A 41,062-nucleotide genomic window follows, 5' to 3' on the forward strand; every position below is an offset into this window, starting at 1 on the left:
TATTTTTGAGGAAACTACTCTCTTTCAAAGAGATTATTTTTGAGGAATGCCGTGGGAAATTAAATGATAAAACACTAAATAATTCAAAATTTATATTAGAAAAATCTATTCCACCAAAATATATAGGAATTTACATCTTTGAAGGAATATAAACACAATTACTTTTAAGGATATTAGAAATTAGAAGTATCACTTATAATTTGCTGTGTTTTGAATACCAAAGTTAACTAAATCAATCATTTAAGTAATATATTTTCAATAAAACAATTTTTAAAGAAAGCCCAAAATTTGATTTTTGTATGATGCGAACTATAATACAAAAATATATTAAGGAGGCAAATTTTATGGAAAAATTACAATTATGGGAAGACGAAGTAAAAAAATTGCAGAATAATATTGAAGCACAAATGTCTCTTACCCATTGGAAATTTAAGCAGGGAATAGTAAAAAATGGAGAATCTTTAGAATTAGATGATACTGATTGGGAAGATAAAACAACTACTACATGGTCATTAAAAGAAGGTCCGGCGTATTTTAGAACATACCTGACAGTTCCTAAGAAAATTGAGGGAATAGATATAGAAAACAGTGATATTGATATTACTTTTTGTTTCCCTAGTGGAGTGGAAATGTTTATAGATGGGAAGAAAGTATATACTCATAAGTTCTGGGCTGATAAAATAGGCACTCCCATACCTCTTATACAAAAGGCAAAAGCAGGGGATAAGATGCTAATTGTATTTAAAACACCTGCGGGAGATGGATTAGGATACTTCTGGGCAAAAATTAGTATAAGTAAAATAGAAACTACTCTTTTTGAGATTAACTCAATTCTTTATCAACTTAAGTTTGCTCTTGCACTTGCTGGTGAAAAAAAATCATTGAAGAAGTATGTAGAAAAAGCAATAAATATAATCAATCTTGATGATATTACACAAAGGCATTGGGAGAATGTTTTATGTGATATAAAAGAAGCAGAAAAAATACTTGAGATATTCAGAAATGATGCAAAAAAATTCTGTATCCACCTTATAGGTCATGCACATATTGATATAAACTGGCTCTGGACATATGAAGATACAATAAATACCTGTCTGCGAGATTTTGAAACAGTAACCAAACTTATGGAGAAATATCCTGATTTAACATTTTCACAGAGTCAAGCACATATATATAAAATAGTAGAAGAACATAACAATGAACTTTTTAATAAAGTGAAAAGTAGAATAAAAGAAGGTAGGTGGGAACTTACAGCATCTTCATGGGTTGAAAGTGACCTCAATATGATTGATGGAGAAAGTATTATTAGGCATATTCTTTATTCAACTAAATATTCATTGGAAAAGTTGAATACAAAAACAAAAATTTTCTGGTCTCCTGATACATTTGGACATCCGATAACAATTCCTTCAATACTAGCATCAGCAGGTATGAAATACTACTATTTTATGAGATGTGGGAAGGGATTTCCCCTTTTCAGATGGAAGGGTATAGATGGAAGTGAAGTAATTTCGTTCAATAGCATTTACAACAATTACATCTTACCAGAAAAGATAATGCCAAATTTTATAGAATATCTGAATAAATATAAACTCCATAATTTTCTTTTTGTTTATGGTATAGGAGACCATGGTGGAGGTCCCACAGAAAAAGATATAAAAAGAAAAAATATGATGGAAGAAAAACCTGTAATTCCAACACTTGTATTTTCTACAGCAGAAAAATATTTCAATGAAATTGAAAAATACAGAAATAAAATACCTATTTGTAAAGGTGAATTAAACACCGTCTATGAAGGATGCTATACCACACACAGTGATATAAAAAAGAACAACAGAGAATGTGAAACACTTATGCACACTATTGAAACACTTTCAGCAATAACAGGGATAGATAATGAAAAAGAAAAGAAAATAGAGGAGATGTGGCAATCAATTCTTTTTAATCAATTCCACGATATCCTTGATGGTTCAGCCATACACTCTTCATATGAATATTCATCAAAATTGGCAGAAGGAGTAAAAAAGAACGGAGAAATACTTATTAAAGAGATGATGGATAATTTATCTTATAAAAAAAGTAAAGATAAAATTATTGTATTTAATCCATTAGGATGGAAAAGACGATTCATTATTCCAAAGGAAATAATAATTGATGAAATAGATGGTTATGGTTATAAAACAATTTTATCCAAAAACAAAATGCAATGTCAATCAAAAGTGATAAAAAAAATAAATAATGATTATGAAACTGAATTTTATAGAATTAAAATAGACCATACCACAGGTCTTATCAGAACCCTTTATGATAAAAAGAATAAATGTAATGTTCTTGTACCTTTGTATCCCAAGTCAGATGATATTTCATGCTGGTTGGCAGAAAAGGCAGGCAATCTTATAAGTGTAAATTGGGAACAACCGCACTCTATGAGTGCTTGGAATATAGGAAACATATACCGCCAGGATTATTTACTTGATGCTGAAAGCATTGAAATTGAGGAATATCCGCTATATACAGTTATAAAAATAAAAAGAAAATATATGGAATCAGAAATATTACAAAAAATTATACTTTATAGCCAATTACCATTTATTGACTTTGAGAATGAAATAGAATGGAAACAAGAAGGGAATAATAAAGATGGTGTACCTATGCTTAGAGTAAGTTTTAATGTAAATATGGAACATCCAGAAGCATATTTTGAAGTGCCTTTTGGAGCAATAAAAAGACAGATAACATACCAGGAATATCCTGCATTAAGATGGGCAGCCCTTAAAGATAAGAATTACTGGGTTACACTTTTTAATAAAGATAAACATGGATATTACATAAATGGTAATAACTTATCTCTTACACTTTTGAGAAATCCATATGAACCGGATACAAAACCTGACAGTGGATTTCATCATATTTGTTATCGTCTACAATTTGGTAAATTAAATGCACTTGAAATAACAAAGTTAGCAATGGAATACAATACTCCTATTATAACAATATCTGGAGAAACAAAGTCAGAAGAATTCTATCCATTCTTAATAAGAGGGAATATTCTTCCCACTTCCTTTAAAAAAGCGATTGGTCGAGAGAGTTATATATTGAGAATGGTGGAAATGTTTGGGAAAGAACAGGATATTGAAATTAACTTTACAAGACCGGTGCGAAAGATATATATTTCCGATGCAATTGAAAATAGAATAAAACAGATAAAATGTAGTAAATATAATATAAAAATAACGGTCCACCCTTTTCAAATTTTGACGCTGGATATTGAGTTATAAAAATAACTTATATTATAAATACTTAGTTCCACAGGTTCCCTGTCGGCGTAGCCCGTGAGATTAAAGCAAGAGATAATGTTAATTTTTATTATGCTCTTGATATAAAAATGCTATCAATTGGCTATTTTAAATTTTAATGAATTTATTTGGTGCGGATTAGATACTGTTCTACAATACCCATTATATTCATTGTTACCCAGTATAGAAGGAGACCTGAAGAAAAATTATAAAAGAGAAAAAGAAACATAAGAGGCATCATAATAGTCAGTGCTTTTTGGGATGGGTCTGATGGAGTAAGTTTTTGTTGCCAGAAAGCAGTTAAAGTCATTAAAACAGGTAAGATGTTTAATGGGAAATGTCCTACCCTCAAAATTGTATCAGGAACTGAAAGGTCTTTTATCCATAACATAAATGGTGCACCTCTTAAAAAAATAGAATTCCTTAAAGCAATAAAAAAACCAATAAAAATAGGAAATTGTATAAGCATTGGAATACATCCACCAAACGGATTTATTTTGTATTCTCTATAAAGATTAAACATTTCTTTTTGCATTTTTTGAGGGTCATTTTTATATTTTTTCTGTAAATCCTGTAAATATGGTCTTAACTTTTGTATTTGTTTCATTGACCGCAAACTATTTCTTGTTAATGGGAAAAATACAATTTTAATTATTAAGGTAAGTAAAATAATTGCCCAGCCCCAATTGGGGATAATTTTGTGAATATTATATAAAGCGGCAAATAAAAACCTGCCCATTAGAACAAAAAAACCATTTCCAAAAATATTTTCCTTTACCTCTTTTGATGCAATGAAATAATCATATGGTCCTGCATAAAAATTGAATTTAAGTATTTTTTCTTCATTTTTTTCTATGGGTAATTTATTTACAATAAATCCAGCAGTAAAAATATTTTCTTCATTTGAAATAAAAGCATCCATTGGTTTTTCAGTTCTATAAAGCAGAAGGGCATATTCACTTTGAAGAGCAATAAAATTACAATTTTCAAATGTTTCTTTGCCTTTAACTTTTGTTATATTTCTTTTTATTATGTTGTTATTACTTCCAATGAGTAATTCAGTCCTTAAATATCTATTATAATTCTGGGATTTTTTTATTTCATTTTTATTAAGAGATAAAAGATTTATTATTAAGTCATCAACTTCCTGTTTTTCATTACTATTATTTTTGATTTTTATTTCAACTTCAAATGTATGTGAATTTGTTGGTATAGTTATGTCTTTCTCAATATATAATTTATCTATATTTGTCCAAAGGGTAATATTATTTTCTTTTTCTTCAATATTCCATAATTTTTCAATTGCTTCTAATTTACCTTGCTGAAATGTGAGAAATAAATAATTATTTTCAATTATAGGGAAATATTTTTCATCATCTCTATGGTATTTTTTAAGTCCTATAAGGTCAATAAAACCACCATTTTCATTTATTTTTATTATAAAATTATTATTCTCATAGGCACTTAATTTCTTCTCGATTTTCCCTATTTCACTTGGCAACTTTGTTTCTGTAATTTTCTCATTTTCTGATGTTTTTTCTTCGTTTGTAGTGTTTTCAATAATTTGTTGTTGTGTTTTAACAGGTTGTTTTTGAGAAGTAAATTTACCAAAGAAAATTATTATTAAAATTGATAATACAAAAGCAATAATTAGTCGTAGTTCGTCTTTCATTTTATCCATCTCTCAATTGGGTCATATCCACCTTCATTAAATGCATTACATCTTAAAATTCTTTTTATACCAATTAAAATACCTTTCCATCCACATTTTTCAATTGCCTGTATTGTGAATTCAGAACAATTAGGGTAAAATCTGCAATTTCTTCCTAAAAATGGAGATATTATAGTTTGATAAATCCTTATAAAAAAAATTAAAATTTTTCGCATTTTGCTATTTCTACCATTTTTTGAAGTTCTTTTTTTATTTCTTCTTTACTTTTATTATTTACAACTTCATGTCTCAAAACAAACAAAAAATCTCCACCCTTCAAATTTTTTCTCCAATATTCCCTTATAACTCGTTTTACATAATTTCTTTTAGTTGATTTCCCTATCTTTCCTGAAAAAATAAATCCAATTTTATAGTCATCACTCCCTTTAAAATATAAATCAAAAAACACCCCTTGTACTTTCTTTCCTTCTTTAATAATTTTGTATATTCTTTTTCGCATTAAGGAGTGAGTATTTTTCGCCCTTTTTTTCTTCTTCTGCTTATTACTTTTCTTCCATTTTTTGTTTGCATTTTTGCGCGAAATCCCATCTTTCTTTTTTTTCTTAATTTATGTGGTTTATATGTTATTGACATTTCTCCTCCTGAAAAATGTGTAATTTACCACTGTCATTTAATAGTAAGTAGAGAGAATTTTCCTATTTAAAATCCATCCCTCGGGCGTAGCCCTACGGGCGAGCCTACCCTTCCTTTATTAAAGGAAGGAACTATTCTATCTTTCAATAACGGATGAAGAAATTTTGCTTTTCTTGTCTTTATACTTTCAGGCATTGTAGTTGACTGAGTATTATAAATTTTACTACAAAATAATGAAACTTTCAATAAAAGCATAAATTTATTATGTAAAGTTTTTATATAACTTTTTAAGTTCTTTTAAAAATTTGTCATCAGTGAGAATAAGATTTAAAGGTGTAATTGAAATAAATCCACTTTTTATTGCATCAACATCACTTCCTTTTTCCCCTTTTATTTTGAAATTTCCTTTTAGCCAAAAATAGGGTACACCCTTAGGGTCTATTCTTTTTTCATATTCTTCAATAAATCTTGATTTACTCTGAAAAGTAAATTTTATTCCCTTTATTGTTTCAAGGGGAAGATTTGGAATATTTATATTAAAAATTGTATCTTCTGGTAATTTAATTTTTATTAAACTTTTTATAATTTTTTTAAGTACCTTTTTTATTGAAAGAAAATCAAAATTTTTATAATCTGTTATTGAAATTGCAATGGACGGTATACCAAGAATTGCGCCTTCTGCTGCTGCCGCAACAGTTCCTGAATACAAAATATCCATTCCTAAATTTGGTCCTAAATTTACTCCTGAAATAATAACATCAGGTCGGTTTTTTAATATTTCTTTTACTCCTATTTTCACACAATCAACCGGGGTACCATTTACAATATAACAATTAGAGTAAAAAAGGTCTATTTTTTTAATTCTAATGGGATTAAATAAATTTATGGCATGAGAAATAGCACTTGTTTCAAATTCTGGAACAACTATAATTTTTTCAATTGAAGAAGGTAAACATTCCACAAGTATTTTTAATCCCTTTGAATATATTCCATCGTCATTTGTTATCAGTACTTTCATCTTTTTTCATTCCCCTATCAGGTTGCCTTTTTAATGGAGCAGACCGGACTTGAACCGGCAACCTCCAGAGTGCGATTCTGGCGCTCTCCCTTTGAGCCACTGCCCCTATTTCTCTTATTATTATATTTTTAACTTATAATAAATTCAAGTAATTATATGCTTAATGATTACTATTTATAGGCATAACTTCTACTGATATTTATAAAAAATATGATATAATAAAGAACAGGAGGACAGAAAAATGAAAAAACTTATTGCAGGGATTATTGGGGCAGGAGGTATATGTGATTACCATATTTTGGGTTATTTAAGTACAGATGTTGAAGTTATAGCAATTGCTGACCCTGATATAAAAAGAGCAGAAGAAAGAGGTAAAAAGTTTGGAATTAAATATGTATTCTCTTCATATCAGGAAATGATTGAAAAACTGCCTGAGATTTCTCTTATAAGTGTTTGTGTTCCAAATAAATTTCATTCTGAAATTTCCATATATTGTCTGGAAAAAGGTAAAAATGTATTTTGTGAAAAACCACCAGCACTTAATAGCAAAGAGACAGAAAAAATGAAAATTGCAGCAGAAAAAAACATGAAAATTTTAATGTTTGATTTTAACAATAGAGCAAGACCAGAATCACAGGCACTTATGAAATACATAAAAAATGGTGATATAGGGAAAATAAATTCAGCACAGGCATTATGGATAAGGAGATGTGGGATACCTGGTTTTGGAGGATGGTTCACTCAAAAGAAATTATCAGGTGGTGGTCCAGTAATTGACCTACTTCATATGATAGACCTTGCATTATATTTCATGGAATTTCCAGAGCCGGACTGGGTATTATCTCAAACATTTTATGATTTTTCAGGTAATCCTGATTTTAAGGGACCATGGGGAATTCCAGATGTTGAAGGTGGAATAATGGATGTTGAAACATCTGCTCATTCATTTATAAAATTTAAGACAGGACAGGTTTTATTTGCAAGAAATAGTTGGGCTGAAATGAATAAAAGGGAAGAAGTTTCTGTGATATTTCAAGGAACAAAAGCAGGTGGGATGATTAGACGACTTTTTGGTAGAGATGGAATTGATGAAACAGCAATAGATGATTGCGAACTTTATACTATGGAAAATGGTAAACCAGTGAATAAAAAAATTATAGTTCAACCAGATGAAAAAATGGGAAGAGAGAGAGCAGTTATAAATTTTGTTAATGTGGTCAGAGGAATAGAAGAACCATATTCAACACTAGAACAGGCAGTAATTTTAATGAAAATAATTGATGCAATTTACAAATCAAGTGAAACAGGACAACCAGTAAAAATTGCAACTACTCAGTCAACTTCCGTTGACTGAAAACAGGAAACATAAATGTAAAAGGAAAATCTATCCTTATATTCTTCAACTTTTGCAAAGGTGGGTATAGGTAGGGAAGATTTTAAAAAATTTATCTCTACCTTCCCCTCCACAAAGATGGATGGGCAGGCTTTACAAAGGGAAGAGAAAAAATTTAATAAAATTACTTTTTGAAGATAATATATTATTATGAATAATGAAAAAAAAGTAATTTGTCCATATTGTGGAAAGTAAAATAAAGAGGGATTGAATTATAAACTCTAAACTTTTTAAAATAAAATATGTCTAAATATAAATTTTAAAGGCAAAAAATGAAAAAAGGATATTTTTTTATAATAGTGGGATTTTTATTTATTTTATGTGGTTGTTCTGTTAAATATTATGAGAAAAGTGCTGAAAAAGATATAAAAGAAATTTGGGACAAAAGTTATAAAAAGGTTGAAGAAAAAAAGTTGCCTGATTCCATATTACAAGAAGATGTATTTCCTGAAACAAGAGTGCTTGACCTTTCATCTGCAATAAAAATTGGTCTTGAAAATAATAGAAATTATAAAAGCAGGAAAGAAAATGTTTATATAAAAATTCTAGACTATACATACCAGAAATATTTATTAAAAGAAAGGTATGGAATTGGTGGAGATATAAGTTCAGAAAAAAGTGGTGATGAAACTATCGGGGCTGATTTGAATTTTAATTTAATAAAATTACTTTCAAATGGTGCCAAAATTAGTTTTGATATAACACAGGACTTTTTAAAATATTTTACGGGAAACAAAGAAAAGGATTTTCAGACATTTTTATCCTTAAATTTTTTCCAGCCAATTTTAAGAGGAGCAGGAAAAGATATTGCTCTTGAAGGTCTCACACAGGCAGAAAGAAATGTAATATATGAAATAAGGGATTTTTTAAGGTATGAAAAACAATTATCCACAGATATTGCAAAAAAATATCTTTCTCTTGTTGCACAGAAAAAAAATATAGAAACCTATAGAAGAAATTACGAGTTTTTAAAAAAGATAAGAGAAAGAAATGAAAATTTAGCGCAAGCAGGACGCCTTTCTCCAATGCAGGTAGATATGGCAAATCAGGATGAATATTCTGCTTCTCAAAGATGGATAACTGCTTCAAATAATTATAAAAATGCAGTTGACTCATTTAAAATATATTTAGGTATACAGCCAACAGAAAAAATAGAAATAGAAGATAAACAAGTAGAAGATGTTTTGAGTAAAGGCATACAAAAATTTGATATTGACCTTACAAGTGGAACAGAAGTTGCTTTAAAGAACCGACTTGACCTGATTACTTTCTATGATATGGTAGCAGATGCTGAAAGACAGGTTAAAATTGCAATTAATAATTTAAAGGGAACTCTTAATTTGAATATGAGTATAGAAAGTGGAACAGAAAAAAAATCAAGACCAACATTTGATTTAACAAAACCAGAATATTCTGCTGGACTTGAATTTGAATTACCTATTGATAAATTACCAGAAAGAAATGCCTATAAAAAATCCCTGATTTCACTTGATAGAGCAAAGAGAAATTTTGAAGAAAAAAAAGATAATGTAAAACTTGAAGTAATTGAAAATTATAGAAATTTAGAAGAAGCATATCAATCACATTTAATTCAGAGAAATAGTTTAAATTTGGCAGAAAAAAGGGTTGATAGCACAGACCTTCTTTTTCAGGCAGGAAGAGCAGAAACAAGGGACTTACTTGAAGCACAAAATGCTTATTTATCTGCAGAAACATCATTAACAAGTGCTTCAATAAATTATATAAGTGCATATCTTGATTACCTTTTAAGTTGTGAAATGATAGAAGTGGATATTGAAAAAGTCTGGAAAGGAGATAAATATGAAGAAATTTTTGGTAAAATTGATAAAAAATAAATTTTTCATTCTTGGGATTTTGGTTATTATAATTATTTTTTCAGTTGTAAGATATTTAAAAATAAAACAGGCAAAATCACAACTTCTTACATATACGGTTAAAAAACAGGACTTAATTATTTCAGTTATAGAAAATGGAAATGTTACTGCCTTAAAATCACTTAAAATTATCAATCGTGTTCCAGGAACCAGAAATATTCTTGGAGTTGTTGATGAAGGAACCCAGATAACAGAAGAAGATGTTAAAAATAAAAAAATTTTATTGAAATTAGATTCAAACGACCTTGAAGATAGATTAGACACATTAGAAATTGATGTAGAAAATAGTTTGGCTGCATATACACAGGCATTACAGGAACTTGAGATTACAAAAAAGCAAAATGAAAGTGATATAACGAAAGCAGAATTAAATGTTAAATTCGCGAAAATGGATTTAGAAAAATATTTAGGAAACAAAATTTCAGAGGCAGTATTAAAAGAAAAAGAAGTTGATTATAAAAAAATTATAAATAGTCCTGATTTAGGTGGAGAGGCATGGAATACTAAAAAAGACCTTGAAAATACAATAGATATTGCAAAAGAAGAACTTGAAAGAGCAAAAAATAACCTTGAATGGAGTGTAAAATTAGCAGAAAAAGGTTATATAACAAAAAAAGACCTTGAAGCAGACCAACTTTCCTGTAAACAAAGACAGGCAAATTTAGAAATGGCTGAATTAAAATATGCATTGTTTATAAATTATGACTTTCCAAAAAAAGTTGAACAGTTATTATCTGACTACAAAGAAAACATAAATGAATTAGAAAGAGTGAAAGATAAAAGTAAAGCAAAATTAATACAATCAGAATCCAATATGAGAAGTAAAAAAGCAACATATTTGTTGAGAAAAAATACTTTTGAAGAAGTCCAGGAACAAATTAACCAATGTACAATTTATGCAACTCAACCTGGATTTGTTGTATATGCAACAAGTTCAAGGCCATGGAGGACTGAAGGTCCTATACAACCAGGAACGAGTGTCCGGCAGTTTCAAGAGCTATTAAATATACCTGATTTTAATTATTTAGGTGTTGATGTTCAAGTTCACGAAACAAACATCAAAAGAATAAAGGAAGGTCAAAAGGCAATTATAACTATTGATGCATTTCCTGATACAAAATTTGAAGGAACTGTTAAAAAAATTTCCTTAATGCCTGATGCAGTGATGAAGTCATTAAATCCAGATATCAATGTTTATAATACTCAGGTTGTTTTTGATAAATCTGCTTCTTTTTTAAAACCAGGTATGTCTGCTCAAGTAGAAATAATAGTTGATAAAAAGGCAAAAGTTATTGCTATACCAGTTGTTTCTGTTTTATTTGAGAAAAATTTGCCATTTTGCTATGTTCTTAAAGGAAATAAAATTGAGGAAAGAAAACTTGAATTAGGGGATAGTAATGACAGAATGGTAGAAGTAAAAAGTGGGCTAAAAGAAGGAGAAGTTATTGTTATGATGCCTGAAACATTAGGACCTGAGGTAAAAAAAGAAGAAATGTATGAAAAAGGGAAAATTACTACTGAAAGTAAAGAAAAACAGGTAATAGAAAATGTGCAGGAAATAGAAAGCAAACAAAGCACAGAAATTGAACAGGGAATACAGGGTGGTCAAAATATAGAAGGTAAACAGGGAGTGAAAAGAGGGCAGAGGAGAGAACGAGGGGAAAGAAAAGTCAATGAGTGAAAATAATAATGTTATAGAACTTTTGAATATTAAAAAAATTTATAAAATGGGAACTATTGAACTTGAGGTATTAAGGGGTATATCTTTATCTGTTAAAAAGGGAGAACATATTTCAATTATGGGTCCATCTGGAAGTGGGAAAACAACATTATTAAATATATTGGGGTGTTTAGATAAACCTACTTATGGACAATATTTTTTTCAGGACAAAGATATTTCAAAATTAGATGATAACTCGCTTTCAGAAATAAGGTCAAAATACATTGGTTTTATTTTTCAACAATTTAATTTAATTCCTCAATTAAATGTTATTGAAAATATATCTCTTCCACTTTTTTACCAGGGAATTGATGAGAATTTAATGATGGAAAAAGCAAAAGACTTTGCAGATATGGTTGGACTTTCAGATAGGTTATATCACAGGCCATCTGAACTTTCTGGTGGACAACAGCAAAGAGTTGCTATTGCCAGAGCGCTTGCAAATGACCCACTAATAATTCTTGCAGATGAGCCAACAGGTAATCTTGACACAACTACAGGAAAAGAAATAATGAAACTTCTCTGTCGGTTGAACGAAGAGGGGAAGACCCTTTTAGTAATTACTCATGATATAAACATTGCAAATTATAGTAAAAGAATTATAAAACTGCTTGATGGGAGAATTGTAAATGAAAGTTAAAATATATCATATATTAAAAATTTTAAAATTAGGTCTCAAAAATATTTTTCTTCATAAATTAAGGTCATTTCTTACAATTTTAGGGATTGTTTTTGGAGTTGCATCTGTTATTGCAATGCTTTCAATTGGAGAAGGTGCAAGTTATGAAGCAAGAGAAAAAATAAAACAATTAGGAAGCAATAATATAATAGTCAGAAGTTTTAATCCACCTTCATCTATAAAAACATCCCAAGATGCTGCTGCTATTGGTCTTTATGGATTAAAATTTGATGATTTAGAAGAAATAAAAACAATTCCTTCTATAAAAAATGTTGTGCCAACATGGGAATGTAAAGAAGATATATCCAGTGAAAATGGACAGATAACTGGTAGAATTGTTGCCACAGAGCCATCCTTTTTAAAAGTTATGAATCTTGAACTTATTTATGGCAGATTTTTTACAGATATTGAATTGAAAAATTCAAGGAATTTTGCAATTATTGGATATTCAATTAAAAAGAATCTTTTCCCTCTTGAAAATCCAGTTGGAAAAACAATAAAAGTCCGAAGTTATTATTTCAAAGTAATTGGTGTTGTTAAGGAAAAAGCAGTTAATTTAACAGGAACAAGTTTTGAAAGTGAAGATATAAATTTTGATGTATATATCCCATTTACAACAGGTAGAGTTTATTTTGGAAAATATGAAATTGCAAATAAAAGAGGTCCTGTATTTAACTGGGAAAAAAATTTAGTTGAATATCACAGATTTATAATAAACCTTCTTGATACATCAAAAATTTTAACAGTTGCCTCTTATGTTGAAAAAATTTTATTAAGTAATCACAAAAGCAGTGATTACGAAATTTTAATACCATTACAATTACTTCAACAAGCAGAACATACTAAAAAAATATTTAACATTGTTTTAGGTTCAATTGCTGCAATTTCCCTTATTGTTGGTGGTATTGGAATAATGAATATTATGTTAGCAACAGTTACTGAAAGAACGAGAGAAATAGGTATAAGAAGAGCAATTGGTGCAAAGAAAAGGGATATTATAAACCAGTTTATTTCAGAGTCAGTTATTCTTTCAGGAACTGGTGGTATTATTGGTGTTTTACTTGGAGTTATAATTCCCAAACTTGTAACAAAATTTTCAGGAATGACAACAATTATTACTTTCTGGTCAATAATACTTTCTTTCACAATTTCTGTTGCTGTTGGAATAACTTTTGGAATTTATCCAGCAAGAAAAGCAGCAGAACTTGACCCAATCCAAGCATTAAGATACGAATAATAATAAGGTGGAGGACCGTCCTCCACAGGAGGACGGTCCTCAGTGTAGAAATGAAAATATACATAAGAATTTTAATAGACATTATCCTGGTAGTTTTTTTATTTCTTGTAGGTTATTTTTTTATATATAAAGAAATGCATTTTGTGAAAATAATTTCTTCTTCAATGGAACCAACTATTTGTGTTGGTGATAGAGTTATAACTGTAAAAAAGGGTGTAGTGCAAAGAGGGGATATTGTTGTAATAGAAGCACCCAAAGGTAAAAAAGAATTACTTACAAAAAGAGTAATAGGACTTCCTTCTGAAATACTGGAAATAAAAGATGGTAGTGTATTTATAAATAGAAAAAAACTTGAAGAACCATATATAAAAGAACATCCGAGATATGAATTAAAAGTGAAAATACCTGAAAAGAAGTATTTTTTACTCGGTGATAATAGAAACAAAAGTGAAGATAGCAGTATATGGGGGCCGGTTGACGAAGAAAATATTAAAGGTAAAGTAATTTGTCGGTACTGGCCACTAAAAAATTTTTCAATATTTTAATATTTTTCTGGTGGTGTCCAATCCCAGAGAGGAAGTTCTTTTTTATCAACAGGACATGGACCTCTTGGGGCTATCCACTCGTGATTGGGGAATCTTGGACAGTCAAATTTCATTCTTGTTATTGCCTTATCAATTGGACATTGATGATAAAGGAAATGAAAGATTTCAAATGTTTGACAGCCATCTGATATTCTTCCACAACTTGTACAGGTAAATTTTGAAATTAATGCTGCTCCAACATAAGGTATATAGCCATCAAATTCAACTTTACTATTACATTTTATACATGTTAAATTTTCAAATTTTACAAAATTAAGTTTTTCAAATTTAATTTTTTTACTCTCATAATTAAATTCCTCTTCGTAACTATCTGATATAAAAAACATTTTTGGTAAAATTATACCTATTTTATCTGTTTTCTCATATACTTTTGGAATATATTTTATGATATATTTTGGAAATTTACTTTCTTGAAGATTTTTTGCTGAATCATAGGAAGATGACATTGTAATATAAATAATGCCAGTAAGAACCATTCCTATTATAAATCCAGTAAGGACCCCAAATATTCTATCAACTATATGTTTTATATCAATTCTCTTTCTTAAAAGTTCAAAAAGGATAATTATAGCAAAAGTAAGAATAAGAACTGATAATAAAAAGCAGGTTAATTCAATAGCATTTCCTGTAATTCCAAAATTTCTAAATAAAGTTACAGGACCTCTGTAAATAATAGAAGATAGAGAGATACCAATACATAAAGCAATTATATCAATTAAATTTCCGACAAATCCTCTTATAATACCTATAAAAATTCCAATTAAAAGAAGAATAATTGTTAAAAAATCAATTCCTGTAAACATAAAAAAATTATAACATATAATGGTTTATTAAAGAAGAAAGGGGAGAGGAAAGAAAAATTCCTCTCCCCATTTTAGTTATTAATTTTCTGCTTTTTTCCTTTTCTTTTTTATTTCTTCTGGTTTTTGTCTTTTTTCTTCTTGTTGTTCCTTAATTGTATTGAGTTTTTCTTGAAGTTTTTTGTACTCTGTATCATTTGCAAGTTTCTGCTCAAGTTTTGTTCTCAATTGCTTGTGAAGTTCCGTTATCTGATTTTGAAGTTGTTGTAGTTCAGGGTCATTTTTAATTGCTTCTTCTTCAATTTTTCTCATTTTAATTCTAATTCCCATTGCCTGCCTTAAATTTTCATTTGGCATTGGTCTCGGTGGGTTTCCTGCTATTTCTTCTCTTGGAACTTTTTTAGGTTTTTCTTCTGCTTTAAGATATGCAGGAGTACTTAAAAGAAAAAATATTCCAGTCAGAACTATAAATAGTTTTTTCATTTTTTTCACCTCCTTTGTTTTTTCATTTTGACGATTGACCCATATAAAAGTTTAGGGTATTATCAGACATTATGAAACAAATATCTATTTTTGACCTTGATGGAACTTTAATAGATGCCTATTCTTTAATTCATATATCTTTGAATTTTACAAGAAGAAAACTTGGATATAATGAACTTGATTATCATTTAGTAAAGAAAAGTGTTGGAGGTGGAGATATTGGATTGATAAAGAAATTTTTTAAAGAAGAAGATAGAGATAATGCTTTAAAAACATATAGAGAAACACAAAAACAATATATAAATAAAGAAAATGTTAAATTGCAAAAAGGAGCAAAGGAAATTCTTTTATTGTTAAAAGAAAAAAAAATAAAAATAACAATCGCTACTAATAGAAATAAATTTGCTGCAAATTTAGTTTTAGAGAAACTTAACATAACCAATTATTTTGATTTGGTTTTTACTGCTGATGATGTAAAAGAAAAGAAACCTTCTCCTGAAATAATTGAAAAAATTTACGAAAAATTTAATTGCAGTAAAGAGGAATGTTTTTATGTCGGAGATATGGATATTGATTTGAAGACAGGACTGAATGCTGGAGTTGATACATATATTGTTTTAACTGGTTCTTCTACACTTGATGAAATTTTAAAAGTTGAAAAAGAAGCAAATGTTTTTTCTGATTTAATTGAATTAAAAAATTTTCTTTTAAATAATCATTTGATTTAACTTTTAAATTATTGGATAATAAATATGGAGATAGTGTCAAAAATAGATAAAAAAAAGATGAAAGAGAAATCCATCCTTACCTTTCTTTTTTAAAGGAAGGAGGTTCTTCTCCCTTTATTAAAGCATCTGTCCGTCGTGCTTTGTGGCGGAGGAGATAGAGAGGGATTTTATAAAGAGGGGTTAGGCTCACCCTCTGGACTACGCCCAGAGGGGGAGATTTAAAAGGGGAGAGGTTGTTAAAAAAGGAAGAGAAGCAAAAAGAGGGGGGATATAAAGACATATAAAAACCTTAAAAGACAAAGAAAGGCATTATAAAAGCTCTTAGCTAATTTTGGCAGTACCAATAAGAAAAGGAGGAGAAACAAATGGAAATAGTAAAAATTCATGGTAGACAGATTCTTGATTCAAGAGGAAATCCAACAATAGAGGTTGAAGTAGTTCTTGAAGATGGAACAGTTGGGAGAGCAGCAGTTCCTTCTGGTGCTTCAACTGGTGAAAGAGAAGCACTTGAACTAAGAGATGGCGGAAAAGAATTTCTTGGAAAAGGCGTTTCAAAGGCAGTAAAAAATGTAAATGAAGTTATTGCACCAAAAATTGAAGGTATGTGTGTATTTCATCAGAGAGAAATAGATAAAACACTAATTGAACTTGATGGGACAGAAAATAAATCAAAATTAGGAGCAAATGCAATTTTAGGAGTAAGTTTAGCAGTTGCAAAGGCATCAGCAGAATGTTTAGGAGTCCCTTTATTCTTTTATTTAGGTGGTGTTGTTGCAAATACCATGCCAGTTCCACTTTGTAATGTTATAAATGGTGGAATGCATGCAGATAATAATTTAGATATCCAGGAATTTATGATATCTCCAATTGGTGCAGATAGTTTTAGTGATGGTTATAGAATGGTTGCAGAAACATTTCAGTACCTTAAAAAGATATTAAAAGAAAAAAATTATTCAACCGGTGTTGGTGATGAAGGTGGATTTGCACCTGATTTGGATAAAAATGAAGAGGGAATAGAATTAATACTTAAAAGTATTGAAAAAGGTGGATATAAACCAGGAGAAGATATATATATAGCACTTGATGTTGCTGCTTCTTCACTTTATGAAAACGGTAAATATAACTTTGAAGGGAAAAAAGTTGACTCTGAATATCTTATTTCATTTTATGAGAAAATTATCAGTAAATACCCAATTTATTCAATAGAAGACGGTCTTGCTGAAAACGACTGGGATGGTTGGGCAATTTTAACCGAAAAATTAGGAAGTAAAATACAATTAGTTGGAGATGACATTTTTGTTACAAACCCAAAAATATTTAAAAAGGGAATTGAAAAGAAAATTGGGAATGCTATTTTAATAAAAGTAAATCAAATAGGGACGCTTACTGAAACATTACAAACAATTGAGATGGCAAAGAGAAATGGGTATAAAACAATAATTTCGCATAGAAGTGGCGAAACAGAAGATTCATTTATTGCGGACCTTGCTGTTGGAACAAATGCTGGACAAATAAAATCAGGGTCTTTAAGCAGGTCAGAAAGGTTATCCAAATATAATCAACTTTTAAGAATTGAAGAAATACTTGGGAATGGTAGTGAATATTATGGAAAACACCTGATTAAAAAATGAAAAAAAGAAGAAAAATTTATCTTATATTGATTTTAATAACTTTTGTAATTTTAAGTATTCCAAGAATAACTCTTCTTCTTTCTTCTATAAAGAAATTACATTATTATCAGGATGAAATTGTAAAATTGGAAACGGAAAATAAGATTCTAAAAGAAAAAATTGAAAAAATTGAAAATGACCCTTACTATATTGAAAAACTTTTAAGAGAAAATTATGGTTTAATTAAAGAGGGAGAAATAGTATATAGAATTAAGGAGTGAGAATGTATAGTTTAAAATTTATAAGAGAAAATACTGATATTTTGAAAAAAGCAGCAGAGGCAAAAAGAGAAAAAGTTAATTGGGAAAAATTTGAAGAACTTGACAATGAAAGAAAAAGAATAATATCTTTTGTAGAGGAGAGAAAAAGATGGCAAAACGATATAACTGAAAAAATCAGTACAAGAAAAGATGATAAGAACAGTATTGAGCCATTGATAAATCAGGCAAGAAAATATTCAGATGAAATAAGGGAAAGTGAAAAAAAATTGAGAGATATTGAAGAAGCACTAAATAAAATTGTTGCTACAATACCAAATATTCCGCATGTTTCTGTTCCAGAAGGGAAAGGGGAGAAAGATAATGTTGTAATTAAACAATGGGGTGATATAAAAGAGAAAGAAGTTTTACCACACTGGGAAATAGGAGAAAAACTAAACATTCTTGATTTTCAACGAGGAGCAAAAATTACAGGAAGTTTTTTCCCTGTTTTTAAAAATGAAGGGGCTCTTCTTGTTCGTGGAATGATTAACTTTATGATTGATGTGCATAAAAAAAGCGGGTTTAAAGAAGTGTGGGTTCCTGTACTTGTCAATAGAGATAGTTTGTTCAATACAGGACAACTTCCAAAATTAGAAGAAGATATGTATTATATAAAAAGTGATGACCTATTTTTAATTCCTACTGCCGAAGTTCCAGTTACAAATCTACATAAAAATGAGACAATACCCGAAGACCAATTGCCAAAATATTATGTATCCTATACTCCATGTTTTAGAAGAGAAGCAGGGGCTTATGGAAGAGAAACAAAGGGACTTATAAGGGTTCATCAATTTGATAAAGTTGAACTTGTAAAATTCGTAAAACCAGAAAATTCTTATGAAGAATTGGAAACATTACTTGCTGAAGCAGAAAAAATAGTTCAACTTCTTGGTTTACCATATAGAGTTATAAAATTATGTACAGGAGAATTAAGTTTTTCTGCAAGTAAATGTTATGATATAGAAATATGGGCACCTGGAATAAAAAAATATCTTGAAGTGTCTTCATGTTCAAATTTTGAGGGTTTTCAGGCAAGAAGAGGTAATATAAAATATAAAAGAAGAGATGGAAAAACCGATTATGTCCATACATTAAATGGGTCAGGCATTGCATTTCCTAGAACAATAATAGGTATACTTGAAAATTATCAGACAGAAAAAGGAGAAGTTATAATTCCAGAAGTATTAAGACCTTATGTTGGAATAAACAAAATTCCCTGTGGATAAAACAGAAAAGGAGAAATATTAAAATGGAAGATTTAAAAAACAAAGTTAAAGAAATTGAAAAAGATATTATTAGTTGGTATAGATATTTTCACCAGTATCCTGAAATTGGATTTCAGGAATTCAGAACATCTGAAAAAATACAATCTCTTTTAAAAAAATTTAAAATTCCTTACCAGGTAAAAGCCAAAACAGGAGTTGTTGGCTATTTAAAAGGAAAAGGTAAAAAAACAATTGGAATAAGAAGTGATATTGATGCTTTACCCGTAGAAGAAAAAACATCACTTCCCTATAAATCAAAAAATAAAGGTTATATGCATGCCTGTGGTCATGATGGACATATAGCAATTTTACTTGGTATTGCAAAAGTTCTATCTGAAATGGAAGATGATTTAGGAATAAATTTTAAATTTATTTTCCAGCCAAGTGAAGAAGCACCTCCAAGTGGTGCAAAACAAATGATAGAAGAAGGTGTTATTGATGATGTGAACTTGATAATTGGTTATCACCTTTTTTCTTTTCTCCCATTTAAAAAATTATGGATTGGAAAAGGTCCTGTTATGGCAAATGCCGATTCTTTTAAAATAAAAATAAATGGAAAAGGGGGACATGGTTCTCGTCCACATTTAACAAATGACCCAATTACCTGTGCTGGTTATCTCATTACTTCTTTACAGACAATTGTTAGTAGAAAAATAGACCCTGTTGTTCCCTGTGTTGTTTCGTTTGGAAAAATTTCAGGTGGGTTTGTTTTTAATGTAATTCCAGATGAAGTTGAAATTATAGGAACTGTAAGAACATTATCAGAAGATATTAGGGATAAAATAAAGGACGAAATAGAAAAAATAACAGAAAAAATTTGTTCTTTATTTGGCTGTAAATACGAAGTTGAATATAACAAACATTCCCCTGTTAATGTAAATGATGAATCTCTCTCTGAGAAAATAATAAAAATTACACAAAAATATTATCCAGAAAGTTTATGTGAATTTCATCCAATAATGGGGGGAGAGGACTTTGCATTTTATTCACAAAAAATACCTTCTTGTTATATGTTTATAGGGATGGGAGAAAAATGTGGTCAAAATCATAACTCATCATTTAAAATAGATGAGAGAATTTTGCCTTTTGCAGTTGAATATTTAACCACAATATTGATAAACCTAAATAACCCCTGCTGTTAAGGAATAGTAATATCCTTTTTTTTCAATCAATTCCTTATGTGTTCCCTGTTCAACTACTTGCCCATTTTCAACAACAATAATTATATCTGCATTTTTAATTGTGCTTAATCTGTGAGCAATTATTATGCATGTTTTACCTTTTATAAGATTTGTTATTGCTCTTTGAACATATTTTTCGGTTGTTGGGTCAACATTACTCATTGCTTCGTCAAGAATTAAAATTTTTGGCTCTGAAAGAATAGTCCTTGCAATTGCTAACAATTGTCTCTGTCCTTGACTTAATAAACTTCTTTCCTCTGATATAATTGTTTCATATCCAGAAGGTAAAGAAAGAATAAACTTTTCTGCATTAGAAATTTTAGCAGCATTTTCTATTTCTTCATCATTTGCAGTTGGTTTTCCATATCTTATATTTTCCTTTATTGTTTCTGAAAATATATATGCATCTTGAAGAACAACAGCAAGCATATTTCTTAAACAACTTTTTTTTATTTTTCTTATATCAATTCCATCAAGTAAAATTTGTCCTTTATCAACTTCATAGAATCTTGCTAAAAGATTTACTATTGTTGTTTTTCCTGCTCCTGTTGGTCCAACAAGAGCAGCAACTTCTCCCGGATTTATATGGAAATTTACATTTTTAAGAACTAAAATATCTTTAACATATGAAAAATAAACATTTTTAAATTCAATTTCTCCTTTTACATTTAAAAGTTCAATTTCTCCATCTTCAATTTCTTCCTCTGTCTCAAGAATTTCTTTTACTCTTGTCCCACTGGCAAGTGCTATTTGAATCTGGTTAAACTCTTCTGCAAGTGAATTTAATGGTCTGGAAAACTGTCTTGCATATGTTATAAAAACTGCTATTGAACCAATAGTTATGAGATTTTTTATAGCAAAATATCCACCTATTCCTCCAATTATTACAAGGTTGATATTATTTATAAAATTCATAAAAGGTCCAACTATCCCAGCATATATTTGTGCTTTTATTCCTATTTTTTTAAAATCATTATTAAAATCACTGAACTTTTCAATTTCTTTTTCTTCTCTGTTAAATGCTTTTATAACTTCCAATCCAGGTATATCTTCTTCTATTACAGAATTAATTTTTCCAAGTAATATCTGGTTCTGATAAAAATAATTTCTGGCTTTTCTTCCTATAATTCTTGTTGTGAATAAAGTAAATGGAATAAAAATTAAAATTACCAATGTTAAAATAACATTTATTCTCAGCATAACAATAAATATCCCACAAAAAATAAATAAGCTCATAAGTATATGGATAATGCTATTACTGAGAATATTACTTATAGAATCAACATCATTTGTAATCCTACTAACTATATCTCCGTGTGGTCTTGTGTCTATAACTTCTAATGGTATTGTCTGAATTTTACTGAATAAGTCCTTCCTTATACTATATACAATACTCTGTGATGTTTTCAGCATAAAAAAGCCATGAAAAAAACTTATAGCAGAGTTTAAACCATAAATAGTAAGACAGATTATAATAAAATTTAAAAAACCATTAAAATTCTTTGGCATAATATAACTATCAATTGCTTTTCCAATAAGATAAGGGCTAATAATTTCAACAGATGAAGTCAACAGAACAAGGAAAAATACAAGTAAAAATAGAAATTTATATGGTTTAATATATCTAATAAATAATTTTATTATTTTTTTTGCATCTTTCATCTCTACTTTTTCATACTTTCTATATCCATGATGATGAAAACCATTAGGCATTTTTAATTTCCTCCCTACCTATTTGTATTTCAGCCATCTCTCTATAAAATTGACTCATTTTAAGAAGTTGAGTATGATTTCCCTGATTTATAATTTTCCCTTCGTCTATTACAAAAATTCTATCACTTTTTATAAGTGAACTTATTCTTTGGGATATAATTATAAAAGTAGTTTTACTTAAATATTCTTTTATACCCTGTAGTATTTTTTGTTCATTTATCATATCAATTGCACTTGTAGCACCATCAAGAATAAGAATTAATGGTTTTTTTATAACTGCTCTTGCAATTGTAATTCTTTGTTTCTGTCCTCCTGAAAGATTTACTCCTCTTGCCCCTATAAATGTTTCATATCCATCAGGAAAATTTCTCACAAATTCATCTACTCTGCATATTTCCGATACCTTTATAAGTTCTTTTTCATCAACTTTTTCATTTCCCCATAAAATATTTTCTTTTATTGTTCCAGAAAAAAGAGATACATTTTGAAAAACAACTGAAATTTTTTCCCTTATCTTATTGGATGGAATTTCCTGTATGTTAACTCCATCAATTAAAATTTCTCCTTTTTTAGGAGAATAAAACTTCAAAAGTAAATTTATTATGGTTGATTTTCCAGAACTTGTTGTTCCTGTAATTCCTATGGTCTCTTCATTTTTTATATGAAAAGAAATATCTTTTAAAACTTCTTTCCCATTATAACTAAATAAAACATTTTTAAAAATAATATCACCTCTTTTTAAGTCATTCCCATTTTTTATATTTTCTTCTTTTTCTTTAATTTCTAATATCTCATTTACTCTTTCTGCAGAAGCAGATGCCCTTGATATAAAAGTTAAAATATTTGCTATCATCAATAATGACCTTAAAATTCTCATTAAATAGTTTATATAGGCAATTATTTCTCCTACCTGCATTGCATTACTTCTTACAAGAATCCCGCCAAACCATAACACACCAACAATACCGTAATTAAGAATCAGCATAAATAGTGGTCCTGCTGCCAATGAATAAAAAAATGATTGTCTGATAGTTTCCACTAACTCATTATTTGTTCTGTCAAATCTTCCTTCTTCATAGTCCTTTCTCATAAAAATTCTTACCAACCTTATACCAGAAAGATTTTCAATTATTACTCTGTTTAATTCATCTATTTTACTCTGGACTTTTCTAAAAAGCGGGAAACTTTTTCTAATTACCTTAAAATATATGAGCATTGTTGCTGGTATAAGAAACAAAAATATAAGTGAAAGTTTAGGATTTAGATAAATAGCCATAACTAATCCACCAAAGAAAAGGAGAGGAGCCCTGATAACAATTCTTAATAACATCATAATAAGTTGTTGTAATTGCGAAACATCATTTGTAAGACGCGTAATTAATGATGAAGTTGGTAATTTATTTAACGAATGTATAGGAGAATAAGCAATTTTTTTGAAAAGTTCTTCTCTTAAATCACACCCAAAATTTTGACTGGCAAAAGATGCATATATTGTACATAAAATTCCGCCAACCAATCCAATTAGTGCTATAAAAAACATTAAAATAGATGTTTTTAAAATCAAATCAACATTTCCCTTTATAACTCCCTCATCAACAAGTTTCGCAAGAAGAGTAGGTTGATAAAGGTCACAGACAACTTCTAATATCATAAAAAGAGGTGCTAAAATAACGAATTTTTTATACGGCTTTAAGAATTTAGTCAATTTTTTCATTTTAATAAGAATTTTTAAAAAGTGGTTTTTATTTTACCATTTTACTAATTTCTTTTAAAATATAAAATAGATTAAAATTATTTTTAAATATTATTTTAAATAATCAGTTTCAAATGATCCTTTGGATAACACAGATTGTCTGAAAGGTAGAAAGGAGTGTAGCAAGGACATAAACTAAAAAGGTGAAATCCTCACTACCTCCTTTTATTAAGAGGAAAACTTGCTCCTTCCTTTAAAAAAGGAAGGGTGGGATGGATTTTAGAAGGAGAAAAAACAAAGGTAATTTCGACAGTACCAATATTTTTAAAGGAGAAAGATGAAAGTACTTGTAACAGGCGGTGCTGGTTTTATTGGTAGTCATACTGTTGATAAACTTATTGAAGAGGGCAATAATGTTTTTATAATAGATAATTTATCAACTGGAAATAAACAAAACATAAATAAAAAGGCAAAGTTTTTTAATATTGACATAAGAGATAAAAAAATTTCTGATATTTTCAAAGAAGAGAGATTTGATGCTATTTTTCATTTTGCAGCACAGATTAATGTCAGGAAATCAGTTGAGGAGCCATTTTTTGATATTGATGTAAATATAAATGGGACATTAAATATTATTACAAATTTTTTAAAATATGGAAAAGGAAGAAAATTTATTTTCTCCTCAACAGGAGGGGCAATTTACGGAGATACAAAAACTATTCCTACTTCTGAAAAAATAATTCCTTTTCCTCTTTGTCCATATGGAATTTCAAAATTAGGAGTTGAAAAATTTCTCCATTATTATTCATATTTTAACAACCTTGAATATGTTGCTTTAAGATACGGAAATGTTTATGGTCCAAGACAAAATCCTTATTCAGAAGCAGGTGTTATTGCAATTTTTATTGGTAAAATTTTAAAGGAAGAAATTTGTACAATTTATGGAGATGGAAACCAAACAAGAGATTTTGTTTTTATTGAAGATGTTGTTAAAGCAAATTTGATGTGCTTTAAGAAAAATGTTAAAGGTGTTTTTAATGTTGGAACTAATAAAGAAACAAGTGTTAATAAAATTTTTAATTGTTTAAAAAAAATCAGTGGAAAAAATATAAAAGCTATATATAAAGATGAAAAAACAGGGGATATAAAAAGAAGTTGTTTGAAAATCGATAAAATAATAAAAAAAGTTGGGTGGGAACCAGATATAATGATTGAAAAAGGCATTGAGAAAACATATAAATGGTTTAAAGGAAATTTTGAACAATGAAATATCTAATAACAGGCGGGGCTGGCTTTATTGGTTCACACATAGTTGAAGAATTGCTTAAAAGAAATAGTGAAATTTTTGTTTTAGATGACCTATCAACTGGTTCACTTTTGAATGTAAAAGATTTTTTAAGAAATGAAAATTTTCATATTTTTATTGATACAATACTAAACGAGCATATAACAGAAGAACTTGTTAGAAGGAGCGATTTTGTTTTTCATCTCGCTTCTGTTGTTGGGGTAAAAAGGGTAATGGAAAATCCCATTGATTCTTTAATTATAAATATTTTGGGAACACATAATGTTTTAAAAAGTTGTGTAAAATATAACAAAAAGGTTTTGATAACTTCAACATCAGAAATTTATGGAAAGAATAAAAATGTTCCTTTTAATGAAGAAACAGATATTGTAATTGGTTCTACAAAAAAGAAAAGATGGAGTTATGCCTGTTCAAAAGCAATTGATGAATTCCTTGCATTTGCTTACAACGAGGAACAAAATTTATCAGTTATAATTGTAAGGTTATTTAATACAGTTGGTTCAAGACAGACAGATAAATATGGAATGGTAATTCCTAAATTTGTTAAGCAGGCGTTGAAAAATGAAGTAATTACAGTTTTTGGAGATGGAAATCAAACAAGATGTTTTATTTCTGTAAAAGATGTAGTTGAAACACTTCTAAAACTGATAGAAAAAAAAGAAGCATATGGAGATGTTTTTAATGTTGGAAGTGATGAAGAAGTAAAAATTAAAGACCTATCTTTTAAAATAAAAGAAATTACAGGTAGTAAATCCGAAATTAAATTTATAAGTCCAGAAAAAATTTATACATCTGGTTTTGAAGATATGGAAAGAAGAGTTCCTGATACATCAAAAATAAAAAAAATAATTGATTTCAAAATTAAATATTCATTAGAAGATATTATTAAAGATGTAGTTAATTATTATAAAAATATTCAGGCAACTGTATTGCCTGAAAAATAGCAAGTGGCAAAATGCTATAAAAGGCACAAAATCCAAAAATCTTAGAGGATGATACTAATTTTAGGTATAAAGACACAGAGGAAAAATAAAAAAATATTTTAAAAAGGCACTCTTTTTAAACCCTCTCCCCTTGGGGAGAGGATAGTGGGTGAGGGGAAAATATCTATTTAATCCGCCACAAAGCGTAGCGGACGCTAAAATACGCGCTTTGTGCCTATGTGGTTCACTGAAATATTAAGTGAATATTAACTTTGCAGAAAAAAACAAATGAATAGAAAAAAAGAAAATACTCTTCTTTTTTTAATACTTTTTTCAGGATTTATTATAAGATTAGTTTATCTTTATTTTTTCAAAGATACTGCATTCTTTAATCCATACTTGATGGATAAGCATGACCAGAAGACATTTATATTATGGGCTGAAACAATTTTAAAACATCCATTTTATGTTGATGGAAAAGTATTTTATATGGCACCATTTTATCCATATTTACTTTCCCTTTTTTACCTTTTAAGCAGTGGAAATATCCTGATTATTTTAATTTTTCAAGCAGTTATTGATACAGGAACATGTTATCTTTTATATCTAATAGGTAAAAAACTTTTTGGAGAAAAAGTTGGTCTTATTTCATCTTTTCTTGGGTGTTTTTACAAAACATTTATTGTTTATTCTATCTCAATTTTAAGCGATGGAATTATACTATTTCTTTACACTCTTTTTTTCTTTTTACTTATATGGTCCCTTGAAAAACCGACATTTAAAAGATGGATAATTACAGGAATTATTTTGGGCTTTTGTGCTTTATCTAAACCAACAATAGGAATTTATCTCCCTTTTTTATTTTTTGGACTATTCTATTTAAAGGATAAAAAACTATTACCACTGAACTTATCTCATCAAAAGCAAGCACTTATTACTTTTTTTCTTATTATTTTTGTTTCAGGTATTACAATTTTACCAGTTACTATAAGAAATTTTATTGTTGAACATAAGTTTGTTCCAATATGTTTTAATGGTCCTATAAATTGGGCAATTGGTAATAGTTCTGATTCAATAGGACTTTTTTATTATCCAAAGGGAGAGGTTTTAAGTGTGTTTTCATTGCCTTTCTGGAAATTATTCTTAACAAAATTATACCTATTTTTTACAAGTTATGAATGGCCACAAAATATGAATGTGTACCTTGTAGAAAAAGTTATTCCATTTTTAAAGCTAGCTTTTATAAAATTTGGATTTGTTGTTCCTGTTGGTGTCTTTGCCTTTTTTATACTTTTTAAGAACTTTAAGAAATATTACTTTTTAATTACATTTACATTTTTTAATGTTCTATGGGTGGTTCTTTTTTTCATTACAGATAGATATAGATTGCCTGCTGTAAGTTGTTTTATTGTTTTATGTTCTTATTTTTTTATCTGGGTTTATGAAAAAATCTTTAGAGAAAAAAAATTGTTTTTACCATTTCTAACCTGTTTTTTTATTTTAATTTTTGCTTATTTTTTTGATATAACACCAGGACCACTCATTCCAGATGAAAGTAAAAAAATTTTTGCACTTTTAAGTGTAAAAAATATACAGAACGATTTAAAAAATGGAAATATTAAAAAAGCAAAAAAAGAAAGTAAAAAATATAATGAAATTTTGCCTGATGACCCTAAAAGCAGTTATCTACTTGCTTGTGTTTATTATGAACTAAAAGATATTGATAAATGTTTTTATTATTTAGAAAAAACACTTGAAATAAGTCCTGATTACGAACCAGCAAGGAAATTTTTAAATGATATCCTAAAATGATAACATTATTTAAGACAAAATAAACAAATGGAAAATGTAATCTGCCCGGTTTGTAAAAAAAATGAAGTAGAAATGGAAGAAAAATATGGAGAATTTACTTTATATAAATGTAGAATTTGTACTCTTGAATTTTTTTATCCTTTATCTTATAAAAGTTCCTTGTATGAGGAATTTTATTCTTTTGGATATGGCAATACAGTCATAAAAAATAAACAAAAATTTCCGATATTATTCCCTTATGTGCTCTTTAATTATATTAGATTTTTTAATAAGTTTTCAGATACAAGTTTATTAGTTATAGCGAGATGAAAAAAGAAAAAATCTGTATTATTTGTAATGACCCATTCTCAGATTATCTTTTGAATAGAGGAAAAGAGTGCATAGAAAAATACTTTAATCCTTTGCTTAAATTTGAAACACATATTATTTCATTTGAGGATTGTTATAAATATCAAACCAGAAAAATCGGTACTTTAATTATTCATCCTTTTTGTGAAAAACAATTCAAAAAAACATTATTTTACCCCTGGAGAGTTATTAGAACATTATCAAGACATCTTTTGAGAGGTATAAAAATTATAAAAATTATAAAAATAGAGAAAATTCAACTTGTAAGGGGGTATGGTATTTCTAATTTAGCTTTTATTGGTCTTATTGCATCTAAAATTACAAAAAAACCTTATATTATTTCTTTGCATAACGATTATGATTATATGTTTAAACTGAAAGGAAAAACAAAAAGAATAATGTGGCATTTTCTTGAAAAACTCACAATAAAGTTTTCTGATTTTGTAATTGTAGTAAGTCCTTTTCTTATTGAATATGCTAAAAAACATGGAAATAAAAAAGTTGTTTATATACCAAACCCTCTTGATCTAGAAAAATTTATTGAAGTTGGAAAGAAAAGAACTTTTAACGAAAAGGAAGAAAAAACATTGATTTTTGCTGGAAGATTTTTTGACCCACAAAAAAATTTTTATCGTCTTTTAGTTGCATATAGTAAAATAAAGTCAGAACTAAGGGAAAAAAGTAAATTATTTGTTCTTGGAGATTATGGGGGAAAACTCGGATATTATAAGGAGTTAACAAAAAAATTGGGAATAGAAAAAAATGTTGAGTTTATTGGAAGAGTTCCAAGAACAGAAATGCCATTATGGTATATGAAAGGTGATTTTTTGCTTTTACCCTCTTTATATGAAGCATTACCAAATGCACTAATTGAAGGGATGGCAACAGGACTTCCTGTTTTAACTTCAAAGCATCCTTCCTGTACTTATCTTGTTGATGAGAGTAATGGGGTTATTGTTAATCCATTGAATGTAGACGAAATAAAAGAAGGGATTGAAAAATTATTAAGTATGAAGCAAGAAGAATATAAAGAAAAAGCAGAAAATTCAGTCAAAAAGGTTAAAAATTTTAATGATGAAGAAGTTTTTAAAAAAGTTGCCTTTTTATACGAAAAATTAATCAAGAGGTAAAAATGGGTAGCATTTGTGGAATTTATAATTTTGATGAAAAAAAAATAGTAGATAAAAAAATACTTAAAAAAATGTCTGATAAATTAAAACATAGAGGGACTGATAAAGAAGGATACTATTTAAATAGAAACATAGGTTTTGGGCACAAACAATTTATGATTGGATACGAAAGTAGAGAACAACCAATAAGTAATGAAAATGAAACAATTTGGATTGTTTTAGATGGAGAAATATATAACTATGTTGAACTAAGGGAATTTTTGATTAAAAAAGGGCATAAATTTTCAACAAAAAGTGATGAAGAAGTGATAATTCATCTTTATGAGGATTATGAAGGAGAATGTCTACAATTTTTAAGAGGTATGTTTGTAATTGCTATATGGGATGAAAGAAAAAAAAGATTATTTATTGCAACTGATAAAATAGGACAAAAAACATTATATTATATCAATAAGGATGGAAAATTTGTTTTTGCTTCTGAAATAAAAGCACTTCTTGAATTTCCCGAATATGAAAAAGAAATAAATTTTGAAGGGATAAATTATTTATTTGCCTATGAATGGTGGATTCCTTGGCCCTATACTTCTTTTAAAAATATTTATAAAATGCTCCCTGCAACTTACTTTATGATTGAAGGGAACAAATTAACAGAAAAGAAATATTGGACTCCTGATTTTATAAATAAAACAAAAAAGAAGGAAAAAGAAATTATTGATGAACTTTATAACTTAATTGATGAATCTGTTAAAATAAGATTGAGAAATAATATACCAGTTGGAGCATTACTTTCTGGGGGAGTTGATTCAAGTGGTATTGTTGCTTTTATGAGTAATTACCTTTCACATATTAAAACTTTTACAATTGGATTTAAAAATAAAGAAAAACTAAATCAGGAATTTTTAAGAGCAAGAGAAATTTCCGAAATGTTTAGGACGGAACATTATGAAGTTTTGTTAACAGATGAAGATTTAATTGAAAATATTCCACAACTGGTAATAAACCATGATGAACCTTATGTTTGTATAACTGGGTTATATACATATTTTCTTACAAAATTTATAAAAGAGAAGGGTATATCATTAACTTTAAGTGGAAACGGGCCAGATGAGATTTTCTGGGGATATTCAAGCGGAGTTGATTTGAAAATAAAAAGTATTGTTAATGGGATTGCTAAATATGTTCCTGATGAAATCTTGAATATATTTCCTAAATTTCTTCTCCCTAAAAATATTCAAATAAGAATAGAAAACTTAAAGAAACCGTTTTCCATTAAGTTATCCGAAGGAATAAACAAAAAGTTTGAAGAAAATACTTTTGGACTATTCAAGAAAAATTTTCCTAAAATTAATAAAAACTATGGATTGCTTGCTAAAGAATATTTTTCTGAAGCAGAAGGAAAAACTGATTTAATAACCGCTTATAGTTATACTGCTTTAATGCTAACTTATGCCTTTGGGTTAACAATTCAGCCCAATCTTGATGGAATGGCAAATACAGTAGAAATCAAATCTCCTTTTTTAGACCAGAAAATAATTGAATTTGCCTTTTCCCTTCCATTAGAATATAAAGTTAAAGGGTTTACGCCAAAAGGATGTAAGTATATTTTCAAAAAAACAATGGAAAAAAAATTGCCAAAGAATTTATTATATGCAAAGAAACTTGCTTTTGGGACAGACATTAAATGGGAAAAATTAATTGTTGAAAAATTTGGTGAAAAAATAAAAGCAGAGGTTCTAAATGGATGGTGGGTAAAAAACAATTTTTTTTCAAGAGAATACATTGAAATGCTATTTTCTAAAATGCCAGAGACAAAAACATCATTACAAATCTTGCGTCTTTATACACTTGAATTATGGTATAGAATCTATTTTAAAAAATGAGAAAAGAATATTTATTAAAATTTAAAGACCAAATAGAAATCTGGGATGAAAAATGGAATACTGCTGAAATAGAAAAAGAAATTTATGAAGCAAAAAATTCTCCCATTGCTGATATTATAAAAATTTTCTTACCTTCTCAAGGAAAAATTCTTGATGTTGGTTGTGGATTAGGTGGATATTTAATATGGCTAAAAAGCGAGGGATTTAATATATATGGAATTGACTTTTCAAAGGAAGCAATCAGGCGGTTAAAAATTTATAATCCATCTTTGGATGTTGAAATATCTGATTGCGAAGCATTACCATTCTCAGATAATTATTTTGATGTATATATCTCTCTTGGTGTATTAGAACATATAGAATCAGGTTGTTTAAAAGCACTGAAAGAAGCAAATAGAGTTTTAAGGGATAATGGAATAGTTATTATAAGTGTTCCCTTTTTAAATTTATATAGGTTGATAAAAGATTTTTTTATTTTTAAATTAATGGGAAAAGAAAGTTATGTTTTAACTAATGTAGAAGAAAAAAATATAGTGTTTTACAGGAGAAAACTTTATAAAGAGGAGAAAAAATATAGTTTTTTTCAATATTATTTTTCTTTATCAGAAATAAGAAAACTCCTCAAAAAATCTCAATTTAATATTATTCTCTGGACTCCTTATTCAGTTTTACCCGGTATTTTAGAAATAAAATTATTTCAAAAATTATATAAAAAGTTTATTTTAAGTAAAAGTAAAGAAAACCTGTATAAAATAAAAAGAATAGAAAATTCAAAAAAAATTAATAATAAATCAATAAAAAAAAGAAAATTTTATTTTATTCTTGCTAAACGATTTTATAAACTTCTCTCATGGGAAAAGAGCAAAAATTTATTAGAAAAAAATATATTGAATATCTTTAGACATATTTTTGGACACATGATTCTCATTATTGGGGTAAAAAATGATAACTAAAAGAGAAAACAAATATATTAAATCGCGTTTGTCACTACCATGGATAGAATATATAAAAATTTATACATCCCTAAAAGGGAAAAAAATTTTAGATGTAGGATGCTGGAATAAATGGTTATTTATATAATTCAGGAAATATAGAAGAATTTATAGAAAAAGTGGAATTTTTTATAAAAAATAATAATTTAAGAGAAAAAATTGGAAAAGCCAATAAAGAAAAAATTATTAAGAATTATAACTGGATAGAAAGTGCAAAAAAATTAAAAACTGTTTACGAGAAAATTCTATGAGAGAATCAATAAAAGTTGCAAAATCAAGTGCAAAACTCGTATCTGCTGAATTCATAAATATCATATTTGGTATTTTCTATTTTTTAATTATTACAAGAACTTTTTCAAAAATTGAGATGGCTACTATTGCAATTATGGGAGTTATAACAAATATCTCTGCTGTCATTATTGGCTTCGGGATGCATGCAACAAGTGTAAAATTGATACCTGAACATTTATCAAAAGAAGAAAATGAAAATGTTTCTGAAATCTTACAAATTGCTTATATATTGGTAATTTTTGCTTCTATTTTTTTTGTTTTTTTTACTTTTCTTTTTTCATCTCAAATTTCAAGCATTTTTTTTAAAAGTCCATCCTATTCTAATTTAATAAAAATAATCTCGTTTTCAATTTTTACCAATAAATTATATGAAACATCTTTTCATAATTTAACTGCATTTCAAAAGTTTACAGAAATAAGTTTACTTCAAATAATGAACAATGTTTTTGTTAGAATATATGCTCTTTTTCTCTATTTTTCAAGTGGAATTGAAGGATATTTAATAGGACTTATAACAGGACAATTTATAATTTCAATTTGTATGATATTTTTAACAAAACAATACCTATTTAAAAAAATTAAAGAACACAATTTCAAAAAAATTCTTAAATTTTCATTTCCTTTTTATCTAAATGGATATATTGGATATGGAGCAAATCATGCTGATTCTCTTATAGTAAGCATTTTTCTTTCCCCTTCCTTAATTGCTACTTATTATGTTGTAAGGAGATTTATTGACTATCTTGAAATTTTTATTACTTCTATTCTTACTCCTTTATCTCCTAAAATGGTTGAAATGAAAAAAAATGGAAAAGAAACATTAGAAAAAATTTTCTATAAATCAACAAGGTATTTATCTTTTATTTTAATACCAACTTGCCTTTTTATGATTTCTATTTCCTATTTCCTATTGGATATTTATGGGAAAGGAAAATATTTAAGTGGATTACCTATTTTAATAATTCTTAGTTTAGGTATGATTTTTAATGGTTTTTATCTACTTTTGAGAGGAACTATTTTTGTTTGTAGTAAGCCAATTGAAACTACAAAAGTAGAATTGTTTAAGGCGTGTATAAATATTTTACTTCCGTTAACTTTAATAAGAAAATTTAATATTCTTGGAATTAGTTGTGGTAAATTTATTTCTTTATTTACTTCTGTTTTTTTCGCATATTATATTGGTAAAAAATTATTAATATTAAAATTCGATTGGGAAAATATAAAAAAATCTTTTTTAATTTCTTTTTTCTCCGTCATTTTAATCGTAATTTTACAAATTTTATTTTACACTCCATTTTGGATGATATTATATATTTGTGTAGGAATAACAGTTTTCTCCCTTTTATTTTTTAAATTCACTACACAAGATGAGAAACTTTTTTTTAAAGAGATACTTTTGAAATGGAACAATTAGTAAGTATTATACTCCCAGTTTACAATGGAGAGAGATTTATAGAAAGAGCAATCAGAAGTGTATTAGCACAGACATATAAATATTGGGAGTTGATAGTTATTGATGACGGTTCTACTGATAAAACAAGTGAAATTGTCAAAAGATATTTAAATGAAAAAGTAAAATATCTTTATCAGAAAAATTCAGGTGTGAGTATAGCAAGAAATAAAGGTATTGAAATATCTAATGGCGATTATATTGCTTTTTTAGACTGCGATGATGTATGGAAACCTGAAAAATTACAAGTTCAATTATCAAAATTTATGGAAAATTATAATGTTGGACTTATTTATACAGATGTTTTTATAGTTACTGAAAGGGGTAAAATTCTCGGGAAGTTTTCTCAATTTAATTATCCTTACTCTAATAAAGTTACTAAAAAATTATTTTTGCAAAATTTTATATGTACATCATCGGTGATAATGAATAAAGAAATATTAAAAAAAACAGGACTTTTTGACCCAGATATTAAAATAGGTGAGGATTATGATTTGTTTTTTAGATTAAGTTTATATACAAATTTTTATTATGTTGATAGTCCACTATTATACTATCAAATATCGGAAAAAGGTCTATCAAGAAACAAAATAAAAATGTGGGAAGAAAATATTAAAATTTTAGATAAATGGTTAAAGAAATATCCAGAACTTACCAAAATTCTTGGGACTAAAACAATAAAAGAGAAGAAATCAAATCTTTTTATTTTGTTAGGAAAAGAATATTTTGAAAATGGGAAATTTAATCAGGCACAAAAAACGTTTTATAAAGCAATTACATATAAGAAAAATATAAAAGGAATATCTTTATTTTTACTTTCTTTTTTAGGTAAATTTGGTAAGTTTTTACTTTCTTTAAAACAGAGGGTTTTAAAATGATTTATTTTATTATTAGAGATTTTTGGGGAAAAGGGGGAACTGAAAAGGTTGCACAAACTCTTGCAGAAAAATTTTATAAAAAAGAAAAGAAAATTAAAATTATTACTTCTGGCAAGAGGATATTTAGAAAAAAAATATGGAATGAGATTATTGTTATTGAATTATTTTCACCTAACATAAAATATATAGGAACGCTTTTTTATTATTTCTTCCTTACTACTTATCTATTTTTGACAATGAGACAATATAAAGTAATTTTAGTATTTTTCCTTAAACACAGCGCTTTTATTTCAATTTTTATTTCAAAAATATTGGGAAAAAAAGTAATATGTCGGATTGCTGGTACAGGAAAATATGGAGATATTCAAACACTCAAAAAAATTAAATTTCATCAAATTCTCCTATATATATTGAGAAAAGCAGATAAATACATTACACTAACTGAATGTATGAAAAAAGAACTATTAGAAGAAAAGTTTGATCCTAAAAAAATAGAAATTATCCCAAATGGAGTAGATATTAAAAAATTTAGACCTCCTGATAATAAAGAAATTCTTAAAGAAAAAATTGGTATAAAAAAGAAAAAAATTCTGGTATTTATAGGACGACTTTCAGAAGAAAAAGGATTAAAAATTTTACTTAAAGCAATTAAAAATGATATTTTTAAAAATACACTTCTTTATATTGTTGGTAAAGGATATTTGGAAACAGAACTTAATGAATTTGTAAAAACGAATTGTATTACTGACAGAGTAGTTTTTACTGGTTTTAAACAAGATGTAGTCCCTTTTTTACAAGTTGCAGATGTTTTTGTTCTTCCTTCTATTTCAGAAGGGTTTTCAAATGCACTGCTTGAGAGTATGGCAACAGGACTTCCAGTTGTTGCAACAAAGGTAAGTGGCAATATTGATATAATTGAAAATGGTATAAATGGATTTTTAGTAGAACCAGAAAATTCAGAAGAATTAGCAAAGGCACTTGAAAAAATTTTAAAAGATGAAAACTTGGCAAGAAAAATGGGGGAAGAGAACAGAAGAAAAATAGTTGAAAATTATTCTATTGATAAAATTGTTGAGAAATACATTGCTCTTTATAATAACTTAATATCAAAAAGTATAATTAAACAAAATTAAAAGAGAAGGGTTTTAAAAATCTTTTGGGAGAAAATGTTTATTTGAATTTTTGTTTCTAAGGATGTATAATTAACAAAAATGTTAATTTTATATACCGAAAATGAAATATATAAAGATTAGAGAACTTAAAGAAAAAATTTATTTTACAACAAACGAAATCGCTGAATATCTTGGAATAAAAAAAGAATCGGCAAGAGTTCTTTGTTCAAGATATTCTAAAAAGGGACTAATTATAAGATTGAAAAGGGATTTATACATTTTAAGAGAAAAATGGGAAACTCTTTCTATTGAAGAATATTTTAATATTGCAAATATATTCCAAGTTCCATCTTATATTTCTTTAATGACTGGTTTATATTATCATCAGATAACTACACAGGTCCAAAGAAGGTTTTATGAAAGTATATCTTTGAAGAGAAGTATATGTTTTAGTATAGAGCAAACTGAATTTCATTATTACAAGATAAACCGAAAATTTTATTTTGGATTTTTTAAAAAAGATAAAATTTTTATTGCAGAAAAAGAAAAGGCATTTGTTGATATTCTTTACCTTACTTCTCTTGGAAAATATAAGTTTGATGTTTCATCAGTCGATTTAAGAAAACTTAAAAAAAATAAAATTGAAAAAATTCTTAAAATATATCCAGAAAAAACAAATAAAATATTTATAAAAATATGGAAGAGTTAATACAGCAAGAAAAATTTGAAATAGAAGTACTTGAATATCTGAATAGTAAAAAGTATTTAGATAAAATGATATTTGTAGGTGAAACAATGTTAAGATTGTGTTATGGATTGAATAGATTTTCAGTTGATCTTGATTTCTGGATAATTAAAAAAATAAAATTTGATAAATTTTTTTTGGACTTGAAAAATTTTCTAGAAGAAAAATATATTATTAAAGATTGTGCCAATAAATTCTCCACAATTCTTTTTGAAATTAGTTCTTCCGAATATCATAGAAATTTAAAAATTGAAATTAGAAAAGAAATTAAAAAAATTAAATATGAAAAAGCAATTGCATTTTCAAAATTTTCTAATATTCAGGTTCTTCTAAATTCAATAGACCTCAATGATATGATGAAATTTAAAATAGAAAGTTTTTTAAGCAGGAAAGAAATAAGAGATTGTTTTGATATAGAATTTCTTTTTAAGAGAGGAATTCCAATTAACTTAAATGTAAAGCAAGCAAAATTACTTCTAAAAGAAATAGAAAAATTGAAAGAAAATGATTATAAAATAAAACTTGGGTCGATTATTGAAAGAGAGGTAAGAAATTATTATTTGAAAAAAAATTTTTATATTTTAAAGATGGAATTGATGAAAATCCTTATTACTTAAATTATAAAAATGAAAAAAATATGTTATGTTATAGGAACTCTGAAAGTTGGAGGAGCAGAAAAACAACTTTATTACCTTGTTAAGAATCTTGATAAAACTATGTTTTCTCCTGTTGTTATTGCTTTAAGAGGAGGAATTTTAGAATATGATTTTAAAGAAATATGTTCATTAAAAATTGTTGGTAAAAGGTGGAAAATAGACCCCCTTTTCTTTTTAAAACTTGTGCCTATTTTGAAAAAAGAAAAAGTAGATATTTTACACACTTTTATGTTCACTGCAAATACATGGGGGCGCCTTGCTGGAATTATTTGTAAAATCCCTGTTAAAATTGTTTCTGAAAGAAGTATTGACCTATGGAAAAAGAGTTATCATTTTTTAATTGATAAAATACTTGGAAAATTTACAGATAAAATTATATGCGTTTCAGAAGAAGTGAGAAATCATTATTTAAAGAAAACAAAATTACCTTCTGATAAGTTTATTGTAATTGAAAATGGAGTGAACTTACAGGAGATAGAAAAAGTTAAAGAGAAAAAAGAAATTAAAGAAGAATTCGGAATACAAGATGATGATTTTGTTATTCTTACAGGAGGAAGATTATGTAAGGAAAAGTCAATTGATTTTTTTCTTTCTATTGTTCCTGAATTAAAAAAGCAAATGACTAAATTAAAAATTTTAATAGTAGGGGAGGGTGAAGAAAAAGAGAACCTTTTTAATATAACTAAATATTTGAAACTTGAGGATAATGTTATTTTTACAGATTATAGAAGGGATATTTTAAGTATTATTAAAATTTCTGATTTAGTAGTTTTAACTTCAAAATGGGAAGGTATGCCAAATTTAATACTTGAAGGTATGGCATTAAAAAAGGCAGTTATTTCAACAAATGTAGGTGGATGTAAAGAAATAATCCAAAATAATGTAAATGGTTTTCTTATTGAATATGGAGATAAAAAACACTTGATTGAAAAGATATTATTTCTTTATAAAAATTCAGGTGAAAGAGAAAAAATGGGAGAATCTGGTTATAAAATCGTAAAAGAAAAATTTGATTTAATTGTGAAAATAAAAGAGTATGAGAAAATATATTCAAGTTTTAAAATAGGGAAAAATTAAAAATGAAAAATAAAATAATAATTTTTTCTGCTATTCTTTTGACTTTTTTAATCTGGATACCTTATATTTTCCCCTATTTTTCTAATGTTGACGAACCGGCATATTTTCTGAATGCTCTTTCAGTTTTTAAAGGTAATGTACTATATAGGGATGTTTTTGAAAATAAAGGACCCATCATGACTTTGATTTGTCTTTTTTTTATAAAAATTTCACCTGAAAATTATACTTTCCTTTTTCATTTAACACTGTTTTTACTGCTTTTTATAGAGTCAATTCTAATTTATAAAGTTTTAGTTAAATTAAAACTTAAAAATTTGGCAATTTATGGATTTTTCTATCCAGTATTTCTTTCCTTGTTTTATCCAGGAAATATGACAATAGGTGGTGAACCATTTATAAGTTTCCTTTTACTTATTATTTTTTATATTTTTTTACTCTTTCCCAATAAGATAATTCCAATTTTTGTTATTGGCTTATTATCAGGTATAATTGTTTTATTTAAACCATTTGGCATTTTTCTTATATTATTACTTATATTTTTAATCTATTACAAATCAAAAAGTATTAAAAAAATATCTCTTTTTGTTTTTGCTTCAATAGTTCCCTTATTATTTTTTCTCCTTTATATTTTTAAGTATCATATATTCCATGATTTTTTACTATGGGCTATTAAATACCCTGTTTTTCTTTCCAGAACAGTACCTACTTTAAAAGAGTGCTATTTTATTTTTCCTATGTTAGGAAGAATCTTTTTATTAATTCCATTTTTTACAGTTTTTGGGATATACGAAATTATTAAAAAAAACAAAAATAGAGAGGAAATTTATATAATTCTTTTTTTAATATTTACTGCTTTATGGGGTGCATTGCATGGTCTCCCTTTTCCACACCATTATAGATTATTATTTCCTTTTTTATTTATTATTTCTTTAATAGGATATTTCAATATTGTTTTTTCTCAAAAATTTCAATTGAAAAACATTCTCAATATTTTCATAATTTTCTCTATTCTTCAAGGATTTTTTTATTGGAATGGAATTGATTTTTACAAAAAATGGATAGAATTTTTAAGTGAGAAAAAATGGACAAAAGAATATGAAATTAAATCAAACAGTGAAATTTTAGAATTCTTAAATAAAAATACTTCTCCTGAAGATAAAATAGTTATTTGGGGACATAATCCTAAATTATATCTTCTGTCTAAAAGAGACCCTGGAACAAAATTTAAAGCATGGTTTGACCCAGTTATTGGAATTGTTTTTTACGATATTCACAAAATACAGCAATTTCCAAATGCCGAAGAATTATTTATTTTTGATATAAAAAGAAATAATCCAAAATATTTTATAGATGCTACAAAATGTAGTTCTATTGGCATACCATATTATTCAGTTGATAAATATTATAAAATATATGAATTTTTATTAAATAATTACAAAAGGATTAAAGAATTAAATGGCTATGTAATATACCAAAATAAAAAAAATGTGTGCAATATGTGGAATAATAAAAAATGAAGGAAAAGTAGAAGAAAAATTATTATTTGAAATGACCTGCCTTATGAATTATAGAGGGCCTGACGAGGAAGGATATTTTATAGAAGAAAATGTAGGACTTGGTCATAAAAGATTGAGTATAATTGACCTAAAAACAGGCAAACAGCCACTTTTTAATGAAGATAAAAAAATTGTTCTTATCTGCAATGGTGAGATATATAATTTTAAAGAACTAAGAGAAAATCTTGAAAAAAAAGGGCATAAATTCAGAACAAATTCAGATAATGAGGTAATTGTTCATCTTTATGAAGATAGGCAAGAAAAATGTATTGATTATTTAAGAGGAATGTTTGCTTTTGCAATTTGGGATAGTAATGAAAAACAATTGTTTCTTGTAAGAGATAGGTTAGGACAAAAGCCACTAATTTATAGTTTAGTTGGAAAGGATATTGTTTTTTCATCCGAAATTAAATCAATCCTGTTATATCCAGAAATAAAAAAAGAAATAAATTTAGAAGCATTAAGTGATTATCTTACCTATCAGGCAATCCCCTCACCAAATACAATTTTCAAAGATATAAAGAAAATTCCCCCTGCCTGTTATTTAATATGGAAAAATGGAAATATAAAAATTGAAAAATATTGGGATATTGATTTCACAAAAAAAAATTATTTTAAAAATGAAAACGATTATATGGAATTATTATGGGAAAATTTAAAAGAAGCAACAAAATTAAGATTAATTTCAGATGTTCCACTTGGTGCATTTCTTTCTGGTGGAATTGATTCTTCAACAATTGTTGGAATTATGAGTGAAATATGTGAGATACCTGTAAAAACATTTTCAGTTGGTTTTGATGTGAAAGAATATAGTGAATTAGAATATGCAAAAATTGTTGCTAAGAAATTTGGAACACAACACCATGAATTTATTGTAAAACCAGATATTATCAATATCTTACCAAAACTTGTCTGGCATTATAATGAACCCTTTGCCGATTCTTCTATGATTCCAACTTATTATG

The 41,062-nt window shown here is 27.5% G+C and carries 39 protein-coding genes and 1 tRNA gene; 29 read left to right on the forward strand and 11 right to left on the reverse strand.

The window, feature by feature from the left end; all coding sequences use genetic code 11:
- Positions 1-344: 344 nt before the first annotated feature.
- Positions 345-3,278 carry a glycoside hydrolase family 38 C-terminal domain-containing protein gene (locus PLW95_02245; protein ID HOV21486.1) on the forward strand — a complete coding sequence of 978 codons (2,934 nt, stop codon included), beginning with the start codon at positions 345-347 and terminating at the stop codon, positions 3,276-3,278.
- A 142-nt stretch (positions 3,279-3,420) separates the two neighbouring features.
- Here PLW95_02245 and yidC read toward each other — a convergent pair whose 3' ends face one another.
- The 7 genes from yidC to PLW95_02280 all read right to left on the reverse strand — a co-directional run bounded on the left by yidC (position 3,421) and on the right by PLW95_02280 (position 6,725).
- Entirely contained in the window at positions 3,421-4,977 is a 1,557-nt protein-coding gene (gene yidC / locus PLW95_02250) for a membrane protein insertase YidC (GenBank protein ID HOV21487.1), read from the reverse strand.
- A complete protein-coding gene (gene yidD / locus PLW95_02255) occupies positions 4,965-5,183 on the reverse strand; it encodes a membrane protein insertion efficiency factor YidD (GenBank protein ID HOV21488.1) in 219 nt (72 codons plus the stop codon). The genes yidC and yidD overlap by 13 nt, the downstream gene beginning before the upstream one ends.
- Positions 5,168-5,467: a ribonuclease P protein component gene (rnpA, locus tag PLW95_02260; GenBank protein HOV21489.1), complete on the reverse strand. Its 300-nt coding sequence runs from the start codon at positions 5,465-5,467 to the stop codon at positions 5,168-5,170. The genes yidD and rnpA overlap by 16 nt, the downstream gene beginning before the upstream one ends.
- Entirely contained in the window at positions 5,467-5,601 is a 135-nt protein-coding gene (gene rpmH, locus PLW95_02265; protein ID HOV21490.1) for a 50S ribosomal protein L34, read from the reverse strand. Before rpmH ends, rnpA begins: the two co-directional genes overlap by 1 nt.
- 66 nt (positions 5,602-5,667) lie before the next feature.
- Complete coding sequence (locus PLW95_02270; protein HOV21491.1) at positions 5,668-5,856, reverse strand: hypothetical protein; 189 nt, start codon at positions 5,854-5,856, stop codon at positions 5,668-5,670.
- Between the two features lie 7 nt (positions 5,857-5,863).
- Positions 5,864-6,619, reverse strand: a complete 756-nt coding sequence (gene surE, locus PLW95_02275; protein ID HOV21492.1) for a 5'/3'-nucleotidase SurE — start codon at positions 6,617-6,619, stop codon at positions 5,864-5,866.
- A 34-nt stretch (positions 6,620-6,653) separates the two neighbouring features.
- Positions 6,654-6,725 (reverse strand) — tRNA-Ala (locus PLW95_02280).
- Positions 6,726-6,860: 135 nt separating this feature from the next.
- Between PLW95_02280 and PLW95_02285 the strand changes: the two genes are divergently transcribed.
- The 6 genes from PLW95_02285 (at position 6,861) to lepB (ending at position 14,088) form a co-directional block, all read left to right on the forward strand.
- Positions 6,861-7,973: a Gfo/Idh/MocA family oxidoreductase gene (locus PLW95_02285; GenBank protein ID HOV21493.1), complete on the forward strand. Its 1,113-nt coding sequence runs from the start codon at positions 6,861-6,863 to the stop codon at positions 7,971-7,973.
- 311 nt (positions 7,974-8,284) lie between these two features.
- Complete coding sequence (locus PLW95_02290; GenBank protein ID HOV21494.1) at positions 8,285-9,868, forward strand: TolC family protein; 1,584 nt, start codon at positions 8,285-8,287, stop codon at positions 9,866-9,868.
- Positions 9,834-11,588 (forward strand): efflux RND transporter periplasmic adaptor subunit, encoded by a 1,755-nt coding sequence (locus PLW95_02295; GenBank protein ID HOV21495.1) that lies wholly within the window; start codon positions 9,834-9,836, stop codon positions 11,586-11,588. The genes PLW95_02290 and PLW95_02295 overlap by 35 nt, the downstream gene beginning before the upstream one ends.
- A complete protein-coding gene (locus PLW95_02300; protein ID HOV21496.1) occupies positions 11,581-12,267 on the forward strand; it encodes an ABC transporter ATP-binding protein in 687 nt (228 codons plus the stop codon). Before PLW95_02295 ends, PLW95_02300 begins: the two co-directional genes overlap by 8 nt.
- A complete protein-coding gene (locus PLW95_02305) occupies positions 12,257-13,543 on the forward strand; it encodes an ABC transporter permease (protein ID HOV21497.1) in 1,287 nt (428 codons plus the stop codon). Before PLW95_02300 ends, PLW95_02305 begins: the two co-directional genes overlap by 11 nt.
- Before the next feature lie 50 nt (positions 13,544-13,593).
- Complete coding sequence (gene lepB, locus PLW95_02310) at positions 13,594-14,088, forward strand: signal peptidase I (protein HOV21498.1); 495 nt, start codon at positions 13,594-13,596, stop codon at positions 14,086-14,088.
- On the opposite strand, the gene PLW95_02315 is transcribed toward lepB, so the two are convergent.
- Together PLW95_02315 and PLW95_02320 are read right to left on the reverse strand one after the other, a co-directional pair.
- Complete coding sequence (locus tag PLW95_02315; protein HOV21499.1) at positions 14,085-14,951, reverse strand: CvpA family protein; 867 nt, start codon at positions 14,949-14,951, stop codon at positions 14,085-14,087. The genes lepB and PLW95_02315 overlap by 4 nt on opposite strands.
- A gap of 78 nt (positions 14,952-15,029) precedes the next feature.
- Complete coding sequence (locus tag PLW95_02320) at positions 15,030-15,431, reverse strand: hypothetical protein (GenBank protein HOV21500.1); 402 nt, start codon at positions 15,429-15,431, stop codon at positions 15,030-15,032.
- A 71-nt stretch (positions 15,432-15,502) separates the two neighbouring features.
- Here PLW95_02320 and PLW95_02325 point away from each other — a divergent pair, with 71 nt between their 5' ends.
- The 5 genes from PLW95_02325 to PLW95_02345 all read left to right on the forward strand — a co-directional run bounded on the left by PLW95_02325 (position 15,503) and on the right by PLW95_02345 (position 20,496).
- A complete protein-coding gene (locus PLW95_02325; GenBank protein HOV21501.1) occupies positions 15,503-16,159 on the forward strand; it encodes an HAD-IIIA family hydrolase in 657 nt (218 codons plus the stop codon).
- 365 nt (positions 16,160-16,524) lie between these two features.
- On the forward strand, positions 16,525-17,790 hold the full coding sequence (eno, locus tag PLW95_02330; protein HOV21502.1) for a phosphopyruvate hydratase: 1,266 nt from the start codon (positions 16,525-16,527) through the stop codon (positions 17,788-17,790).
- Positions 17,787-18,050 carry a septum formation initiator family protein gene (locus PLW95_02335; GenBank protein HOV21503.1) on the forward strand — a complete coding sequence of 88 codons (264 nt, stop codon included), beginning with the start codon at positions 17,787-17,789 and terminating at the stop codon, positions 18,048-18,050. The genes eno and PLW95_02335 overlap by 4 nt, the downstream gene beginning before the upstream one ends.
- Before the next feature lie 2 nt (positions 18,051-18,052).
- A complete protein-coding gene (gene serS / locus PLW95_02340) occupies positions 18,053-19,315 on the forward strand; it encodes a serine--tRNA ligase (GenBank protein ID HOV21504.1) in 1,263 nt (420 codons plus the stop codon).
- A 23-nt stretch (positions 19,316-19,338) separates the two neighbouring features.
- Positions 19,339-20,496 (forward strand): amidohydrolase, encoded by a 1,158-nt coding sequence (locus PLW95_02345; protein ID HOV21505.1) that lies wholly within the window; start codon positions 19,339-19,341, stop codon positions 20,494-20,496.
- On the opposite strand, the gene PLW95_02350 is transcribed toward PLW95_02345, so the two are convergent.
- Positions 20,476-22,248, reverse strand: a complete 1,773-nt coding sequence (locus PLW95_02350; GenBank protein HOV21506.1) for an ABC transporter ATP-binding protein — start codon at positions 22,246-22,248, stop codon at positions 20,476-20,478. The genes PLW95_02345 and PLW95_02350 overlap by 21 nt on opposite strands.
- Positions 22,241-23,962, reverse strand: a complete 1,722-nt coding sequence (locus PLW95_02355) for an ABC transporter ATP-binding protein (protein ID HOV21507.1) — start codon at positions 23,960-23,962, stop codon at positions 22,241-22,243. The genes PLW95_02350 and PLW95_02355 overlap by 8 nt, the downstream gene beginning before the upstream one ends.
- Before the next feature lie 316 nt (positions 23,963-24,278).
- On the opposite strand from PLW95_02355, the gene PLW95_02360 reads away from it, so the two are divergent.
- From PLW95_02360 to asnB (PLW95_02440), 17 genes are all read left to right on the forward strand, one after another.
- Positions 24,279-25,208 (forward strand): NAD-dependent epimerase/dehydratase family protein, encoded by a 930-nt coding sequence (locus tag PLW95_02360; GenBank protein HOV21508.1) that lies wholly within the window; start codon positions 24,279-24,281, stop codon positions 25,206-25,208.
- Positions 25,205-26,191: a GDP-mannose 4,6-dehydratase gene (locus PLW95_02365; protein ID HOV21509.1), complete on the forward strand. Its 987-nt coding sequence runs from the start codon at positions 25,205-25,207 to the stop codon at positions 26,189-26,191. The genes PLW95_02360 and PLW95_02365 overlap by 4 nt, the downstream gene beginning before the upstream one ends.
- 267 nt (positions 26,192-26,458) lie before the next feature.
- Complete coding sequence (locus PLW95_02370; protein ID HOV21510.1) at positions 26,459-27,982, forward strand: glycosyltransferase family 39 protein; 1,524 nt, start codon at positions 26,459-26,461, stop codon at positions 27,980-27,982.
- Positions 27,983-28,009: 27 nt separating this feature from the next.
- The gene (locus tag PLW95_02375; GenBank protein ID HOV21511.1) at positions 28,010-28,291 is read left to right on the forward strand and encodes a hypothetical protein; all 282 of its coding nucleotides are present in this window, start codon (positions 28,010-28,012) and stop codon (positions 28,289-28,291) included.
- Positions 28,288-29,460 (forward strand): glycosyltransferase family 4 protein, encoded by a 1,173-nt coding sequence (locus tag PLW95_02380; GenBank protein ID HOV21512.1) that lies wholly within the window; start codon positions 28,288-28,290, stop codon positions 29,458-29,460. The genes PLW95_02375 and PLW95_02380 overlap by 4 nt, the downstream gene beginning before the upstream one ends.
- 2 nt (positions 29,461-29,462) lie before the next feature.
- Entirely contained in the window at positions 29,463-31,340 is a 1,878-nt protein-coding gene (gene asnB / locus PLW95_02385) for an asparagine synthase (glutamine-hydrolyzing) (protein ID HOV21513.1), read from the forward strand.
- Positions 31,337-32,293: a class I SAM-dependent methyltransferase gene (locus tag PLW95_02390; GenBank protein HOV21514.1), complete on the forward strand. Its 957-nt coding sequence runs from the start codon at positions 31,337-31,339 to the stop codon at positions 32,291-32,293. Before asnB (PLW95_02385) ends, PLW95_02390 begins: the two co-directional genes overlap by 4 nt.
- Positions 32,283-32,420 carry a hypothetical protein gene (locus PLW95_02395; protein ID HOV21515.1) on the forward strand — a complete coding sequence of 46 codons (138 nt, stop codon included), beginning with the start codon at positions 32,283-32,285 and terminating at the stop codon, positions 32,418-32,420. The genes PLW95_02390 and PLW95_02395 overlap by 11 nt, the downstream gene beginning before the upstream one ends.
- Before the next feature lie 10 nt (positions 32,421-32,430).
- A complete protein-coding gene (locus tag PLW95_02400) occupies positions 32,431-32,583 on the forward strand; it encodes a glycosyltransferase (GenBank protein HOV21516.1) in 153 nt (50 codons plus the stop codon).
- Positions 32,580-34,037, forward strand: coding sequence for an oligosaccharide flippase family protein (locus PLW95_02405; GenBank protein ID HOV21517.1), 1,458 nt, complete (start codon positions 32,580-32,582; stop codon positions 34,035-34,037). Before PLW95_02400 ends, PLW95_02405 begins: the two co-directional genes overlap by 4 nt.
- Positions 34,025-34,951 (forward strand): glycosyltransferase, encoded by a 927-nt coding sequence (locus tag PLW95_02410; protein ID HOV21518.1) that lies wholly within the window; start codon positions 34,025-34,027, stop codon positions 34,949-34,951. The genes PLW95_02405 and PLW95_02410 overlap by 13 nt, the downstream gene beginning before the upstream one ends.
- The gene (locus tag PLW95_02415; GenBank protein HOV21519.1) at positions 34,948-36,084 is read left to right on the forward strand and encodes a glycosyltransferase family 4 protein; all 1,137 of its coding nucleotides are present in this window, start codon (positions 34,948-34,950) and stop codon (positions 36,082-36,084) included. Before PLW95_02410 ends, PLW95_02415 begins: the two co-directional genes overlap by 4 nt.
- Positions 36,085-36,184: 100 nt before the next feature.
- Positions 36,185-36,772, forward strand: coding sequence for a type IV toxin-antitoxin system AbiEi family antitoxin domain-containing protein (locus PLW95_02420; protein HOV21520.1), 588 nt, complete (start codon positions 36,185-36,187; stop codon positions 36,770-36,772).
- A complete protein-coding gene (locus tag PLW95_02425; protein HOV21521.1) occupies positions 36,760-37,425 on the forward strand; it encodes a nucleotidyl transferase AbiEii/AbiGii toxin family protein in 666 nt (221 codons plus the stop codon). Before PLW95_02420 ends, PLW95_02425 begins: the two co-directional genes overlap by 13 nt.
- Positions 37,426-37,434: 9 nt before the next feature.
- Positions 37,435-38,541 carry a glycosyltransferase gene (locus tag PLW95_02430; protein ID HOV21522.1) on the forward strand — a complete coding sequence of 369 codons (1,107 nt, stop codon included), beginning with the start codon at positions 37,435-37,437 and terminating at the stop codon, positions 38,539-38,541.
- 2 nt (positions 38,542-38,543) lie between these two features.
- Entirely contained in the window at positions 38,544-40,058 is a 1,515-nt protein-coding gene (locus PLW95_02435; protein ID HOV21523.1) for a hypothetical protein, read from the forward strand.
- The coding region (asnB, locus tag PLW95_02440; protein ID HOV21524.1) for an asparagine synthase (glutamine-hydrolyzing) at positions 40,027-41,062 on the forward strand (1,036 nt) is incomplete at its 3' end. The genes PLW95_02435 and asnB (PLW95_02440), both read left to right, overlap by 32 nt.

The organism is bacterium (assembly GCA_035370465.1).
In the GTDB taxonomy this organism is placed as follows: domain Bacteria; phylum Ratteibacteria; class UBA8468; order B48-G9; family JAFGKM01; genus JAGGVW01.

Excerpts from the sequence above, each read along its gene's own strand:
- PLW95_02245 (HOV21486.1), top strand. The coding sequence starts at position 345 with ATGGAAAAATTACAATTATGGGAAGACGAAGTAAAAAAATTGCAGAAT.
- yidC (HOV21487.1), bottom strand. The coding sequence starts at position 4,977 with ATGGATAAAATGAAAGACGAACTACGACTAATTATTGCTTTTGTATTA.
- yidD (HOV21488.1), bottom strand. The coding sequence starts at position 5,183 with ATGCGAAAAATTTTAATTTTTTTTATAAGGATTTATCAAACTATAATA.
- rnpA (HOV21489.1), bottom strand. The coding sequence starts at position 5,467 with ATGCGAAAAAGAATATACAAAATTATTAAAGAAGGAAAGAAAGTACAA.
- rpmH (HOV21490.1), bottom strand. The coding sequence starts at position 5,601 with ATGTCAATAACATATAAACCACATAAATTAAGAAAAAAAAGAAAGATG.
- PLW95_02270 (HOV21491.1), bottom strand. The coding sequence starts at position 5,856 with ATGCTTTTATTGAAAGTTTCATTATTTTGTAGTAAAATTTATAATACT.
- surE (HOV21492.1), bottom strand. The coding sequence starts at position 6,619 with ATGAAAGTACTGATAACAAATGACGATGGAATATATTCAAAGGGATTA.
- PLW95_02285 (HOV21493.1), top strand. The coding sequence starts at position 6,861 with ATGAAAAAACTTATTGCAGGGATTATTGGGGCAGGAGGTATATGTGAT.
- PLW95_02290 (HOV21494.1), top strand. The coding sequence starts at position 8,285 with ATGAAAAAAGGATATTTTTTTATAATAGTGGGATTTTTATTTATTTTA.
- PLW95_02295 (HOV21495.1), top strand. The coding sequence starts at position 9,834 with ATGAAGAAATTTTTGGTAAAATTGATAAAAAATAAATTTTTCATTCTT.
- PLW95_02300 (HOV21496.1), top strand. The coding sequence starts at position 11,581 with ATGAGTGAAAATAATAATGTTATAGAACTTTTGAATATTAAAAAAATT.
- PLW95_02305 (HOV21497.1), top strand. The coding sequence starts at position 12,257 with ATGAAAGTTAAAATATATCATATATTAAAAATTTTAAAATTAGGTCTC.
- lepB (HOV21498.1), top strand. The coding sequence starts at position 13,594 with ATGAAAATATACATAAGAATTTTAATAGACATTATCCTGGTAGTTTTT.
- PLW95_02315 (HOV21499.1), bottom strand. The coding sequence starts at position 14,951 with ATGTTTACAGGAATTGATTTTTTAACAATTATTCTTCTTTTAATTGGA.
- PLW95_02320 (HOV21500.1), bottom strand. The coding sequence starts at position 15,431 with ATGAAAAAACTATTTATAGTTCTGACTGGAATATTTTTTCTTTTAAGT.
- PLW95_02325 (HOV21501.1), top strand. The coding sequence starts at position 15,503 with ATGAAACAAATATCTATTTTTGACCTTGATGGAACTTTAATAGATGCC.
- eno (HOV21502.1), top strand. The coding sequence starts at position 16,525 with ATGGAAATAGTAAAAATTCATGGTAGACAGATTCTTGATTCAAGAGGA.
- PLW95_02335 (HOV21503.1), top strand. The coding sequence starts at position 17,787 with ATGAAAAAAAGAAGAAAAATTTATCTTATATTGATTTTAATAACTTTT.
- serS (HOV21504.1), top strand. The coding sequence starts at position 18,053 with ATGTATAGTTTAAAATTTATAAGAGAAAATACTGATATTTTGAAAAAA.
- PLW95_02345 (HOV21505.1), top strand. The coding sequence starts at position 19,339 with ATGGAAGATTTAAAAAACAAAGTTAAAGAAATTGAAAAAGATATTATT.
- PLW95_02350 (HOV21506.1), bottom strand. The coding sequence starts at position 22,248 with ATGCCTAATGGTTTTCATCATCATGGATATAGAAAGTATGAAAAAGTA.
- PLW95_02355 (HOV21507.1), bottom strand. The coding sequence starts at position 23,962 with ATGAAAAAATTGACTAAATTCTTAAAGCCGTATAAAAAATTCGTTATT.
- PLW95_02360 (HOV21508.1), top strand. The coding sequence starts at position 24,279 with ATGAAAGTACTTGTAACAGGCGGTGCTGGTTTTATTGGTAGTCATACT.
- PLW95_02365 (HOV21509.1), top strand. The coding sequence starts at position 25,205 with ATGAAATATCTAATAACAGGCGGGGCTGGCTTTATTGGTTCACACATA.
- PLW95_02370 (HOV21510.1), top strand. The coding sequence starts at position 26,459 with ATGAATAGAAAAAAAGAAAATACTCTTCTTTTTTTAATACTTTTTTCA.
- PLW95_02375 (HOV21511.1), top strand. The coding sequence starts at position 28,010 with ATGGAAAATGTAATCTGCCCGGTTTGTAAAAAAAATGAAGTAGAAATG.
- PLW95_02380 (HOV21512.1), top strand. The coding sequence starts at position 28,288 with ATGAAAAAAGAAAAAATCTGTATTATTTGTAATGACCCATTCTCAGAT.
- asnB (HOV21513.1), top strand. The coding sequence starts at position 29,463 with ATGGGTAGCATTTGTGGAATTTATAATTTTGATGAAAAAAAAATAGTA.
- PLW95_02390 (HOV21514.1), top strand. The coding sequence starts at position 31,337 with ATGAGAAAAGAATATTTATTAAAATTTAAAGACCAAATAGAAATCTGG.
- PLW95_02395 (HOV21515.1), top strand. The coding sequence starts at position 32,283 with ATGATAACTAAAAGAGAAAACAAATATATTAAATCGCGTTTGTCACTA.
- PLW95_02405 (HOV21517.1), top strand. The coding sequence starts at position 32,580 with ATGAGAGAATCAATAAAAGTTGCAAAATCAAGTGCAAAACTCGTATCT.
- PLW95_02410 (HOV21518.1), top strand. The coding sequence starts at position 34,025 with ATGGAACAATTAGTAAGTATTATACTCCCAGTTTACAATGGAGAGAGA.
- PLW95_02415 (HOV21519.1), top strand. The coding sequence starts at position 34,948 with ATGATTTATTTTATTATTAGAGATTTTTGGGGAAAAGGGGGAACTGAA.
- PLW95_02420 (HOV21520.1), top strand. The coding sequence starts at position 36,185 with ATGAAATATATAAAGATTAGAGAACTTAAAGAAAAAATTTATTTTACA.
- PLW95_02425 (HOV21521.1), top strand. The coding sequence starts at position 36,760 with ATGGAAGAGTTAATACAGCAAGAAAAATTTGAAATAGAAGTACTTGAA.
- PLW95_02430 (HOV21522.1), top strand. The coding sequence starts at position 37,435 with ATGAAAAAAATATGTTATGTTATAGGAACTCTGAAAGTTGGAGGAGCA.
- PLW95_02435 (HOV21523.1), top strand. The coding sequence starts at position 38,544 with ATGAAAAATAAAATAATAATTTTTTCTGCTATTCTTTTGACTTTTTTA.